The sequence below is a fragment of the Photobacterium marinum genome, assembly GCF_000331515.1.
GTDB lineage: Bacteria > Pseudomonadota > Gammaproteobacteria > Enterobacterales > Vibrionaceae > Photobacterium > Photobacterium marinum.
This window is the reverse complement of record NZ_AMZO01000026.1, coordinates 57,672-115,342: the sequence shown is the minus strand read 5'-3', so window position 1 is coordinate 115,342 and position 57,671 is coordinate 57,672. Positions and strand designations below refer to the sequence as shown.

General features: G+C 39.6%; 56 protein-coding genes and 1 pseudogene (2 of these 57 cut by a window edge). 20 read left to right on the top strand and 37 right to left on the bottom strand.

The window, feature by feature from the left end; genetic code table 11:
* Window positions 1-57, top strand: partial view of a DUF2391 family protein gene (locus tag C942_RS17515; RefSeq protein ID WP_007468186.1) — the final stretch only. Its footprint begins 339 nt before the window's first position; 57 of the gene's 396 nt are visible here — the last part of the coding sequence; its start codon lies off the left edge, out of view; the stop codon is at window positions 55-57.
* A gap of 627 nt (window positions 58-684) precedes the next feature.
* Here C942_RS17515 and C942_RS17510 read toward each other — a convergent pair.
* The 9 genes from C942_RS17510 to C942_RS17470 form a co-directional block, all read right to left on the bottom strand.
* Window positions 685-2,943, bottom strand: a complete 2,259-nt coding sequence (locus C942_RS17510; protein ID WP_007468182.1) for a PAS domain S-box protein — start codon at window positions 2,941-2,943, stop codon at window positions 685-687.
* 738 nt (window positions 2,944-3,681) lie between these two features.
* A complete protein-coding gene (gene hypF, locus C942_RS17505; RefSeq protein WP_007468180.1) occupies window positions 3,682-5,979 on the bottom strand; it encodes a carbamoyltransferase HypF in 2,298 nt (765 codons plus the stop codon).
* 113 nt (window positions 5,980-6,092) lie between these two features.
* Complete coding sequence (locus C942_RS17500) at window positions 6,093-6,764, bottom strand: Crp/Fnr family transcriptional regulator (RefSeq protein WP_007468178.1); 672 nt, start codon at window positions 6,762-6,764, stop codon at window positions 6,093-6,095.
* Window positions 6,765-6,947: 183 nt separating this feature from the next.
* Window positions 6,948-8,030 (bottom strand): hydrogenase large subunit, encoded by a 1,083-nt coding sequence (locus C942_RS17495; protein ID WP_007468176.1) that lies wholly within the window; start codon window positions 8,028-8,030, stop codon window positions 6,948-6,950.
* Window positions 8,030-8,557: an NADH-quinone oxidoreductase subunit C gene (locus tag C942_RS17490; RefSeq protein WP_036800856.1), complete on the bottom strand. Its 528-nt coding sequence runs from the start codon at window positions 8,555-8,557 to the stop codon at window positions 8,030-8,032. Before C942_RS17490 ends, C942_RS17495 begins: the two co-directional genes overlap by 1 nt.
* Window positions 8,554-9,066: a 4Fe-4S dicluster domain-containing protein gene (locus C942_RS17485; RefSeq protein WP_007468172.1), complete on the bottom strand. Its 513-nt coding sequence runs from the start codon at window positions 9,064-9,066 to the stop codon at window positions 8,554-8,556. The genes C942_RS17490 and C942_RS17485 overlap by 4 nt, the downstream gene beginning before the upstream one ends.
* 9 nt (window positions 9,067-9,075) lie before the next feature.
* Window positions 9,076-9,504, bottom strand: a complete 429-nt coding sequence (locus C942_RS17480) for an NADH-quinone oxidoreductase subunit B family protein (RefSeq protein ID WP_007468170.1) — start codon at window positions 9,502-9,504, stop codon at window positions 9,076-9,078.
* A gap of 12 nt (window positions 9,505-9,516) precedes the next feature.
* The gene (locus tag C942_RS17475) at window positions 9,517-10,494 is read right to left on the bottom strand and encodes a respiratory chain complex I subunit 1 family protein (RefSeq protein WP_007468168.1); all 978 of its coding nucleotides are present in this window, start codon (window positions 10,492-10,494) and stop codon (window positions 9,517-9,519) included.
* A 15-nt stretch (window positions 10,495-10,509) separates the two neighbouring features.
* On the bottom strand, window positions 10,510-14,283 hold the full coding sequence (locus C942_RS17470; RefSeq protein ID WP_007468166.1) for a proton-conducting transporter transmembrane domain-containing protein: 3,774 nt from the start codon (window positions 14,281-14,283) through the stop codon (window positions 10,510-10,512).
* 238 nt (window positions 14,284-14,521) lie between these two features.
* On the opposite strand from C942_RS17470, the gene C942_RS17465 reads away from it, so the two are divergent.
* The 10 genes from C942_RS17465 to hypE all read left to right on the top strand — a co-directional run bounded on the left by C942_RS17465 (window position 14,522) and on the right by hypE (window position 23,246).
* On the top strand, window positions 14,522-15,100 hold the full coding sequence (locus tag C942_RS17465; protein ID WP_007468164.1) for a HupE/UreJ family protein: 579 nt from the start codon (window positions 14,522-14,524) through the stop codon (window positions 15,098-15,100).
* A gap of 562 nt (window positions 15,101-15,662) precedes the next feature.
* Window positions 15,663-16,001, top strand: coding sequence for a hydrogenase maturation nickel metallochaperone HypA/HybF (locus tag C942_RS17460; RefSeq protein ID WP_036800853.1), 339 nt, complete (start codon window positions 15,663-15,665; stop codon window positions 15,999-16,001).
* Window positions 16,002-16,018: 17 nt separating this feature from the next.
* Window positions 16,019-16,597, top strand: a complete 579-nt coding sequence (locus C942_RS17455; RefSeq protein ID WP_036800889.1) for a 4Fe-4S dicluster domain-containing protein — start codon at window positions 16,019-16,021, stop codon at window positions 16,595-16,597.
* Window positions 16,597-18,507: an anaerobic carbon-monoxide dehydrogenase catalytic subunit gene (cooS, locus tag C942_RS17450; RefSeq protein WP_036800850.1), complete on the top strand. Its 1,911-nt coding sequence runs from the start codon at window positions 16,597-16,599 to the stop codon at window positions 18,505-18,507. Before C942_RS17455 ends, cooS begins: the two co-directional genes overlap by 1 nt.
* Window positions 18,508-18,563: 56 nt before the next feature.
* Window positions 18,564-19,331 carry an ATP-binding protein gene (locus C942_RS17445; RefSeq protein WP_007468152.1) on the top strand — a complete coding sequence of 256 codons (768 nt, stop codon included), beginning with the start codon at window positions 18,564-18,566 and terminating at the stop codon, window positions 19,329-19,331.
* Between the two features lie 46 nt (window positions 19,332-19,377).
* Window positions 19,378-19,566: a CooT family nickel-binding protein gene (locus C942_RS17440; RefSeq protein ID WP_036800846.1), complete on the top strand. Its 189-nt coding sequence runs from the start codon at window positions 19,378-19,380 to the stop codon at window positions 19,564-19,566.
* Between the two features lie 304 nt (window positions 19,567-19,870).
* On the top strand, window positions 19,871-20,641 hold the full coding sequence (gene hypB, locus C942_RS17435) for a hydrogenase nickel incorporation protein HypB (RefSeq protein WP_007468150.1): 771 nt from the start codon (window positions 19,871-19,873) through the stop codon (window positions 20,639-20,641).
* A gap of 222 nt (window positions 20,642-20,863) precedes the next feature.
* Window positions 20,864-21,103 carry a HypC/HybG/HupF family hydrogenase formation chaperone gene (locus tag C942_RS17430; RefSeq protein WP_007468148.1) on the top strand — a complete coding sequence of 80 codons (240 nt, stop codon included), beginning with the start codon at window positions 20,864-20,866 and terminating at the stop codon, window positions 21,101-21,103.
* Between the two features lie 5 nt (window positions 21,104-21,108).
* On the top strand, window positions 21,109-22,224 hold the full coding sequence (gene hypD / locus C942_RS17425) for a hydrogenase formation protein HypD (protein WP_007468146.1): 1,116 nt from the start codon (window positions 21,109-21,111) through the stop codon (window positions 22,222-22,224).
* A gap of 2 nt (window positions 22,225-22,226) precedes the next feature.
* Window positions 22,227-23,246, top strand: coding sequence for a hydrogenase expression/formation protein HypE (gene hypE / locus C942_RS17420; protein WP_007468144.1), 1,020 nt, complete (start codon window positions 22,227-22,229; stop codon window positions 23,244-23,246).
* A gap of 491 nt (window positions 23,247-23,737) precedes the next feature.
* Here the strand turns inward: hypE and C942_RS17415 are convergent, their stop codons facing one another.
* Window positions 23,738-24,841, bottom strand: coding sequence for a hypothetical protein (locus tag C942_RS17415; RefSeq protein ID WP_007468142.1), 1,104 nt, complete (start codon window positions 24,839-24,841; stop codon window positions 23,738-23,740).
* 481 nt (window positions 24,842-25,322) lie between these two features.
* Between C942_RS17415 and C942_RS17410 the strand changes: the two genes are divergently transcribed.
* Complete coding sequence (locus C942_RS17410) at window positions 25,323-25,808, top strand: hypothetical protein (protein WP_007468140.1); 486 nt, start codon at window positions 25,323-25,325, stop codon at window positions 25,806-25,808.
* Between the two features lie 425 nt (window positions 25,809-26,233).
* On the opposite strand, the gene C942_RS24450 is transcribed toward C942_RS17410, so the two are convergent.
* Window positions 26,234-26,554, bottom strand: a complete 321-nt coding sequence (locus C942_RS24450) for a hypothetical protein (RefSeq protein ID WP_051035859.1) — start codon at window positions 26,552-26,554, stop codon at window positions 26,234-26,236.
* A 494-nt stretch (window positions 26,555-27,048) separates the two neighbouring features.
* Here C942_RS24450 and C942_RS17400 point away from each other — a divergent pair, with 494 nt between their 5' ends.
* Window positions 27,049-28,206 (top strand): tyrosine-type recombinase/integrase, encoded by a 1,158-nt coding sequence (locus tag C942_RS17400; protein ID WP_007468137.1) that lies wholly within the window; start codon window positions 27,049-27,051, stop codon window positions 28,204-28,206.
* 147 nt (window positions 28,207-28,353) lie between these two features.
* Window positions 28,354-28,582: pseudogene (locus tag C942_RS24790) on the top strand (IS110 family transposase); the annotation flags it as partial.
* Between the two features lie 16 nt (window positions 28,583-28,598).
* On the opposite strand, the gene C942_RS17390 reads toward C942_RS24790, so the two are convergent.
* From C942_RS17390 to C942_RS17370, 5 genes are all read right to left on the bottom strand, one after another.
* The gene (locus tag C942_RS17390; protein WP_007468133.1) at window positions 28,599-29,498 is read right to left on the bottom strand and encodes a DUF2971 domain-containing protein; all 900 of its coding nucleotides are present in this window, start codon (window positions 29,496-29,498) and stop codon (window positions 28,599-28,601) included.
* Window positions 29,499-29,656: 158 nt separating this feature from the next.
* Window positions 29,657-30,673, bottom strand: a complete 1,017-nt coding sequence (locus C942_RS17385) for a hypothetical protein (RefSeq protein WP_232428192.1) — start codon at window positions 30,671-30,673, stop codon at window positions 29,657-29,659.
* A gap of 133 nt (window positions 30,674-30,806) precedes the next feature.
* Window positions 30,807-31,640, bottom strand: coding sequence for a DUF6602 domain-containing protein (locus C942_RS17380; protein ID WP_007468130.1), 834 nt, complete (start codon window positions 31,638-31,640; stop codon window positions 30,807-30,809).
* 128 nt (window positions 31,641-31,768) lie between these two features.
* On the bottom strand, window positions 31,769-32,365 hold the full coding sequence (locus tag C942_RS17375) for a hypothetical protein (protein ID WP_036800835.1): 597 nt from the start codon (window positions 32,363-32,365) through the stop codon (window positions 31,769-31,771).
* A 161-nt stretch (window positions 32,366-32,526) separates the two neighbouring features.
* The gene (locus C942_RS17370; protein WP_232428191.1) at window positions 32,527-33,423 is read right to left on the bottom strand and encodes a DUF2971 domain-containing protein; all 897 of its coding nucleotides are present in this window, start codon (window positions 33,421-33,423) and stop codon (window positions 32,527-32,529) included.
* 228 nt (window positions 33,424-33,651) lie between these two features.
* Between C942_RS17370 and C942_RS17365 the strand changes: the two genes are divergently transcribed.
* On the top strand, window positions 33,652-34,602 hold the full coding sequence (locus C942_RS17365; protein WP_007468127.1) for an IS110 family RNA-guided transposase: 951 nt from the start codon (window positions 33,652-33,654) through the stop codon (window positions 34,600-34,602).
* A gap of 29 nt (window positions 34,603-34,631) precedes the next feature.
* Here the strand turns inward: C942_RS17365 and C942_RS17360 are convergent, their stop codons facing one another.
* The 5 genes from C942_RS17360 to C942_RS17340 all read right to left on the bottom strand — a co-directional run bounded on the left by C942_RS17360 (window position 34,632) and on the right by C942_RS17340 (window position 38,288).
* On the bottom strand, window positions 34,632-35,516 hold the full coding sequence (locus C942_RS17360; protein ID WP_007468125.1) for a CBS domain-containing protein: 885 nt from the start codon (window positions 35,514-35,516) through the stop codon (window positions 34,632-34,634).
* 151 nt (window positions 35,517-35,667) lie between these two features.
* Complete coding sequence (locus C942_RS17355; RefSeq protein WP_007468123.1) at window positions 35,668-36,327, bottom strand: BUD32 family EKC/KEOPS complex subunit; 660 nt, start codon at window positions 36,325-36,327, stop codon at window positions 35,668-35,670.
* 72 nt (window positions 36,328-36,399) lie between these two features.
* A complete protein-coding gene (locus C942_RS17350) occupies window positions 36,400-36,879 on the bottom strand; it encodes a hypothetical protein (RefSeq protein WP_036800832.1) in 480 nt (159 codons plus the stop codon).
* A gap of 149 nt (window positions 36,880-37,028) precedes the next feature.
* On the bottom strand, window positions 37,029-37,496 hold the full coding sequence (locus C942_RS17345; RefSeq protein WP_036800829.1) for a 2TM domain-containing protein: 468 nt from the start codon (window positions 37,494-37,496) through the stop codon (window positions 37,029-37,031).
* A 228-nt stretch (window positions 37,497-37,724) separates the two neighbouring features.
* Window positions 37,725-38,288, bottom strand: coding sequence for a hypothetical protein (locus C942_RS17340; protein WP_007468117.1), 564 nt, complete (start codon window positions 38,286-38,288; stop codon window positions 37,725-37,727).
* A gap of 137 nt (window positions 38,289-38,425) precedes the next feature.
* Between C942_RS17340 and C942_RS17335 the strand changes: the two genes are divergently transcribed.
* Window positions 38,426-39,613 (top strand): IS4 family transposase, encoded by a 1,188-nt coding sequence (locus tag C942_RS17335; RefSeq protein WP_007468115.1) that lies wholly within the window; start codon window positions 38,426-38,428, stop codon window positions 39,611-39,613.
* 124 nt (window positions 39,614-39,737) lie between these two features.
* Here the strand turns inward: C942_RS17335 and C942_RS17330 are convergent, their stop codons facing one another.
* The 10 genes from C942_RS17330 to C942_RS17285 form a co-directional block, all read right to left on the bottom strand.
* On the bottom strand, window positions 39,738-40,430 hold the full coding sequence (locus tag C942_RS17330) for a hypothetical protein (RefSeq protein WP_007468113.1): 693 nt from the start codon (window positions 40,428-40,430) through the stop codon (window positions 39,738-39,740).
* 677 nt (window positions 40,431-41,107) lie between these two features.
* Entirely contained in the window at window positions 41,108-41,728 is a 621-nt protein-coding gene (locus tag C942_RS17325; RefSeq protein ID WP_036800826.1) for a hypothetical protein, read from the bottom strand.
* 140 nt (window positions 41,729-41,868) lie between these two features.
* The gene (locus tag C942_RS17320; protein WP_007468108.1) at window positions 41,869-42,759 is read right to left on the bottom strand and encodes an SIR2 family protein; all 891 of its coding nucleotides are present in this window, start codon (window positions 42,757-42,759) and stop codon (window positions 41,869-41,871) included.
* A gap of 137 nt (window positions 42,760-42,896) precedes the next feature.
* Complete coding sequence (locus tag C942_RS17315) at window positions 42,897-43,763, bottom strand: hypothetical protein (RefSeq protein WP_007468105.1); 867 nt, start codon at window positions 43,761-43,763, stop codon at window positions 42,897-42,899.
* Between the two features lie 126 nt (window positions 43,764-43,889).
* Window positions 43,890-44,543, bottom strand: coding sequence for an AbiV family abortive infection protein (locus C942_RS17310; protein ID WP_036800878.1), 654 nt, complete (start codon window positions 44,541-44,543; stop codon window positions 43,890-43,892).
* A 126-nt stretch (window positions 44,544-44,669) separates the two neighbouring features.
* Entirely contained in the window at window positions 44,670-45,158 is a 489-nt protein-coding gene (locus tag C942_RS17305; protein ID WP_157372650.1) for a hypothetical protein, read from the bottom strand.
* 619 nt (window positions 45,159-45,777) lie between these two features.
* Complete coding sequence (locus C942_RS17300; RefSeq protein ID WP_007468100.1) at window positions 45,778-46,338, bottom strand: hypothetical protein; 561 nt, start codon at window positions 46,336-46,338, stop codon at window positions 45,778-45,780.
* A 173-nt stretch (window positions 46,339-46,511) separates the two neighbouring features.
* Window positions 46,512-47,510: a hypothetical protein gene (locus C942_RS17295; protein WP_007468098.1), complete on the bottom strand. Its 999-nt coding sequence runs from the start codon at window positions 47,508-47,510 to the stop codon at window positions 46,512-46,514.
* 544 nt (window positions 47,511-48,054) lie between these two features.
* Window positions 48,055-48,354: a hypothetical protein gene (locus C942_RS17290; protein WP_007468096.1), complete on the bottom strand. Its 300-nt coding sequence runs from the start codon at window positions 48,352-48,354 to the stop codon at window positions 48,055-48,057.
* Window positions 48,355-49,228: 874 nt separating this feature from the next.
* The gene (locus C942_RS17285; RefSeq protein WP_036800819.1) at window positions 49,229-49,810 is read right to left on the bottom strand and encodes a hypothetical protein; all 582 of its coding nucleotides are present in this window, start codon (window positions 49,808-49,810) and stop codon (window positions 49,229-49,231) included.
* 580 nt (window positions 49,811-50,390) lie between these two features.
* Between C942_RS17285 and C942_RS24445 the strand changes: the two genes are divergently transcribed.
* Together C942_RS24445 and C942_RS17275 are read left to right on the top strand one after the other, a co-directional pair.
* On the top strand, window positions 50,391-51,155 hold the full coding sequence (locus C942_RS24445) for a winged helix-turn-helix domain-containing protein (RefSeq protein WP_007468095.1): 765 nt from the start codon (window positions 50,391-50,393) through the stop codon (window positions 51,153-51,155).
* Window positions 51,139-51,621, top strand: a complete 483-nt coding sequence (locus C942_RS17275; RefSeq protein ID WP_036800816.1) for a hypothetical protein — start codon at window positions 51,139-51,141, stop codon at window positions 51,619-51,621. The genes C942_RS24445 and C942_RS17275 overlap by 17 nt, the downstream gene beginning before the upstream one ends.
* Before the next feature lie 227 nt (window positions 51,622-51,848).
* Here the strand turns inward: C942_RS17275 and C942_RS17270 are convergent, their stop codons facing one another.
* The 3 genes from C942_RS17270 to hipB all read right to left on the bottom strand — a co-directional run bounded on the left by C942_RS17270 (window position 51,849) and on the right by hipB (window position 55,321).
* The gene (locus tag C942_RS17270) at window positions 51,849-52,331 is read right to left on the bottom strand and encodes a tetratricopeptide repeat protein (protein ID WP_007468091.1); all 483 of its coding nucleotides are present in this window, start codon (window positions 52,329-52,331) and stop codon (window positions 51,849-51,851) included.
* A 1,431-nt stretch (window positions 52,332-53,762) separates the two neighbouring features.
* Window positions 53,763-55,073, bottom strand: coding sequence for a type II toxin-antitoxin system HipA family toxin (locus C942_RS17255; protein WP_007468087.1), 1,311 nt, complete (start codon window positions 55,071-55,073; stop codon window positions 53,763-53,765).
* Window positions 55,073-55,321 (bottom strand): type II toxin-antitoxin system antitoxin HipB, encoded by a 249-nt coding sequence (hipB, locus tag C942_RS17250; RefSeq protein ID WP_007468085.1) that lies wholly within the window; start codon window positions 55,319-55,321, stop codon window positions 55,073-55,075. Before hipB ends, C942_RS17255 begins: the two co-directional genes overlap by 1 nt.
* A gap of 763 nt (window positions 55,322-56,084) precedes the next feature.
* On the opposite strand from hipB, the gene C942_RS17245 reads away from it, so the two are divergent.
* Both C942_RS17245 and C942_RS17240 read left to right on the top strand, forming a co-directional pair.
* Entirely contained in the window at window positions 56,085-56,369 is a 285-nt protein-coding gene (locus C942_RS17245) for a type II toxin-antitoxin system TacA family antitoxin (RefSeq protein ID WP_007468083.1), read from the top strand.
* Window positions 56,366-56,644 carry a type II toxin-antitoxin system RelE/ParE family toxin gene (locus tag C942_RS17240; RefSeq protein WP_007468081.1) on the top strand — a complete coding sequence of 93 codons (279 nt, stop codon included), beginning with the start codon at window positions 56,366-56,368 and terminating at the stop codon, window positions 56,642-56,644. Before C942_RS17245 ends, C942_RS17240 begins: the two co-directional genes overlap by 4 nt.
* A gap of 103 nt (window positions 56,645-56,747) precedes the next feature.
* Here the strand turns inward: C942_RS17240 and C942_RS17235 are convergent, their stop codons facing one another.
* The 3 genes from C942_RS17235 to C942_RS17225 form a co-directional block, all read right to left on the bottom strand.
* Window positions 56,748-57,059, bottom strand: a complete 312-nt coding sequence (locus tag C942_RS17235; RefSeq protein ID WP_007468079.1) for a GNAT family N-acetyltransferase — start codon at window positions 57,057-57,059, stop codon at window positions 56,748-56,750.
* A gap of 62 nt (window positions 57,060-57,121) precedes the next feature.
* Window positions 57,122-57,457, bottom strand: coding sequence for a hypothetical protein (locus C942_RS17230; RefSeq protein WP_036800807.1), 336 nt, complete (start codon window positions 57,455-57,457; stop codon window positions 57,122-57,124).
* Window positions 57,458-57,668: 211 nt separating this feature from the next.
* A protein-coding gene (locus C942_RS17225; protein WP_007468078.1) for a DUF6035 family protein crosses the window boundary here: on the bottom strand, window positions 57,669-57,671 show its 3' portion. Its footprint extends 2,235 nt past the window's final position; the window shows 3 of its 2,238 coding nt (coding positions 2,236-2,238); the start codon falls outside the window, past its right edge; the stop codon is at window positions 57,669-57,671.

Here is a 57,671-nt window from a genome sequence, read left to right as displayed (position 1 = left end):
ATCGCCATGCCTGCCTCAATGGGAGCTATAGTAGTGGACAGCTTCGACAAAGAGTAGAGTTAGAATTGAACATTCCTTTGTTAATTACCCTGACTGAAATTACTCATGGATACAAGCTGCCAGCAAAACATGACATCGCAGGATGTCTTCCTCTAATTCATTGCACGCAACCACTGGGCAGTTCTTCTTCCGGTTAAACAGAACTGGACAAATAAAGGATCGTCTTGCATAAGTTATGTCCCTTTGATTCGTATCTTGGGATAATTTAATGGCTAATGTGATATAACAGCTTCAAGTGATGAGCATCGAGTGCTGTATAGACTGTCCTTCCATCGTTATAGTCATAATAGATTTGACAGGCTCTAGGAGGAGTCCTGCTTCATGGTATGTTATTGATTCTGAAGAGGACAGAAATTTTGCTCCAAACTCCACTTAATTCAAAATACTAACGGCCGGCTATTAACTCGGAAAGAAACAGCAGCCAAAGAGGGCAATGGATACCCTAGATATACGTGTTTTCTCGTTTAGCTTATTTGGGAACTCTGGCGTTTTAATATGTATATAAGAGCCTGGTTGTTTCGTTTTCGTTCTTTGTAGACATAGACATAGACATAGACATATGAGGTGGATATATCCAAGGTGGAGCAGACTATCACATTAAGCCACAACCTATGTTAGCAACTTTTAGACGATATCTTCATGGTAACAAATACAGTTTCGGCCATTGGATTTAGCAACATACATAGCCTTGTCTGCCTTTTTTATTAATGTGTCAATTTCTTCATCATCGTTTTTATAGACTGCAATACCAATGCTTGGTGAGGTATAAACCTCCTCGTTACTGAGGCTAAATGGTTGAGAAAAACTTGAGATTATAGTTGTTGAAATTTCGTCAATAATACTCAAGTCATCTAACTGGGGAAGAATGATTGTAAATTCATCTCCACCTAAACGAGAGACTATGTCTATATTATTTCGAACGGAATCACTTATGCGTTGGGCCGCTTCTTCTAGTAACCGATCTCCCATGTCATGCCCTAAGGTATCATTGATTCGTTTGAAATTATCAAGATCGATGAAAAGAACGGCAAAAGGTAGATCTATCTTATCAGCCCTTTGTTTTTCATCTTTTATTTTTTTGAAAAACAACCTTCGGTTGGGCAGATTCGTTAAAGTATCATAATTGGCTTGCTTCCAGATGATTTCTTCTGATTTCTTTTTCTCTGTGATATCTGAAAGCTGTATTACAACAAGTTGAATAGTAAGACTCGTGTCATATATAGCATTAATGTTTAATAGTGCGATGTACAGTTCACCGGTTTTTCTGCGGCACTGAATCTCTCCTTGCCAATGGCCGCTTGAATGAATTGCACGTAATATTGTGTGATAGGAAGTATGGTCTTGATGTGTTGAAATAAGATATTGAGGCGTTCTTCCTTGTGATTCATTGCTTGAGTAACCTGTGAGGACAGTAAATGCAGGGTTCGACTTGAGGATGTTTCCATGTCCATCTGTAACTATCATGGCTTCACTACTATTTTGGAAGACCATAGATGATAACTGTAATGACTCCTCCGCTAATTTTCTATCTGTAATATCTTTATAGGTGCCGCACATTCGTAATGGCTGATTACTTGGACCGAACTTTACAATTTTAGCAGCATCCAAAATCCACTTGTAATTTCCATCCTTAGTTAGCACTCTGTATTCTAATTTATGTTGTGAGCTCTCGTTGTTTAAATGTTTTGAAATGGATCGTTTGACTGAATTTTTGTCATCAGGGTGAATAATGTCATCAGGAATCAAGCTATGAACATTAGTGACTTCTTTGGAATCATAACCAAGAATCTCATACCAACGTGAACTTCGCTCTACGGTATTTTTTTGTAGATCCCAATCCCAAAACCCCAGCTCACTTCCGGCCAAAACTGAAATCAATTGTTCTTTTTGATTCAGTAACTTATCTTCAATGTTCTTGCTCTCTGAGGTATCCAGTATGCCCGCAATTACTAGCTTTATTTTATTATTAATACGGTAACAGGAGACTGTCATGTGAATATAAACAATGTGGCCTTTTTTATGAATAAATCGAGTATCAAGAGAGTAACCATCCGTATTGCCTGAAACCATACGGTTAAATTGTTCAGAATCAGTTTCCACATCATCTCTATGGATTAAGTCATGCCATGATAGACTTAGTAGTTCTTTGTGACTATAGCCAAGGTTTTTACACAAATGAGAATTAACTCTTAGCCAATGACGATTGGAATCTGTTATAGCGATACCAATGCTACCTAAATCAAATTGTGATCGAAATAGAAATTCATTTTCTTTCAATTTTTTGGATGTTATTTTATTTTGAATCTGCTGAACAAATAACTTCCCTAGAGCAACAGTTATAAGAGGGAAAATGATTAATACTGGAATTGTTATATTTAAGAACACCTTAATAGCAATATTCCATGGCATAATAAAAAGGAGTCCTAGCGAAATGATATGGACAACGAAGCCAAATAGATATAACTCTTTGAATGTCAGTCGCGATAGAGATTGCTTTCGATAGTAGCGCCAAAAAATGCCTAAGGATCCAGAGGAAGCAATTACGGCGACGCCAGTAAATACACCTTCTCCATCTTGAAGAATCCTCAATAGAGCTGTTATTGCTATCGCTATTAAGGTTGGGACGGTACCGAAGAATAAGCCTGAAATACATAGTAATACAGTACGAGTATCAACTATGACACCAGGTGTATATTCCCAGGGGGTCAACATAATGATGATACCGATAAAACCGATAGCAATACCTGTAACCATTGAGCTAAAGCTACTGATATTAGTTCTATAGCCGTCTGTAGCCATATTATAGATAAAAAACATGGCTAATAGTAATGCGGCATTATGTGCTAGTGTAAGAGTACCACTATAATCCATGCTTAAAACCATATTAAACTTCTTTTATATGTTAAGATTTTTATGACTTCGGCAATATTGTACATGATGATAGTTAGGTCATTCGATTTTATCTTGTGTATATATTGACCAAGATCATCTATTTTTTTCAGCATAAAGTGTGTATGTTCTCAAATAATGAATTAAGTAAAATTAGTTGTTTGTCGTATTCGGCAATATGTTATTAATGTACGAATAATTTATTGTTTTCAGTCCAGTATCAATTAATTGGGTAACTGTCTCTATACTTAGACTTAGTGGTGGTGATTTCTATATATTGAATTAAATATCTGATGCACTATAACTTTTTTTGTCGCCAAAAGAATAATTGTTAGTAACTACGTATGAAAACTACATTGTTAACAGTATTAAATTAGGTTGTAATTGGCAATGAATCAGTGGCTTGTGGCATTATATCGGTAAGAGTGACTAGTATTTAATAATGCTATATATCTGCGATGTCTATGCCTTCTTCTGGAAATAGTGATAAGTTGCCTGTGAATCTCTTTGCTCTTCAAATTAGCACAAATGTCTGCGTTGGCACGGGTTTGTTACCTATCTATGATATTCTAGTTGACACAAAATTTAGAGTTTAAATAGTATATATATCGTACTTATAAGGCACTAAGTGCTTAGCTTAATAGAACGTAACTTGTTAAAGTTTAAACTATTTAATTCAAGTTAGTATCCGTGAGCTTAATACCTCGCCATTCAATACTGATGTTATTTTAATTATTGATTGATGGCATACCAAAGTTGCCCTAAAGAGATACCCTCATCATTGATCGGTACTAGGCCAGGCACTAGTATTTTGTGCCCAGATGCGGTCAGTTTTGATCGACAAAGTTCATGAAGGTATCGATTTTGGAAAACACCACCACACAGGGCAATGGGAAGTGATTTATGTTCACTGGCAATCTGGCACAGACTAATTGCTATCGCCTCCATAAACCCTGCAGATATCTGACCGATACGTTTATCAGTTAATTGTTGTTCGGATATGGCAGATATAATATCACACAGAAAGTGAACCGTTTGCCATTGGTTATTTTGTTTTTTTAGTGTAAATTTTATGGGTTTTTCTTTGTTATTATTTGCTGCTGATTCAAGCAACATTCCAGCCTGTCCATCGAACTCCACTTGTTCTACTAACCCTAAAGCATATGCAACTGCGTCAAATATGCGCCCAGCGGAACTGGTATTAATGCAGTGACTGTTATTTTTCCAGATTTTATGTAGGTTACTAATCAGCTGTGGGCTACAACTGTTGAGTACTGGAAGTTTTAAATCGTATATTTCATTAATAGAATAACGTTGAAACAAAATTGCTAATAGTACGCGCCGTGGGTCTTTAATTGCTTCTTCAGCTCCGATAAGTTGAAATGGGCTAAATTGGCATATTGTGGAAAATCCCTTCGTATCTGCAATCATGGCCTCGCTTCCCCAAAGATTACCGTCATCCCCAAGCCCTGTGCCATCGAAACTAAAACCCATCACTGAATTGGTGTATTGATTGGCGGCCATAACACTTAGCACATGGGCATAGTGGTGTTGTACAGGGATAAGTTGATCTGCATTCTTTGACCGATCTTTAGCCCATCGAGTTGGCGAGTAATCTGGGTGCTTGTCATGAATTAATATACTAGGTTTTAGTTTGTATAGACGTTTAAAGGTCTCAAGTGTGGTCTCGAAATAATCCTCGGTTTCGATGCTATTAAGATCACCAATATGCGGGCTAATAAATATATTATGGTCGAACCCAAATGCGATGGTGTTTTTCTGTTGTGCTCCAACAGCGATGGAGGTGCTAACTTGTTTATCCTTTATCGGTAGGCTGAGTGGCGCGTAGCCCCTTGCTAGGCGCATGACCTGGATTTGATTATCGATGACCTGTACAACGCTGTCATCACAAGCATTTAAGATTTCCCGGTCATGATCTAAAATAGCGTCGACAACATTACCTAGTTTTTCTTGGATCTTGCGGCTGTTAGTTATAATTGGTTCACCGCTAAGGTTTGCACTGGTAGCGACAATGGGTCTATTTAATTCTTTTAATAGAAGATGATGTAACGGTGTGTAGGGAAGGAAAAGTCCAAGTTTATCGATGTTTGGTGCAACGTTTTCACTAATCCGTAAAGGGGATGTGGGATGTTTTTTCATCAAAGTGATGGGGCGTGCTTGTGAGCTAAGTAGTTCCCATTCTTTATCGTTTCCTAATACTAGCTGTTTTGCCGTATCGAGATTAGCAACCATGATAGCGAATGGTTTAGTAGGCCTATGTTTGCGCAATCTTAAGGCGGCGACAGCACTACTGTTGGTGGCGTCACAGACAAGATGAAAGCCGCCTAATCCCTTTATAGCAAGCACTTGCCCGAGTTTCAATCGATGTATACATTCATCCAAAGCATTTTGTTTTTCAGCGATAAAACGCCCTTGGTTGGTGGTTAGAGTCAGGCTTGGTCCGCAATTGGGGCAGCTTACTGGTTGAGCGTGATATCGTCGATTTAATGGGTTTTGGTACGACTCCGCACACTGTTCACACATGGGGAACTTAGCCATGGATGTGTTTTCCCTGTCGTAGGGCAGAGCTTGGATCAAGGTATATCTCGGACCGCAATTGGTGCAATTAGTAAAAGGGTATTGGTAGTGACGATTGGCGGGATCCATGATTTCCTGGTTGCATGCTTCGCAGCTACTTTTATCTGCTGAAACAGCTACCACTGCCTGACTTTGTTGTTGACTCTGTATGATTTCAAATATTGAGTTCTCAGAAATTATTGGAATTATAACTACTTCAAATTTGTCAATTCTCGCCAGAGGTGGGGGCATTTCTTTTAAGCAATTTATAAACAATTGGATTTGACGCTTATCACCTTGCAACTCAATTGTTACTCCCTGACTATCATTTAACACTGTACCTGTAAGTTGATATTCAAGTGCGTAACGATAAACGTGAGGTCTAAATCCTACACCTTGAACGATACCGTTGATTAAAATTCTAACTCGTTGTTGTTCAATCGGATTAATCATACTTATCACTATACTTTACGGGTCAGATAGGCTCTCAGTGTTGGATGTTCAATGAGTAGGAGCCAGCTGAAGGTGATCAGTTGCTGGAATGAAATAAGGTTTACAACAAGCAGTTAGTTGTCTTTGATTTCCAATAAGGATTTCAAATCGGCTAACCGGCTTATAACGAAGGTATTCCTTCCTTCCCTTATTAAATATCCGTTGCGAATCAGGTTGTTAAATAATGAAGAAGCTGTTTGACGGGTGGTTCCAATCATTAAAGCAATGTCTTCCATGCTTAAATCACAGTCAAACTTTAATCCTTCTGGGCACATTTTTCCTGTTTCCTGCCCCCAGGAAAGAATGAATCCAATTAATCGGTGTTTTGCATCATGGAATATCAAGCCATCGATGATATCAAAGGTACTGCCTAGTACATCGCCTAGAATTCTTGTCATGATCATACTAAATTCAGGGTATTCGTTGATCTTAGTACGAAACTCTTTAGCGCTAACTAACATTAGAGCTGATTCTTTTGATGCTTCTACAAATGCCCTTGTATGCGTGCTAAAGATGTCACCTGGTTCAAGGTAACATAAGGTGAATTCACGTCCTTCATAAGATAGATAGACTCGGGTACGTCCAGATACCACGATGAATACATCATTGTTGTCAGAGCCTGGTATGCTGATTAGTTGTCCTTTTGCAAATTGTTTACACCGAAACTCATCTAGAAAACCCTCGTATTTAGGATCTTTTAGCAGTTCCATCATGTTTAGCTGAGATATTCTCATTTTTGACTGCATAATAACGCCTTCTCACAAAGTGTAATCGGTTGTGTAGTTGTGAGATGTGGACCACCTTGAACACTTACCTCTTACTAAAAACTATCTTCAGGGCAGCAGAGCGATTTGCACGGGTGTTGCTCTGCTGTGTGTGAACTATTTAATTATTTTTATATTGATTCAAGTGGCTTGGTATGCTCCTGGTTAGCGTTCAGTACAAGATATACAAGGATCGATACTATTTACGATCAACGGAACATCTGAAATCTTACCACCTTGCATCATGATATGAAGCGCATCCCAGTTAGGGTAGCTCGGAACTCTCCATTTCAAACGTTCAGGTTTATCACTTCCATCTGTTTTTAGGTAGTATAATAGTTCCCCTCTTGGGGCTTCTGTTTTTGCAATAGCTTGACCTGCAGGGATGATGGGTAAATTGGTCACACAAACTTGCCCTTCCGGTAATGCGCGAAGACACTGTTCTATCAAAGATAAGGCAACCAGCACTTCGTCTAGCCTTACCATAGCACGTGACCACACATCACCATCTGGTCGGCTTTGGATTTCGAAATTCAGTTTGTCATATACGGCATAAGGCGCATCTTTTCTGACATCGTTTACAATACCGGAGGCCCTTGCTACCGGTCCAACCAGACCGAAATCTAAGGCTGAAGCTTTGGAAATAACCCCAACCCCTTTGGTTCTCATACCAATGAATTTATCCGTGTTGTAGATGGACTTAATTTCTTCAACCGGTGTCTTTATTCGCGCAATTTGTGTCAGAAGGTACTCAACCTTGGCCGTATCTAGGTTATATTTTACACCACCAATACAATTCGCTCCCAAATCCATTCTGTTGCCGTAAACGGTTTCTTTCACATCTTGTATAATCTCTCGTGTTTCAAGCACATGCATAAAAAGAGAATCGAAACCTATGATATGAGCCATTATCCCTACGTTAAACAGGTTTGATGCAACCCGTTTTACCTCATCAGCTATGACTCTGAGGTATTGCCCGCGCTCTGGCACTTTAATGCCTGCAATCTCCTCCAGTGCCATACAATATGTGGTTGGATGGCTGTTAGAGCAAAGCGAGCATAACCTTTCTGTTAATGTAATATTTTGGAAAAAATTGCGTTTCATCGCTAAATATTCCAAGCCACGATGAACATGTCCTGCTGTAATTTCTAGACCTGTGATGGTTTCTCCTTCAACTTCAACCTTGAAATACATGGGCTCTTCTAATGCAACATGAAGCGGTCCTACTGGTACTTTAAAACTGGACATTAGTCTTCTCCTCTATCACGCATAATGTTTTCCCATAGTGTTTTGGTACTGGCGGCATTAACCATCGCGGAATATGGGATATAACGTTGCAACACGGCTGAATCAATAGACTCATCGATAAATAGCCGTCGAGGATTAGGATGCCCAATGACTGTGATGTCGTACAGCTCCATGAATTCCCTTTCATTCCAATCGGCATTACGAAATATAGGTGTCAATGACATGATTTTATTATTACTTCCGATTAACTGTACCGTTGCAGTAAGGGTCGCACCATTAATGTCAAAGTGGTATGCAATTTCATGGTCCACTGAGGGTAGTTGGCTTTTTAACTGATAGGCCGTGATTGTACTCAGTCGACCCCCAAGTTTTTTTACCGTACTAGCTGTCGCCTGGATATCACATGCATCATCTAATTTGCACCACATACTATGAACGCCTTGAGCGTTGACGTGGATATCCAACGAATATAAGCCCTGCAAGCTATAAGCGAGCATTTCTTTTAATTGATTAACTTTGTCGATCATAGATATGTTCCTTTTGATAGTAATTTTGCAGAGTGTTTTCGACGGCAATCTGGACATATCTTTCCGAGCTTTTCGATCATTTTATTTGTACCTTTATATGCAACTGCTGTAATTTTGGGGCCGCTCGGGATCATTTTTTTGCTACAGTACTCACAAGAAACTAATGCGACAGTTCCCTGTTCTATCATCTTATATTTGTCTTCTTGCTTGTGTGCCAGGTGCCAATCTTCGGTAAGGGTAATGGCTTTGGGCATGCAGTAATGCTCACAGAGTCCGCAAAAAGTGCAGCTGTTATGCCACACTGTAAATTTCATTCCTTTTTCGCTGTCTTCACATCGAATTGCTCCGCCGGCACAAACGTGTTCACACATGCGGCAGCCTGTACAAGCCGTTTCATCGAAATGGATTCTTGCCCTCAGGCCTTCAGGGGTGAAGGTTTCACCGAAGGGAAAGGGGTCTGTCGATGGTCCCTGAATCAAATTATTCAGTAATACTTTTATCATCTTCATCTCACTCTCCTACAGGCGTTCTTTCCAAATCTCGATTGCCATTGCAATGCCTTCAATAATGGCTTGAGGGCGTGGGGGACAACCTGGAATATTGACATCAACATTGATGTATTTATCGATTGGACCTTCGATGGCATAGCTGTCCCTGAACACTCCGCCAGAGATCGGGCAAATTCCCACGGCAACAGTTACTTTTGGATCCGGGATCTCTTTGTAGACCTGCAATACTTTTTCTTTTACTCGTGCGGTCAATGGCCCCGTGATCAAGACGATATCGGCATGTTTAGGCGTACCACAATATTGGCATCCAAGACGTTCAACGTCATAGCGTGGGATGAGCGCAGTTGTGGCCAGTTCTACATCACAGCCGTTGCAAGAACCGGCATTGATTCGATACAGCCATGGAGACTGCTTGGATATATTTGTTATAAAACTCATTAGCAATCCCTCTTAGCCTTGTAAAACAATGAGAAATAGTCCAACTACGCCAAGTATTTCGGGCCATTTGAAGTAAAATAGAAATGCTTGGTCTATACGCATTCGCCCAACGGATGCGCGTAACAAGGATTTGGTCAGTAAGAAACAAAGTGAACATTTGAGTACAAAAAATACGGTCGCCCACATTCCTGTATTTGTTCCTGGACAAAAGAGTGCGATGCCCAGAGCCAGTACAACGATTGTTTTCATGGTTGACATGATTTTAAATAATGCCAGTGCTGGCCCTGAGTATTCGCACAAGGGCCCTTCCAGCACTTCTGATTCGGCTTCCGGTATATCAAAAGGAGGGATCCCCAAGTTCGCTGGAATGAAGCTTAGATATGCCAGTACTGCTGGCCACATCCAAGGGTCGAAGAGGAATGAACCATTAAGTTGTTGGTACCGCACGATATCCATCAAAGAAAAGGTGATGAATTCCCCCTGGGATAAGCCGGTTTTGATTGCCACACTCACTAAGACCAACAACAAGGGACCTTCGTAAGCCAGCATAATAGACATCTCGCGAGAGAAACCTATCGCACCAAATGTTGAGCCCGAAGTTGAGCCTGCCAGCATCAGTACAATTGCAGGTATAGCTAATAAATAGAGTAACACCAGCAAATCACCAAATTGTGTACTGGGTTCGTACACTCCGGGTATGGGCACTAGCCCCATGGCAAGGAACATACTGCAGGAACCTAGTAATGGCAGGGCTAGGAATAGTTTTCGTGGTGCACCAATAGGCACCATCGACTGTTTCTGCATTAATTTAATAATATCGAAGAAAGGCTGTAGAAGTGGAGGACCAATCCTGCGCTGTAATCTAGCAACCAAGAGTCTGTCAATCCCCTTAAGCAGTAAGCCAAAGATCAAGGCACCAAAGGTCACAGGAAGTAATATAAGCGGTGTTAATATTGTCTTCATTTCTAGCGTATTCATCATTTCAAACATTGTTGTTTCCTATGACTATTTCTTATGACGCAGTATGGTGCGTATTAGTTTTTCAGGTGCTTCGTATAAACTCGAAGCATTTACATGGCTCTCTTTTGGGGTCAGATCCGTAACTCCACAACCGTGAATGTGGATATCGACACATTGTTGATTACTTTGGCGGTAAAAAAGCCAGCCCAATGCACTGAAAAAGAGCAGCATTAAAGTCAAGGTTAGAGGATGCCATGCGCCCGTACCTGGTAAGGCACCAAGCCAGGTAACAGATAGGTCTCCTAATCCCATAGCCGACATAATTTCGCTAATTGGTACAAGAAACAGTCCTGGGAAGAGCCCGACAGCAAGGCTAAAACCCGTCAAAACAAACATAGGTACTAACATACTCAGTGGAGCTTCTTTTATCGTTTTACATGTATCCGAGGGTTGCCCCATAAAGGCGACATGGGCAAATTTCAACACAGCAGCCAGAGTAAACAGACTAGACATGAGAGCACTCAAGCCCAGCAGGTAGTGACCAGATTCAAAAGCTGCTTGATAGATAAGCCATTTAGATGCAAAACCGTTAAGTGGAGGAAGGCCAGATAGCGACAATCCGGCGAACAGGAATAGCCCAAATGTGTATGGCATCTTACGTCCTAGACCACCGAGCTTATCTAAGCTCTCAACATGAACTTGGGACAAAATACATCCTGCTGCAAGAAATAGAATGTTCTTCAGCATCATGTGGTTAACAAAATGCATCAGCCCACCTGCAACACCAAGGGGTGAAGTCAGCGCAATGCCAAGTAAGACATATCCCAATTGACTCACTGTGCTATAAATCAGCAGGCGTTTAATACCAGTTTGGATCATGGCCATGGCACCGGCATATAAGATGGTGACAGCGGCAATGATGGCAACGGCATACATTAAATTTGAGAGTTCACTGCTGGTTCCCAATTTGCCAAAAATAGTCATTCCACCAAGGACGGCAAACATCTTAAGTACACCGTAGGGACCACTTTTAAGCAGTACAGCAGAAATATAGCCACTCACTGGGGTAGGAGCCGTAGGCGGGTGCATTTGAAAATCTATTCGCAATGGAAGCTGCGCAGCCTTCATGATCAAGCCAGCAATAATTAAGGTGAGTGCTGTGGCTAGCCATGGCAGAGGCATAGTGAGTGCGGCTTGGCTGATTTGGTCAAAATCGAATGAGCCCGTTTGCGCGGTCAACATTACGATTCCGAGAAACATACAACTAGCCCCGATGAAATTAAAGATGAAGTACTTAAACCCTTCAGCCAGTGAGTCTTGGGTTTCTTCATGAATAATGACAAAGTACAGTGTCCAACTACTCATGATTTCCCAGAAAGCAAAGAAATTGAACATATCTTTGCTTGCCGTAACCCCTAGCAAACCACCAATCATGAAGATAAAGAAAAAAAAGAATCGGTTTTGTGCATGGCCATGCTTCATATAGCCGATAGAGTACAGTAGATTTAGTATGCCAACTGCTGAAACAAGAATGGCAAACCAGAGTGACAGCAGATCATAGCGATTTGTTTCAAGCAAAACGGCCGATAAAGCTATTGCCATCACTATGACTGAAGTAATACCGGCTCGAGTAGGGCATTGCTTACCCACAAAGTAGACCAATACGGCACCACTACAAGCGACAAGTGCGCTGATTGACCAGTCCAGAGTTAAGTTGGGAATAGCGATAATTTCTAATCCGCCTCGACTCGCGATAAGGTCAGCAACTGGACGCGAAAGTGACAGGCTGAGCTCAGGTACTAATCCACCCAGCAACACGAGAAATGCTAACACGGCCAAAGGCAGGCGCATTGACCAAGGAGCTTCTGATATTTCAGCTCCTTGGTATTGCTCAAAAAATAGAACGCGAATGATTCGAATGTAATATATAGCGCCAATGATACTTCCTAGTAATATCAAGATAGGTAGCAGCATTTGGCCCGCTTCTACAGCGGCGTATACCATCAGGAATTTACTAAAAAAGCCACTGAAAGGTGGCAAGCCCATGATTGCCAGAATACCGATAGCAAAACAGACACAAGTAAATGGCATTTTGCGGCCGACACCTTTAATGTCTTCTAACCGCTTACTTCTCATGCGGAAAATAACGGCACCTGCGGCGAGAAATAGCAAGCTTTTGAAAACAGCATGGTTCATGACATGCATCATGGCACCCGCGGTACTGAGGTAACTGCCAATACCTAATACAGCAACGATTTCACCAACCTGAGCTAAGGTGGAAAATGCGAGTAAGCGTTTTAGGTTGGACTCTCTTAGTGCTTTGACTTCGCCATATATGAAGGTTAATCCACCGAGAACGCTCAAAGTAAAACCAGCTAATGAGAAGTCTCCAACCTTGCCATAGCTCATTAGTGTGCCCGTACCGAAAATGACGAACAGCACCTTGGTCACACCATAGATCCCTGCTTTAGTCAAAATCGCCGACATAGGTGCCGAAATTGACGATGGCGCCACGGGGTGGGCGTCAGGTAGCCAACTGTGAAGTGGAAATAAACCAGCTTTTACCCCTAGGCCGATAATAAATGCAGCCAACGCAGTTAACGCAACGGGTTCCGAAAGCTGGTTAACTCCAGCCGCAATCACTGCCATATCGAAGCTGCCGAGATTCTCATGCAATAGCAAAATACCAAAATGCATGATGTAGGCGCCTGATACACACATTAAGAAATACTTCTTACCAGCTTTTAATGCGTCAGTTGTTTGTTCATGTATAACGAGGAAGTACGAACTCCAGGTCATCAACTCCCAAAATAGATAAAAATTACCAAAATCGGATGCTGTGCTAACGCCAAGCAGAGAGCCCGTCATTAGGAAAAGAAAAAAGTAATAACGGTTTGTATGTGTGTTACCTTTCATATAACACACGGAATAGATAATAACCAATAAGGATATGAGTGCAAAAATTAGGGTAAATAAATATGAAAGGCTGTCTAGGTCATTTATATTCCACGCAAGGCCAAAGGTAATGGTTGCTACAACCAGTGCCAACAAATCTCGTGATTTAGGAGAAAAGTAGCCGATCAGACATAAAACAAAAGCACTTAGGTAAGGGACAAGAACTATCGGTGCCCAAGGTGTTTCAAATTCTGGTAACGTTACTATGGAAGATTGTGTTGCAAAAGACTGGGCAATATGAACGAACGGCTCTGGCTCTATACTAAGAAGTATGGTTAGCAATGTGAGACAAAGTATGAGAAAAACGGTTGGTGACCAGTTAAATGAATCAATAGAAGTATTTAAGTTGTCATTGCAATTTGTTGACTTTTCGAGACAAACTCGCTGAATTACATGTAAGTAATAAACAGCGGCAATGATGCTGGCCAGCGTACAAATTAGTGCCAGTAACCATTGCTCTTGTTCAACCGCACCATAAATAATAAGAAACTTACTGAATGACCCTTTAAAAGGGGATAGTCCCATTACAGAGAACAACCCAAAACCAAATATCGTAGCGATAAATGGCATTCTTTGGCCACTTCCCGACAGCTTATCCAGGCTTGATGAACCTGCATCCTTAATCAGAACACAAGCGGAAATAAATACCAGCAGCCGCATTACTGATTGAAGACCAATATGTAAAAAGGCTCCAGTTTCAGCGGCAAAGCTTCCAAGCCCGATACCAAGACCTATATAGCCTATTTCAGCTATTGTTGAGAATAAGAGTACTCTTTTGAGATTATTGACATTACGCAATGCCAATATTTCACCTATGAGTAGAAGTCCTGCCCCTCCCCAAGCCAGAATAGAATTTTCAAGCATATTATTCCTCTTTCATATGTTTTTGAGAGTGAATATAACAATGTGGTTTTAATCTAATTTAAATTGGAGGTGGGGACTGTCGGCTTGCTGACATTAAGTTGTAATTAAATTGGGTAGAGTCCGACTGATGAGTTAATCCTTGCTTAAGTCTATTTGTTAGTTGCTGGAGAATTTAATATATGGCATTGGTTTAGTATTGCTGTTTCTATTTACCCGTATTTATGAGTGAGTATTTAAGATGAAAAAAACACATTTAGGCTGTATTTCAGCAGCGTTATTGATCGCGTCGCCATTGGCATCGGCACACGTTGGTATTCATGGTTTGCATAATTCATTTATGGAAGGTTTTGTTCACCCTTTCTTTGGCCTTGATCATTTAGTGATGTTACTGGCTATGGGGTTTGTTGCTCGCCAAGCAAACAGTGTGAAAAAAGGATTTGTATTGTTGGCGTCCGTACTTAGTTTTATGTTCGCGGGCGTGTTGTTAGGTGAGTTAAGTGGTGCTATCACTGGGATGGAAACCTTGATTCTAGGCTCGGTGTTTGTGGTTGCAGCCACCATGTGGAAAATGCGTAATAAAGAAACTAACGTCGTAAACACAGTTCTAATTAGCCTCTCTGTAATCTTGGTATTATTCCATGGTTGGGCGCACGGTGCCGAACTTGGCGGTGCGGTATTAATGGAGTTTGCGCCAGGTATGCTATTAGCATCGACCATCATTGTTTCTTTGGGTTACCAACTTGCGCGCTTTATTCCGACTCGCTTTATGGCGCCTGTGGTTGCTGCAAGCGGCGCGTGTATTGCTTTGCTTAGTTAAAGTCAGTTCAAGCAAAATATACACCAAGATATAAACATAAGCCCTCGATATTTGAGGGCTTTTATACAGTTATGTGCATGCCAATCACAAGCGGAATTATGCTGGGTTTTGAGTTACTTTTTTGTGCGTCAGTTACTATCACTTTCATCTGGCGTGGCATGATCCTGAATTTATGGAAAATCAAGCATCTGCAATGATTACGGGTATCGTGTAGTTAAAGGTATTATTAAAGAATAAAGTGCATATTCATTTTCAGCACCACGATAATTATCGTTTTCCACATTTTCATGCCCATACCGATGAACCGGCCAAACATGAAGAGGAACTTCATAAATATGTTCATCCAGAAAGAATTCCTTTGAAAACATTGTTCATTGGAATGACATATGGGTTAGTTGGTTCTTCAGTATTTGTTGTTTTGGTTGCAGCCACTTCGCAGACACCCTAATGGGATTTGGATATATAGTTTTGTTTGAGTGTCAGCTAGCCGACAGACACCCCGTATCAAGTAGTATTAAATATAAAATCAAAATTAAACTTATCAACTTTATTTGGACTTGATATGCATGAAGCTTCAATTACCGATGGGTTAGTCAAAATCTTGCTATCAGAAGCAAATCGACATGAGGTTTGTGTAATAAAAAAAGTAACGATTAAAGTTGGAAAGCTCCAAGCGGTAGAACCACAAGCTCTACGGTTTTGTTTTGAAATGTTTGTAGAAAATACAATTGCGGAAGGCGCTGAACTGGTAATAGATCATCTGGCTGCAGTTGCTCGTTGTAAGTCATGCTTACATGAGTTTGAGGTTTTTAATTTCCAGTTCAAATGTACATGTTGTGCCTGTAAAGATCTTGAGTTGTTACAGGGAGAAGAGCTGTTTATCGATAGCTTTGAAGTATGAATAATAAGGCCGGTGTTATGAAAGAACTGGAGAACAATATTATCTATGCGGACGCACAGAAATGCTTGGGCTGTCATAGTTGTGAGCTTGCCTGTGCCGTCGCTCATGGTGGGAAAGGCGGCATAATAGATTCTGTTATTAATAAACTACCTCTGTTTTCACGAACAAAAGTTGTTGTTTCGGACGGAGTAATGATGCCGATGCAATGCCGACAATGTGAGGACGCACCATGTGCAAAGGTTTGTCCTACAGGAGCCTGCCGTCAAGAAAATGATCAAGTTCAGATCGTTGAAGAGAATTGTGTGGGTTGTAAATTGTGCGTCATGGTGTGCCCGTTTGGTGTGATCACCGTTAAAAGAGATGTATTTAAAGATGATGGATGCTCAACAAATCAAGGGGTAGCGTTAAAGTGCGATCTTTGTACAACTTGGCGCATGGAGAATGGTAAACAAGAACCAGCATGTGTTGAGGCTTGTCCTACCAAAGCAATAAAACTTATTAACCTGCATGAATATCGTATGGCGCTGGTTCAAGCAAGAGCTAAAGAACTAGCTCAGTCGCAGAAACATCTGAATTTGACATTGAGGAAACTGTAATGAGTTTGATAATAAAAACAAGCGATCCAGCGGTTAAAACTTTGTGTAAGGTTGCTGATAAAGAGGATATTGCAACGGTTTTTGATCGGTACCAAATGCAACTTCCGCAGTGTGGTTTTGGGTCCTTAGGTCTTTGCTGTCGAATTTGTTACAAAGGCCCTTGTCGAGTCGATCCCTTTGGTGAGGGACCACAGTTAGGGATTTGCGGGGCAGATAGACATACCATTGTTGCTCGTAATGTGACCAGAATGATGGCAGCTGGCGCAGCGGCTCACTCAGAACATGGACGTCATATTGCCTTGGCTATGCAGAAAATTGGTAAGGGGCTACTACCTGCCTATCGGATACGTGATGAAGATAAACTCTATCGTATTGCAGAGTTGCTCGATATTGATACGTTGGGTAAGGAAATGCTTGAAGTTGCCTATGATGTGGCAACAAAAACACTAGAAGATTATCAGAATCAGGATCACCACAAAGGTTGCCATTGGATAAGTGCGACACTGCCAGATAAGCGGGTTGATCTCCTTAGTCGCTTAGGTGCGTTACCCCACAATATCGATGCCACGGTGTCACAGATCATGGCTAGAACACATATAGGTTGTGATGCTGAACCCAAAAATGTGTTCCTTGGTGGTATTCGCGGAGCATTAGCTGACTTTAATGGTATGTCACTGGCGACAGAACTGTCTGACGTTATGTTTGGAACCCCGAGCCCGGTTGTCACTGAAGCAAATATTGGTGTGATAGATAAAGATGCTGTCAATATAGCAGTCAATGGTCACAATCCGCTGCTTAGTGAAATCATTTGTGACATTGCAAGAGATATGAATGATCTTGCCAAAGAAGCTGGTGCTGAAAAGGGAATCAATATTGTTGGTATATGCTGTACCGGTAATGAGGTAATGATGCGCCATGGTGTGCCTTTGGCTACTAATTATTTGTCACAGGAAATGGCGATCTTGACCGGAGCATTAGATGCTATGGTGGTCGACGTGCAGTGCATTATGCCGTCTTTGCCACAGGTTGGTAATTGTTTTCATACCGAAGTCATTACGACAATGGATGAAAATAAAATGCAGGGGGCGCGTCATATTAGTTTTCACGAGCAAAATGCGGTGGAAACGGCGAGAGAGGTAATTCAGTGTGCTATCAATGCTTTTACTCGTCGAGATCCTAATAAAATTAATATTCCCAATGTCAAACAGACAGCGGTGGTGGGCTTCAGTAGTGAAGCCGTTATTACTGCTTTATCTAATCTCGATGCCGTCGATCCGTTGAAGCCTTTGGTTGACAATATAGTGAATGGGAATATTCAGGGAGTGGCCTTATTTGCCGGCTGTAACAGCACACAGACTGTGCAGGATGAAAGCTATCAGATAATTGCTAAAACATTGGCGGCAAACAACGTGTTGTTGCTAGCTACGGGCTGTGGAGCGGGGGCGTTTGCCAAGCATGGTCTAATGAACCAGCAGGCTACGGAGCAATATGCTGGTGATTCTCTAAAGGCGGTTTTAACACAGATCGGTGATGCGGCTGGTCTTAATGGTCCTTTACCTTTGGTACTGCATATGGGGTCCTGTGTGGATAACAGTCGTGCTGTTACTTTGGCTACGGCGCTGGCTAACAGGCTAGGCGTTGATTTATGTGACTTACCTGTAGTTGCATCTGCTCCTGAGGCTATGTCGGAAAAGGCTATAGCCATTGCTTCATGGGGGGTAGCGATCGGCTTGCCAACTCACTTAGGTACTATACCGCAGGTTACCGGTTCTGATGTGGTTACGGAATTAATGCAAGAAGGTGCTAAAGATTTATTTGGTGGTTACTTCATTGTTGAAACTGATCCCAAAATTGCGGGCAATAAACTCGTGGAAGTGATTAAAGCTAAGCGACAAGGGTTAGGCATCTAAACAAATGACAAGCGGGTGGCAAAGCTTGTCACCCGTAGCTCAACGATGAGGTGACTATGAAAATAGCGATTACGGGTAAAGGTGGAGTAGGCAAAACGACCATCGCTGGATTATTAGCCAGAACTTTTGCTGCTGATGGAAGTCGGGTCTTGGCTATAGATGCCGATCCCGATGCTAATCTTGCTTCAGCTGTTGGTTTTTCTGAAGAAGAGCGCAATAGTTTGCAACCATTTTCCAGAATGAAAAACTTAGCTAAAGAGCGTACCGGGGCGGATCAAAATAGCGTTGGACTATTTGTACTAAATCCTAAAGTTGATGATTTACCTGATAGCCATTGTATCGAACATGCTGGTGTACGGTTACTCATGATGGGAACTGTCGAGCATGGTGGCTCAGGGTGTGTTTGTCCTGAACATACGTTGCTACGAAGTTTGATGAAGCACCTTTTGCTGGATCGTGATGATGTTGTGATCATGGATATGGAGGCTGGTATCGAACATCTTGGGCGTTCAACTGCAGAGGCGGTAGACGTACTAATTGTGGTCGTTGAACCGGGACAACGTAGCTTACAGACATCAACACAGATAGAAATGCTTGCGGGTGAAATTGGCATAAAAAGAATTGTTTATGTTGCCAGTAAAGTGGTAAGTCATGATGATCTTGTTTTTTTAAAAAATGCATTGAAAGACAAGGATTTCCTGGGCTTTTTATCTAGCAGTGAAACAATTAGAACTGCAGATAAGCGTGGTCTATGTGCATTTGATATAGGTGGACGTTTTCTTTCAGAGATTCAGGGTATTAAAACCTCGCTTACCAAACTTTAGAATGATCAATAAACACATGAATTCTGCTGAAGAACGGAGATAATATATGTGTAATGTTAAAGTAATACTTGTATCAAATGGAACCAAAGAAATTATTGAAAACGTTACTCAACTTGACTTCGATTTAACGGAAATCGTAGTGACTACTTTTTTCGAGCCTATACGAGTCTTACGTGGTTTCAAACCGGTAGTTGTTGACTTCTTAGAGGGGACGGTTGTTCTTGAGGAGCAATAGAAGTAATTATGGAACAGAGGTAAATCAAGCAAGGCGATAGTAAGGAATACTTATTATTAATGGTTAACGTCTTAGCGTTTGGTTGTCTTACTGGGGTAGTAACAATGACGAGAATATTATTCAAATGGAACCTTGGAAAAAATGCTTGATGAGCAAGAATTACTTGAGCTATCTGGAACTATTGAACAGATGATATTTCATGTGAAAAGTACGAGGCTTCATTTGCTACTGGCAGAAGAGGGTTTAAATAATAGCGTTTGAGTTTTCATTGAAGATACCTCTAATATAGATGGCAGGATAATTTATGTGTAATACATGTAACTGTAATATCACTGATGGCAATAGACATTTGATCCGAGATGGAGGGGAATACTCTATAACTGAAAATGGACAAAAGTCATTCACAGTAATAAAAAACCTCTTGCATGAAAATAATAATCAGGCCGAACATAATCGCGCCTTTTTCAATAGCCGAAAAGTATTGGTGATTAACCTGATGTCATCACCGGGAAGTGGTAAGACTCGACTACTGGAATCAAGTATTAGTGTGTTGAAATCAAGAGGTATTGGTGTTGCTGTGATTGAGGGGGATCTTGAAACAGAAAATGATGCAGATAGGATCCGAAAACACAATGTGCCAGTCGTTCAAATCACGACAGGTATGGCATGTCACTTAGACGCTCATATGATTAAAAATGCGCAAAACCAACTTGATCTAGAGAGTATTGCTATTCTGTTCATTGAAAATGTTGGTAATCTAGTTTGTCCCGCCAGTTTCGATCTTGGTCAACATTTAGATGTTGTTCTGCTATCGGTTACTGAAGGTGACGATAAACCATCGAAGTATCCAGTTATGTTTAGAACTGCTGACAATGTTCTGCTAACAAAAACAGATCTTATATCTTTCTTTGATGATTTTTCACCAAAAAAGGCGAGGAAAGCTATCACTGATTTGTCCCAAAATGCACATATAATAGAGCTCTCGTCAAAAAGTGGCTACGGTATGTCAGCTTGGTTCGATTGGTTAGAAAGCTCACTAGTGGAATTCCGTTCTAATAATAATCTTCCATGGTAACACTATAAATAATAATCAATTAGCACTTAGTAACAGGACACTAGATGTTAGATTAGATAGCTCTAGTAGAAAGGAAACCTTATGTTTTCTATATTTGTTTTGATTTCCATGAAGTAAAAATAATCAAGAGCGATTATTAACTACTGATTTTGGTAATAAGTTTAAAATGCGAACTCATGTGTTTTTGAGCCAACAGTCTGCTCATGCCGAGAAACTATAATAATGTGCTTATCTATTCCTTCGCAAGTTGTCAAAGTGGATGAAAAATCCTGTAGCGCCATTGTCGATACAATGGGTGTGAAACGTGAGGTCAGCACCCATTTAATGACAGAGCCATTGAGTATTGATGATTATGTGCTGATCCATATCGGTTTCGTAATGGAGAAAATCGATAAGGGTGACGCTGAACTGAGTTTGGCACGGTATCAAGAGCTGGTTGAAAAGTTGAATTTTGAGGAATAGTAGCCATGCTGAGTTTACAACAACTGTATCGAGGGTTTCGTGACACCGAAACCATCAGAACATTAGCACATAAAATTCACAAAGAAGCGCTGAGTGTTAAAGCTAAGATTAATATTATGGAGGTTTGCGGTGGGCATACTCATACCATAATGAAGTATGGGCTGAAACAGTTATTACCCGATAATATTAATTTTATTCATGGTCCTGGTTGTCCTGTTTGTATTATGCCCAAGGAGCGTATAGATCATGCCGCTGCATTGGCTAGCTTGCCTGGTGTTATTCTTGTAACCCTTGGTGATATGATTAGAGTTCCGGGCTCTGAAGGAAGCTTGGCTGAGTTTCGCTCACGAGGCTGTGATATTCGACCTATCTATGATCCTCTTGATGCGCTGAGGATAGCTAAAGAAAATTCGGATAAAATGGTGGTCTTTTTTGCAATTGGGTTCGAGACTTCAACCCCAATGACTGCGGTGTTAATAGAATTGGCTGAAACTCAGCGGATTAATAACCTTCTTTTCCATATTAACCATGTATTGGTACCTCCTGCTATCGATGCTGTAATGGCCGACTCTGATGTTAAAGTGAATGCTTTTATAGGTCCGGCGCATGTTAGCGTGATCAGTGGAGCGAAGGTGTATCGCTCTACTGTTAAAAATTATGGCATACCAGTGGTAGTTTCCGGCTTTGAGCCTGTCGATATCATGGAGTCTATATTATGTATCATCAGGCAAATCTCATCAGGATCCGCTAAGCTTGATATTCAGTATAGTCGCTCTGTTACCGAGCATGGTAATTTTATTGCTCAGACTAAAATAGATAAATACTTCATGGTTCGTCCTTCGTTTCGTTGGCGTGGTTTAGGCCCAATTCCGAATTCTGCATTAATGTTAAAGGATTCCTATCGTCATAGAGATGCCGAATATAAATATGCTGATAGATTACCTGTTAAAGAAATTGACGATCATAAAGCGTGTCAATGTGGAGATATTTTACGAGGGTTATCCAACCCTACATATTGTAAAGTTTTCGGTCGGGGATGCACCCCTCAAACACCATTGGGAAGTTGCATGGTTAGCTCAGAAGGAGCTTGCAACGCTTATTACCGTTACAACGGATTATGAATATGTTTGATATTAATAAAAGACCTGAAGTGATTCAACTTAGTCACGGCGGTGGTGGAAAAGAAATGAATAAACTAATTAAATCACTTTTTTTTAGCGCATTTAATAACCCTATCTTAAATAATGATGAAGATGCAGCCCGACTACATTTGAACGGCGATATAGCTTTCACTACTGATTCCTTCACGGTGTCGCCGTTGTTTTTTGCTGGTGGTGATATAGGTAAACTAGCCATTGCAGGTACAGTAAATGATTTAGCAATGATGGGAGCTAAGCCTGAGTATCTTAGCTGTAGTTTTATCATCGAAGAAGGCTTTGAGGTTGGCAAGCTCAAGAAAGTTGTTGATAGCATGGTAAATGAAATGGATAAGAGTGGCGCAAAAATTGTCTGTGGTGACACAAAGGTAGTACCAAAGGGCTGTGCTGATGGTTTATTAATTAATACTTCAGGAATAGGGCGAATTCAGTTTGATGGGGTCTCAGTTACTAACATTAAGCTAGGTGATGTGATAATTGTTTCTCGAGATATTGGCCGACATGGTGCTGCCATACTCATGGAACGTGAAAGCTTGGCGCTAGAAACAACTCTTACTAGCGACTGTGCAACACTTTGGCCAACAGTCAAACATTTGATTGAGGCCAAACTTGAAATACATGCCATGCGAGATGCTACTCGAGGGGGGGTGTCTGCAGTATTAAATGAATGGGCGATGGGATCTAATGTCGGAATAACCGTCAAAGAAAGTGCTATTCCGGTGTGTGATGAAGTCAAAGGGATGTGTGAATTGTATGGTTTCGAACCTTTCGATCTAGCCAATGAAGGGACGTTTCTTATTGCACTTCCAGAAGACGAGGCAATTAAGGCTCTTGATATCATGCATGAATTTGGTTGTGAGGCTACGGCAGCTATCATCGGTAGGGTATCTGAAGATCGCCCAGGGAAAGTTATTCTGAAAACACCTTGGGGGAGTCGTCGTTATTTAGACTTGCCACAAGGTGAGCTACTACCAAGAATTTGTTAATTTCATTTGTAGCTATGCAACTTTGGCAGAAAAATCCTAGTTATTTTGTCGTCTCCCGTAAATGGAACTACGTGCTGGCAATATTAGATTAAAGTGAAATGACACTGAAATAATTTGGTGCTTTCAAATTGTACGATGGACTTTTACCCACCTGTACAATATATCAGTCTGTTTTAGCTACTGGTGCTTTGTGAGGTCGAGATCTCAATTTTACAGCAGTATGCAACGGAAGAGGTAGAGTGATTAATATGCGTTTCAAAAAATCCACTTGCAAAATAAATTTGTTTTCGAAATCTAAAAAAACGCATAGAAAAGCTACCAGTATCTATATTAAAAGCTACTATTTCAACACTCTGGTATCATGACGAAACTCCGAGAAAGTTTTTATCGACTTCAATTATCAATAAACATCAAAAGGCCGACCATTGGAAGACCTTTTGCTAGCTATAATGTTTTTACTTTTCATTTGAAAAGTACTGATTGCGTTATACCTAAGACTTAGGGTTAATTAACTTTGTAATAAGGCCATATTTGTCTGAGTCGGCTTGAGTTACCCAGTGTGCACCTTTGGCTGGCGCTGAGTCCAACGTGAACATATAGAACGGAATACCTTGCGTACCCATGATGTGGTTAAAGTAAGTTGCTTGTTTGCGATGGCTTTCGTCTGTATATGGGATATCCTTAGCTGTCTTATCTCCCTCACTCCAACTATGGACACCAATCTGCATTGCTTGTTCAATAGGTCCAACTTTTGTTGCTCGCTCTAAAATACGCTGTTCGCCAGCCGCGAATAGATCTGTACCTCCTGAAAATACTGAACCATTTTTAGTGACGAAAGTATTCATTTGGTTGTCGTTAATGAGTAGGCCTGTATACATGTTGATATCATCATCGGCACTTCCTCCGATATGGTTATTGAAAAGTATATTCATTTTTAGGCCATTATGGCTTTCAATGATTTTTTTCAATTGTAGATATGTCGTTACACCTAGCGTCGAATTGACACGGTTACTACATGTACCACTGCAGATTACATCACGGTAGAACTGGTCAAAAGCGAATGAAGTTTTAACGTTAACTTCGCCTGAATCGAGTTGTGCAGACAGTATTGTTGAACCAATTGCGGTCAAGTAATTATAAGCCTCGGTCAAGAATTCAAGACGTACTGTTTTGGCGGTACTGTCTGTTTGAGACTCCAATAAAGATCTATCTGATGAACTCGATATTTTACTTGGGCTACAGTCAAATTGTTCGATGTTGGATGAATCAAAGTAGATAACGCAGTTTGAACCACTTTTACTCATATCAGTAAGTCTTAATATCACTGAATCTCCAGCGATATTACTTAACATTACAAGTTTATCATCATATAGATCGTCAGAGAACTTCAGTGTTGAGTATACTTTGCCATCGAAAGTGAGGTTCATGGAATTTAAAACAGCTAAACGCTCTTCTAAAACTTCTTCGAGAGCATTATCACTAAAATGATAATCCGCTTTTGGTTGGTTAATTGGCTGTGTTGTTGAATTAGATGAGCCGGAGTTACAACCACTCATAAGTAAAACTAAACATGCCGCAAATAGTGTACTTTTCATATGTAAAAGGTTTCTTAATAAAGTGAATTTGAATGAAGAGTAAAATAACGTAATTATCTACCTGAACAACTAGGAGGGCGTCATTTATTCAAATAAAGCCAAAAGTATTACAATCTCTTATTCTACAAGTAGATTAAGAACGATATCTTATCAGCTAATATTAAACAGCAAATCCAATGATGTAAACTCAACATGATTAACTAAAAAAAGGCTTAGATAATTCATCACATTTCTTGAGAATTTTGAAAAATCATCACTTATTGTTCAAGTTAAATATTGGGGTGGGTAAAAGGACGTCTGTGTCTGAATAATCCATCATTACATCATTGAATCTATAATTTTAGGATGAAAAATCACAAAAATCAGACTAATGGTTGAGTTTTATGATTTTTGAAGTAATAATTCACATGCAATAAACCATGGCCTATTTCTATTTTTGGCCGTGATTTTAATCCGCTTCAGAAAAAACAAAGAGAATAAAATGAAAAAAATAACATTAATAACTCTAGTTTCTATGCTGACCCTATTTGGATGTGACTCTGACGACGCAAAAGATGCAGCACAAGGAAACACAAAAGTAGTAGCGCTGGATGGAATAAATGTGAAAGGATTTCCACTTGTTGATGACGGCTACTATAACGAAGAAAAGTTTAATTCTAACGGCACTTTAAATACTACTCTTACTTTCAAAAATAAAAATGATCTTGAAAACCTAGGAGTTAGTGTAAAGGGTGAATCTTGCGCATTACTTACAAAGAAAGCTGGTGAAAGCGAAGCTTGTTTTGATATAGAAGATGGCCAAAATATTTGTATGCCCAAAGAGTTTGAATCATTTGGCTACCGAGTGTTTACAATCGATTTGAAAAACTTAGCATTAGCTGAGAAAAATGATTTTCAACGAATTGACTCATTAAAGCTATTTAAGCGGTTGGACTTCAATCAAGTTGACTGTAATAGTTTAAAGTAGTCTTTTAACGCCAATAGTCCACTGGGGACTATTGGCTTTATCTTCAATTCACAAGTTATTATCTTATCAGGTCTTGAAAGCAAACATTACTGATAATGAATTTTAGCCTTATAATATTGACTCCCTAATCAATTGCATTTCATCAGTCCCCGTTCGCCGGTATGGTTTTTGTTTACCCTAATTTTAAGTATCCTGTTTGCTTATCCTGATAAAATACCTCTATTCAAGTTAGTTTAACCAGCGGTTATATCGCGGTCAAAGTAGGGAACTAGGCATTGGCTAGCTCTATGGTGTCGAGATACTTTTTAGACGTATTTTCTTAAATAAGTGATGCTGTAACGTTTTGTTCGCGCACATTTCTAAAAGCTCGATTATTAAGATCTTTGAGCACACGACCAAACTGGGTCAGCCAGTAGGATTGAGCATCACGTTTGCTGACATGGAAAACCGCAAGAACGCTGTCGGTTTACTGTGTTGCTTGATGTATTCACGTGTGGAAATGCGGTGGCATCATCGGTGTAGACCAACAGGTAGCACTTCGAGCTACGACCTTCGAGCCATTCATGGTGTGAACCGTCGATCTCGGCAATGACGAGGCTGATGGACATGGGGTTTGCGTTTGGCATGAGGACTCCACAGATCATCCATTGGCGCATAGTTTCAACAGAGACTTGAATCCCATGACGTTCTGTCAGCTTCTTATGGATCAGTGTCGGTCCGAATTCAGCGTAATATTCGTGGATCAAGGTTAATACCCGTAATTTAAAATTATCATCATGCCGCTGATTGCCGGGTGCTCAAGCTGCAGCTTATCCGTTTGTCGCAAAAATGTCTTGGATGAGTTTAATCCGCAGCAATTCATCGTCCAGTAACATCTCATTGGCTCCAGATAACACGCTAGGAAAGAGTGCTCTGAAGTTAGTTCAACATGACATTTCTAATTAGATCTTTCATTTGTTTGCTTGCTAGTACATATTACATTTATTATGTTAAATGTAATATTGAGAGCAACTTAAGAATTAGTAAGTTTTCATATTGATGTGTTGCCATCATACACTTTCCTCAAGGAAAGTCCTTTCGAGCATTTGGGGGGAATGAGTAGGATAAATATACGTAAAATATGACATGAAAATAATTACCCTATATAATGCCAATTATAACAAGTAACTGATATCCGTAGTAGGGTTGACGTGACATTGTAACACTTTAAATCTTGCTCTTTATGGGGACAATGATAGGGATGAATAATAGTGGCCATTTTAGCCCGGTGGTGTTTACAAACCAGGAGCAATTGACCAACGCATCTGTTGTACGGATTAAGAATCCTACTGAACGATCGCGTTATAGAGAACTGATTGCCGAATTGAGTAAACTACTTTATCGAGCTGCTGATATGTCGGATCTGGATGACGACAAGCGAAGAGTCGCTAATGATGGTTTTGTGTCCTATCTATACAATGCATCAGGCCGGAGTCTAAACACATTGCGCCAAACGAAGCATTCTCTTCGTTTATACCTTGATTGGTGTGAAGAGAATCAATTGCGTTCATTACCTACATCACCCTATGAGCTTGGTCACTACCTCAATTTCCTTGAGATGGTCAAAGGCCACGCGCCAAGTACAATTAGTGCCCATCTATCTGTTGTCTCTTTGCTTCATCGGATTGCCGGTATGATAGATGTAACAAAAACCCAACATGTCATTGATACCATGGCCAGCATTCGAATGAATGCAATAAGAAATGGTTACACTGAAAACCAGCAAGCGGGTTTTCGTAAACACCACCTTCAAGCCTTGCGCCATCAATGGGAAAATAGTAATCATCCACGCGATCGCAGAGACCTTGCTCTATTATCTTTAGCTTGGGATAGCCTACTTAGAGAAAGTGAGTTAGCTAGAGTGACATTGAGAATGCTAAAGCTAAATCGAAATAATGGCCACTATATTGGTCGAATTGGCTATACCAAGACCAGTAATAAAAAAAATGATGCCTCGGGCAGCGTGTTCTTCGTTAGCCGGCAAAGCTACCAACTTTTGATGGCAGCAATAATTGCCACTGGAGGTGATCCTGATGATAGAAACAGTTATGTATTTTACCCATTAACAAAAAAAGGATTTGCCAACAAGCGATTTTGTGACCCTGTAACTGGCTTTTCACCACTAAGTGGTGAAGCTGTAGATGGAGTATTTGATCGAGCTTACCAGGCACTAAAACCCGAAGATTGTGAAAAGCCATGGCGGGGACATAGTGCAAGGATTGGTCGTGCTCAGGATTTATCGGAAGCTGGGGCCACGAACAAGCAAATAATGCAGTTAGGTCGCTGGGAAGATCCAAAAATGCCCTCTCGGTACACTCGTGAACAAGATCTAAGTGAAATAGCTGCTCAATTTATCTAGTCAGCATTATCACATGAATGACAGTGTCGCATTAGGTATCAGATACATCCTTGAAATTTACAAGTGGTATAATGTTGTTAAATTTCTGATGTCTTACTATCTACATCAAAAAAGTTATAGTGCATTAGATATGCGTCGCCTCCATAAAACAGGGAAAGTAGGCGCTATAAAGAACACAGAAAAATACAGGGTGGTCGAGCCCAGGTTAGAGCAGTTTTACACATGGCTATGATGTCTGCCATGCAATGTAACCCTGTTTTTAAAAGTACCTATCATCGCTTGCGTCAGAAAGATGGTTATCATCCTCAATTCGATGCTGAGAGATGGCGTCTTATGGGATGCAAAACAGCTTAAAATTTATCTGTTGACGCCATAGTCGTTTGTTAGGCCTATTATTGCCTCTTAACAATACTCAAACCACTTAGGTCTTCGGACTCAACAACATCATAAAAATCAACATCATTTCCAATATGCTGCGCCACTAAGTCTCTATAGTATTTTTTTCGTCCATCACTCATACGCAAACCAAAAACCACGTGACTTAAAATTCCAGGGTAGTCAAACAGTCCATGACTTTCTTCGACATACCTCCACTCCTTTTCATACTCCCACGCAGGCGTTTTTGTACTAATTGTTGAACGGAAAACTTCATCTTCAAATGAGACTCTTTGAACGTTCGCTTGACCAGTACCCGGAGGCATAATTTGCACTTCGTTTTTAAAACCCGACTCAAATGTAGGTTTTTTCCTAGCGTAAATTACTGGTAGACAATGACGTTGATTTGAAAGCTTGCAGTCACTCGAACATCTAAAACCTAAAGCAATACCTTCATGATTCGCACCGTAATGTGCCCACATTAATTCATTCGAACAATCTTCACTTAAACTAAAAATACCAACTTGAGATAAGCGTTTACGCATATCTTTAAAAATATTTTCAGGACGAGAAAGCTCTATTCCATGGTCAGAATATAACTGCCTCATAGCTTTTACTTTTCTAGGGTGATTTAGCTTAGAAAAACGCTTAAGCCATTGCTTAGTTTCTCTTTCATTAAGTGAGAATAAACGCTTAGGAGGCTCAAAGAAAGGAGGTTGCATAATAACCCCCATGATCTGTGCATTTTCGTTTTCACGAATAGTTTTTGCTTCCCATTCAGGCGGTATCTCGCCTATTTTGCATTCAAGAGGATCGTTTAATTGCTTTGGAGAGGACAACCAAACTTTCTGATTTTTAATCATATCTTCTGTACGTTCAGAATCATCACGATATTTATAAAGTACTTCTGGTTTCAAAATAAACTCCCGTTAATATTTCCTCTCAGCCCTGAGACCTAACGACTTGCCATAAAACGCCAGCAACGCATTACGACAATATTTAATTGACCACCGTAAACAACAAAGCCAATTCAGACCTAGAATGCCGAGCGTTGATGGTCGTTTTGATGGCTTTGTTATGCTTCACTTAACCAATGATATTCGTACATTTCCATATCTTCTCGATCTCGTTGCTCTGCGATATCGCGAGCAATATGTTCAGCACAGTCGGTACATGCTGACAAATTATCATAACCATAAGTGTTGTATATAATTGCCTCTCCCTCGCAATAGTCAATATCTAAACTATTATGGATTGACTCCAACTCATGCTCGTAAAACAACTCTTGGCAATGCGGGCACTCTTCAACATTGTCAGTGTGAGTGCATGCGTAGCAAGAATTAATGGACTCATATACTACAAATGTACCAGCTAAGCAGTTCGGACACTCCCATACAAGGTTTTCGTCAATCTGCTCATCCTCGATTCTTTGTAGTGCATTTTCAACTAGCACCTCTCGACTTTTTTCGATGTCGATTAGGTTTTCAATTGCTTCAGACGAAAGGATATCCTCGACTTGTATTTCAAAATGTCTACGTTGAACCGTAGCAATCAGAGAAAAAACCTTAAAGAACTGAGCGCGAGCATACTCAACTGATAACTCAAATTCTGAATGAGTTATTTGATTTCGTAGCTTAATGGCAGAAGTCATTCCATTCTTTTCATTTTTAGTAAATGAAATATTACCAATTTTTGGATTTGAAAGTCGTTCAATTGCTTTAGTTACACTGACTGTATTTTTCGGGTTGTCGATATTTTCATATATAAAGAGTGGGTGAATATTTTTCAGGATTAACTTAAGACTCAATTCCAAAGACTGAACCAGATTTAAAATAGCAAATTGCCAATGCCTTACTTCATCTTCAGCACCTATTGCTTTATCCACAGCCTCGACTAGAAACGATTGACTATTTTCTAATAGGTCCAACTTAACTGAATTACTTACCACTAAACTTACCTCTTCCTGAAGCATAACGAATGAGGAACCGCAACCGCGTAGTGTCATCAGGGTCATGGCATCGAAAGCCAGTAAACAGACCGAATGTAGAGCGGCAGTCCCAAACCTTCCATCACCTGACGCTGTTGTTGACAACCGGGGGAGTCCATGTAACCTTGTTAAGGTGTGAGGCACGCAATACCGAGGCTTCCGCATACCACCTTAACCAACGCATAGTGAAAATGCCACGCGTTGCGAATTACTCTTGAATAGTTTGTTAAGTGCAACACTACTCTTCCCAATTTATACTGCGATTTGACTGATAAATCTTCTCGTAATACTTGTACAGATCAATTTGGTCACACTCAATCCCTTTAATTTGCTCAACGAGATAAAGGAACAACAAGTAAATATTGTTACTCTCCTGACACCTCACAAGCCTTCTGTTCTCAGGATGGCTTTCTTTCTGCTCCTTAGTGATAGGTACACCAACAGGCAAATTGTCAAAGTAAATAGCACCTTTTCCTAATATCACGATAAAGTCTAATGACTGGCTAATCGCTTTATTTCGCTGATAAAAATCACTTGGCATTGAATCTTGATTTAAGGATAGTGTTTTATCGATTTCAGCCCACCACTTATAAACTGCATCTACCGATACATTACAGTCATAAGCGACTAAAAAGTTATATATTCTTGGTGGTACTGTTGCCTGTGGATTCAACGGGCGAGCTACATTTCTATCTAAACTTTTAACTCTACTTGCAGCTTTAATTGCTTGCTCTAACCCCTTTTTATCTAATGTTGATTTAACTTCAATTGTTGTATTAACTGACTCGACCAAAAAAGCATGAACTGAACTGGAATAGTTTATTTTTGGAAATGATGCATTATATAAAACCACATCAAACTGGTTCCTATCATCTCCCACATTACTATCATGTGAGATTATTTCACCAGTACCAATCCTGACACTACTTCCAATATGATCAGCGAGAAATTCGCGAATGAAGTCTTCTCTGGCATTACCTTTATGTAATGGATGTCCTGAGTTTGCAGCTATTCTAGATTTTGCCAACAGCAATTTTTCTATTGCACTAAAGTGTTCAACTAATAAATTCATTCTTTAAATCTCAAATGTGGCACTTAACGCCTGCGATAAAGTGCGTCCCACTGAACCAACAAAGCGCACCGAACTTCATACCAAAAATACCGAGTGTAATGCATCACCTTAATGGTTTTGTTATATGTTTACTGACAATGTTTGTAATAATAATCAAAACCTGGCTTTAGAACCCTAGGATCAATTGAGTATTTTAATCTGTGTGTTTCATAATTATCGTTAGCATCAATCAAATCAGACATGGAAGCATACTTCTTATATACCACCTCAACATTCACATTTGAATTACCATTTAAAATTTCCAGTATCTCATCAAAATAGAACGTTTTCTGGTCACCAAAGAATAACCCTAAATTTCCATAATATGTAACATCTGTAATAAAGTATGGAGATTTATTATTTCCAACTTTCACGGTTGTTATTTTACTTCTATACCCTATTTTATAGGGCAATGGTAATCCCGCACTATGAACCAACAATTCACTTTCATCGCAAGGTCTTTTAGCCAATTGTGCGCATAAGTTTTTTACTGGTCGCATATCTAGGCAACTTATATCAAAAAATCCATCGCTGCCTACGAACCTTGTACCTGCACTGAAAGAAAGTATCCCATTTTCATTTTTGTTCTTATACTCCCAATCATTAACTCTATCAAAATGTTCGGCTGCAATACTAGAACTAGACATCAATGATGCAACCAATATTACTTTTAGCTTACAAAACATAATTAAGCATCTATATAAAATTTAATTTTATTAAGTGACCACTTTTCGCAGGGCACACCAACATATAACGCCTGCGATAAGGTGTGCCCCACCGAGCCAACAAAGCACACCGAACTCTGAACCAAATCCGCCGAGTGTAACGCATCACCTTGATTCTTTTGTTATGTTTCGACCGAAACAAAACCGCTCAGCATTTTCTCATAATCTTTCAATAATTCAGACTTACATACTATAGACTTTGGAATATTAAATAGCCGACACACAGTATTTACACTAGATGTAAAAGGCTCGCCTACATAAGGTGATATGTATACTTTTTCAATTAATTTGGTTATATCGATATCGACCATCATCGGTTGCAATTCATAACTTTCCCAATCAGAGGCGTGAATTTGAGGCACAGAATACAAACGTACTTCATTTTCATGTTGAAATTCATTTCGCTTGAGTAATGGAGATATATCTCCATCAGTTATACAATCTTGAGGTTTAAGCGTATCACTTAAGAAGTCGAGATATTTAATTTTACCTAACCGTAATGGTAAGGTCTGCTCACACGAACATATAGCCTCAACTAACGAAGCGACAGATGTTTTGATGGCAATTCCCTTACCACTATCTGAATACAATTTCCACATTGCTTCAGATTCGGATTCACTGTTATACCAACAATTTACCCCCGTTGACTTCACTATCTTATTAAATGACGGAATAAGGTCTTCTCGTTGAGATTTGATATTGTTCTTTGCTCTTTCAATACTATCTAAATCACTTTCACTAGCTTCATGTATCCCAGCCCCAACACGCTCATGAAATGCTTTTTCTAGTTCTAGTATTTCTTTTTCTTGTACATTAATGCGATCCAAGACTATATTCATCATTGCTTCAAATGCCACCTTCGGAACGTGACCTTCGAACGGATCAGTAGACTGATAATAGCTTAGAGGTGTTAAGAAAAGCCTTTGATTGTCTAATAAATCAATAAATTTATCGATCGACATATATCTCCAAAGTGACATTTTAGCATCTAAACTATCACCAATAATCACTTTACTCACTATTTCCCCCTAGAAACATAACGCCTACAATAAGGTGTGCCCCACTGAACAAACAAAGCGCACCGTACTCAAGACCAAAACCGCCGAGAGTACCGCATCACCTTGATTGCTGGTTCCTCTGTCGTGAGACCGATAACAAACGTGAACACTGTATAGGACTCCAAGCACAACACTCGAATAGTCTACTGGGTCTCGAACCCGCATTACGAAATGCACAGTTAGCTTATTATGGATACTTCAACAATTCAAAACATTAACATCGGCGTCGATACCGGAAAGTCTCAGCTCGATATTTATATCCGACCTCTCGACATCTTTTTCTCACTTTCTAACGACGACAAAGGTATTAAACAAGCCATCAAAACCATCAATCAATACTCACCACAACGGGTCGTTATTGAAGCCACTGGTCGATTAGAAATGCCCTTCATTCCTGCTTGTGCTGACGCCAACATTCCTTATGTCATCGCTAACCCTGTTCACGTTAAGCGCTTTGCCGGCGCCATCGGCCAACGAGCAAAAACTGATAAGCTTGATGCCAAGCTCATCGCCCACTATGCCGAAGCTATACAGCCAGCCTTAACCAAGCTCAAGCATGATTCCATGCGGCTTATGGCGGATTTAGTTGTCCGGAGAAATCAGCTTCTCTCGATGCAAACCATGGAGAAAAAACGACTCCAAATTATGCCAAAACAACTGGCTATGACTATCAAACCTATCCTTACCGCATTTAAAAAACAGATAGAAAAAATCGAGTGTAAACTCATTAAACTAATTGAAGGCTGCCCCGAATATCAGGTTAAAAATGAAATACTACAAAGTATGCCTGGTATCGGAAAAATCGCAGCAGCATCTATCATTAGCAACCTTCCCGAGCTCGGCTATATCACTAATAAACAAGCTGCTGCACTTGTCGGGGTCGCCCCCATTAACCGGGAAAGTGGGCGCTATAAAGGACACAGAAAAATACAGGGTGGTCGAGCCCAGGTTAAAACAGTTTTATACATGGCTATGATGTCTGCCATGCAATGTAACCCTGTTTTTAAAAGTACCTATCAGCGACTGCAGGCTGAAGGGAAACCCAAAAAAGTGGCTATCATCGCCTGCGTCAGAAAGATGGTTATCATCCTCAATTCAATGCTGAGAGATGGCGTCTTATGGGATGCAAAAACAGCTTAAAATTTATCTGTTGACGCCATAGTCGTTTGTTATGCTGATGTTGTCAGATATTCTACAAAATCGACCGCACCAGCCTTTGCTTCAGTTTCGATCAGTTGGTCTGATTCTGTAAGGAACCTATCTACATCTTCCAAAACACTCACAAAGCTATCCCAAGGAAGACTAGCGATAATTGAGTCTTGGCTATGTGCTATCTCATTACGAATTCGCTCCGCATATCGTATAAAACGCTCAACGCCCTTCTTATTAAAACCAAAACGCTCTCTAAACTCTTTGGACTTTGCTAATAAGTCACGCTTATCTGCTAATTGTAAGCAATCTAAGAGAGATAGATCTTGGTTATTTTGCTTACGTAGCTCGTAAGTTTCTTGAGCTTTGGCAACTCTCTGTTCTGATATGTGTTCTTGCCAACCGTTATCTGGATATTCATAACGAATCCATGAGTTCAGATGCATTTCAAAGAGCGATAACATGCCAAAAACATATATTCGTACAGGAGGTTTATTTAAGTCAGCTTTTGTAATTATGCCGACTATCTTTGCTCCATGATTAACATAAAGGAAGTCACTCGCTTGAAGGACATTTAGAAGGCTGGCTAAAGGAGTAGAATCAGATATGACTTGTTCAAGTTTAATGTCAATCCGATATTGATTTATGCTGCCATCTTTTAGATCTGATGTGTTCACATAACCAATTACCTTTTGGTTTTGATCAATTACCCCCGCAGTATCAAACTGCCGGTGCATTAGTGTCTCTTTAACATGACCAGATGGGTCATCTACACGACAACAAAGCAAAGGCTCGTATATATCTCGAACTGTGACACTATCGATAAATATCTTTTTCAATGCACTAAAACGAGTTCCGTTTCTACGATAACCCGTTATTGGTGACATCCACAGTTGATAACCCATTTGATAAAACCTCTGAATTTAAAAAACAGCATAACGTCTGCGATAAGGTGTGCCCCTCGAAACCAACAAAGCACACTGAACTCCGTACCAAAGCCGCCGAGTGTAACGCATCACCTTGATTGCTTTGTTATATTAAATTAACCCACCAAGCCTAAACATCTTCACAATAAGTTCTGAGCCAAGAATTTACTATGTTTGCAAATGGCAGCTTTATTGGTACACCAGAGTTTGCGCATTCATTGATTTGAGTAGGGTCTTTCGTTTCTTTGTAAGCTTTCATACCCTTTGAATTTGCCCAATAGTACAAACCCCAGTTGGCCAAATCCCACTTTTCATCATATGGATTATGCTCATAATCAACGTAATAAAGAATGCCATTACTCAATACGAAATTATCGGGAAAATAATCTATGTTCAAACCTAGTGATTTAAGAGCCTTTGACATAGCACAAACTTGTTCAATACATGAATCAGGAAGAGAGTCGTCAATTATTAATTCTGTAACAAGATAGCCATCAATATACTCTTTGATGAGATAATTTTTTTCAATGTTTACATCAAGAAGCTTAGGAATTTGAACCCCTGATTTTTCCAAATTTTCATACGCAGAAACTTCAAGCTCTACCTTATTTGAGTCACCAAATGAATAATACGCACATGGTTCATAGTGCATTAGTTTGACGACGTATTGATGTCCTGAGTTTTGAGCTAAGTATGAATATCCAGACTTTCCCTTCCCCAGAAATTCAGCAATTTCAAGATCACCAAGATTTGTGGTGATACTGTTACCTACAGCATTTGTAACATCCACTGAATTTTCCTTAATTTATATAACGCCTGGCATAAGGTGCACCAACACCAAACTTACCAAGCGCTTTGAACTTCACTCCAAAACTGCCGAGTGTAACGTGTCACCTTGATGCCTTGTTATGCCAACAGAACTCAAAATAGCCTTGATTTTGTTGAAAGCAACTATGGTATCAGGAGAGAAACAACCGACTTTAACTTTGTAGTAATCTCTAGCCCAATCAAATAACAGAGGGCCATGAATTAAACCTTGCTGCTCTGGATAGATGCTTAAAAACGATTTACTTAACAAGACTATTCTTGGAAAAAGGTGGAAATGAATAATACTGGCCGCTTCTCCAAATTTGCAGCAGTACACTTTTTCGGGAGCTAACACTTTTGTAATACTTGATTCAACTTCGCTAAGTAATACCCCAAGCTGACATTTAGCTTCATGAGGAAGTTCACTTAACTCTCTTTGGTTGTCTTTATACCTCACGATTAAGTAACCCGGCACATCACAATCGTTGCACTGACTTACAGTAAAATATTCTGTCTCTAGTATTGTGGTATTCATTATTCCATCATTCCTTAGGCATAACGCCTAAGCACATGCGCCCGTTACCGCAAATAACAAAATTGACTACCGTAAACACCAAAGCCAATTCATACCAAAGCTGCCGAGTAAAACGGGTCGCATGGTGCTTTTTGTTATGTGCGAACTATCTATAATCTCCGTCCTAATCGCTTTTCTATTTGCTTTTTCTCCCAGCGCTCATTGAACCAATTAAACCATTCATAGACATGAGCAGCATGATTAAGCACACCGATACCCCAGCCTAATGCAGGCCAAATAGCCCAAATATAGCTGGAGTCTGTAAGTAAATTTATTAAGAACAAAATAATGATGACGACCAAATAATTTGTTAGATGGGAATAAAACCCTTTCAAATCTCTAACATATTCAACTACTGCCAGCTCATCTTTCTGATTTGTGTTGGTATCCATACTGCAATCAACCTCTTGTAATTCATTGACATGAACATCAAAGACTGCTGCTAAGGACTTTAACGAATCAAAACTTGCCTTTTGCCCTCTTTCAATTCGCTGAATTGTACGAACACTCAAACCTGTCATTTCAGCTAATTGTTCTTGAGACCAAGCTTTCGATAACCTTAATTTCCTTAGTTTCATCATTACCTCCTTTGATGTGAAACCACATTGCCCCATAAACTACCAAAAGGTAACGACACTAAGGTGACAAGCACCTGACACACATTTAAAATCAAACACTTAGGAGAAGCACATAACGCTTTGCTAAGGTGCAGCTAACCAACCACTGAACCCTAGCAAAGCCACGTAAACACTGAAGCCAACCGAACCAAAAATGCCAAGCGTGCTGAATCACTCTTAAATTGTTTGTTAGGCTTGTGGTTCAGGTGATTTCGGACCTATTGTGTTCTGGAACTGCTCTACTGGAAAAACTTCACCGTTTACGTAAAAGTATTTTCTGGTGATTGTTCCCTTTAAGTTTTGCGGTTGATTAAGCTCAGAGGAATATTTAGATTCATAGAAGTAATCTAACTCTAGGTAATTGTTTTTTATCTTACTTACGTCAACCACCGCTTTGAATAAGAATACTCGTTGTTCTGGAGTTGGTGTACTTACTGGCTTTTCTAACTGAATACCTGACACTATTTCATTGTTTGTTGTTTTGATATGCCAACTTGATGTAAAGGGAATATCATTTTTCGCGGTAATCTGTAGTACAAGCTCTCCTGTTGGTGCGTACTTACCCAATGTGACATCCAAATCAGGCGCCGTGTTTTTGAGAGCTATTTCAGCATCTTGTTTCAAGAACACAACTCGCTCTTCCACTTTAGCTTTCACAAACTGCCCCGAAAGTGCCACAACAAAACCTAGTGAAATAAAAACATAAGGGATAAATTTTACAAACTTAGTTAACTGCTCAACATCATTCCACATTCTGATTATCCAACGAAAAAGCCTAACGCCTACAACTCAGGAATCCCCACAAAAATTCCTTATTGCTCAATAAGTAGACACGCACCTTACCTTCTGATCTAATGAATTCACCACAAAAACAAAAAGAGGAAAACAAGATGCGTGATATTCAGATACTACATGATCCCCTTAGAGAACAATGCTCTAGCATTCACAAAAAGCGACTTAACTCACTGATGGATTCGGTGAAAGCACTGCTAAATAACGATGCGCTGACCCTAACATTACTTGGCCGTTCTCTCCCTTCTAAAGCAAAGACCAAACACTGTATAAAGCGGGTTGACCGTTTATTAGGTAACTGCCAGTTACACCGAGAAAGGCTGGATATTTACCGCTGGCACTGTCACCAAATATGCTCAGTTAACCCACAACCGATCGTCCTCGTCGACTGGGCCGATATCCGGGAATACAAACGCCTCATGGTACTCAGGGCATCCGTGGCTGTTGATGGTCGTTCCGTTACCCTTTTCGAGCAATCCTTTACCTTTAAACAATACAACTCTCCCCGTAGTCACCAAATATTTCTTGATAACTTCAAAGCTGTTTTACCCTCGCATGTCATACCCATTATTGTCACAGATGCCGGTTTCAGGAACACCTGGTTTCGGCAAGTAGAGGCTATGGAGTGGTGCTACCTAGGACGCGTTCGCGGTGATGTAAATACCTTTTATAACAAACAATGGCATCACATTAAGCAACTGTTTAAAAAGGCAAATAATAAACCCAAGTACATTGGATTGACCCAACTGGCTAAACGAAAACCATTACTCTGCCACCTGCATCTCTTCAAAAAAGAAACGTCAAGAAAACGCAAAGACAGACCCAGAGGTCGAGAGCACTTTACAGCACAAGCCGTTCATAGAAAATCAGCAAAAGAACCTTGGCTGCTCGCCACGAACATCCCAACCGACATCTTCTCTTCCCGCTGTATCGTCCGCATCTATGAAAAGCGTATGCAGATTGAAGAGACTTTCCGTGACCTGAAAAGCCCTCAATATGGCTTTGGCCTCCGACAAAGCCGAACCAATGACCCAAAGCGGCTCGATGTCCTGTTGCTAATCGGCCTTCTCACCTTCATGGTCTATTGGTGGTTCGGCATTGCTGCCGAACATGCCGGTTGGCACCGCCACTTCCAGGCTAATACGATAAAAAAGAGACGAGTTTTATCCTTCGTCAGACTAGGAAAAGAAGTCTTTCGACGGATGGAATATCACATTACAGATTCAACATTACGCTGGGCACAACAAGAGTTAATTATGATGGCAAGGAGCAGTTATCATGCGTGAATTTTGTGGGGATCCTCCAGCGCCTGCAATAAGGTGCCCCACCCCGAACTAGCAAAGTGCACCGAACTCCATACCAAAACCGCCGAGTGTAACGGGTCACCTTGATTGCTTTGTTATGCGTGTTTTAGCTTATTACTGACTCTATAACCTCCAAATCACCAAAAACGCAATCCACAAAATATCTCTTTATAGGTTTAATAAACACACCAGATTCTAGAAGAACCTCAAACTCATGCTCCATATTAGATCCGGCCTTTCTAAATATTATCGCTTTCTTCTTTATTTCTTGAGATACAGTCAGAATCCATATCACAGGGGTTAGATTCCTGTTTGGTAGGAAATCATTCTCAGCATGCCACAGAGCTATTTGTGGACAAAGAGTAGTTGAAAGCGGGCGATCAGTAATTATTTGTTGGTCGATTGTCGTAGATCCGCCGTGAAAGAGCACCTGATTTTCAGCTAGATACGAGCCAAAATCTCTTATTTCAGCATTAACATCCGACAAAATGGCTCGTTGAGGTATATTTCTATACCTGTTCGTAGAAGGTATATCCTTGAGGTAAGGAGTTAACCTTTTTACATCTCTGAATTCTAAACTACTTAATATTTGCTCTCGATAATTATAAATTAAGCCTGAATGCCCATAGTTATTAATTGTATGTAACAAGAACTCACACGGATCATTGATCTTTTCAGTTTTCTTTAACTGTCTAAGAGGCGGAAGACCAAATTTAATTGCTTGTTCGTGTTCTTTTATTTCCCAATCTGAAGGGCCATCGAACAGTGGATAAAAATCAATTTTTGGAAATGTAGCCATATATTATTCCTGATAACGCATAACGCCTGCGATAAGGTGTGCCCCACCAAACCAACAAAGCACACCGAACTCCATACTCAAACCGCCGAGTGTAACGCATCACCTTGATTGCCTTGTTATGGCAAACTCAAGGAATTTTAACCACTTACCAAGCACGCTACCGCTACAGAAATATCTGCTCGAATGCCAGCCAGTTTACCTTACCATTAAAACCAGGACAGATATTTGTACTTAAACTTCATGAACCAACAAGCAAAATCAGTAGCCATTAGACAAAGAATTGCTCTCTACCAACAGATATAAATCGGAAGCTTCGGGGAGAATTTGCAAGAATTGAAACTCGATAATCCGAAGCCCAATTTTGATAGTTTTCTATCGATGATAGTTTCTGTCATTTCCAACTGCGTATGCTGTTGTAAAATCAAGCGTGTTGTGGATAAAGACCGTCAATCTCACAGTTCGTTATACCGACAAGCGTTCAGTTATATCGCCTGAGAAGGTCGGATTGATAGCAGCTAAGCTTGACCCAGAAAACTTGAAGCGAAAAACCACGTTGCCTGTGCTTTTTGTGCCATAACGCCGGGCATAAGGTGCGCCACGACTAACCTACCAAGCGCACCAAACTCCAGACAAAAACTGCCGAGTGTAACAAGTCACCTTGATGCCTTTGTTAGGTTTCATTTCGCATAGTTAAGGATTCTTTGCTCTAAGTTTCCACGTGCAGTACAGGTAACACCATCTAATGTAGAAAAGTCTGTTTTTGTTGAAAAATCGAATATAAAATTATCATTACCAGCATATTGATTACTGAAATTATGATATTTTATATCAACATCGACAACATACTTTGTATTAACATTAACTATCGTACCATCCCCCTCTGGAGCTAAATAGATATTAGTTCGACCATTAAGCCTTGAAGTACGAGTTGCATTAAATGCATTACCTTGTGAGTTAGTAAACGTATATCTTGCACTATCCGAAGGATCATAAGTATATGTTTTCTTTCCATGAGCATTAGAAAATTCGCGCGTGGAAGTGCCACAGTCAACATAATCTGAAGGTTTATTTGTTGAGAACGAAACGTTAATTATTCTAGAGTTTTTTTCGATGTTGTTTATTACAAAAAAATCTGAAGATAAATTTTTAACCAAACGATCCCAGACTACATCAAAGCTTTCGTTGATTATTTCTTGGTTTTTTATGTTATATGTCTGCGGATTACTATAATTTAAATTTGATGTAGCACACCCTGCAAGGGTTATAGAAATTGCTGCTAGAGTTAAAGTTTTCTTCATAACTTTTATTCCTTATCCTTTTTTTATAAATCCATTCTGAAACCTAACGCCAGCAATAAGGTGCCCCGCGCTAAACTATCAAAGCACGCCGAACTCCATACCAAAACTGCCGAGTATAATGGGTCACCTTGATTGCCTTGTTAAGCGCTTTTCTCAACGATCTTACTAACTGCATTTTTATAGTAAGTACCTTTATTGATCGAATGACCGCCTACTGGAACAATAGATACACCTACACTTTTCAGCATGTCGATTTTACTTTTAGAAGTATTCACATACTCCTCGGGAATGTAATAATAAATTTCATTAGTAATATCTAGGCTTTTGCTATACTTGGATTTTTCCCGAAAAGTTAATAACCACCAAAGATCTGTTTCATTAAAATCCAGCGACAAACCTAAAATATGAATATTTTTAGTAAAGAATAAATCTATCCATGAATGATTTTCGATAACCTCGTCTTTAAACCTTTTCGTCAATGGCAAAAAGCTTTTCTTTTTATATGTATCTTTTGTACCTGATACAACATAACTTCTCATATGCTGTAAATAACCACTGTAGTGTTCATAGCCTAGTGTTATAGAAAGATGAGCATTCGCAGAACCATGAATATGCCAAAACGTTTTGTTCTCAACCTTGTGATTCCGGAAAATATTGTATTTACTTTCAGTAATGAATCCACTATTGGTAAGTTTATTTGCATTACTCGTAACAGTTGATTCAAGAGATAAATCATAATTTGTAGTAAGAATATGATTTGTATTAAGACTAACTATTGCCTCATGAATGAAGCTGCTTTTAATTTTGTTAATATGATCAGCAACAAATTTTTTAATCTCTCTCTCACTATAACCACCATTTCTCACTGTTTTAAAATATATCTCCTCATATGCTAATGGAAATGGCTTATCTTGATCAAAATCTACTGAAATTGAAAGGTAACTTGTTAATTCAGCAAGTAAATCACCCCATGAATTCCCGGGATTTACATTATTAATGTCATTCCCCACTAGTACTGCGAAATCTTTCATTTCCCCTCTTAACGCTTAACGCTTAACGCTTAACGCCAAACATAAGGTGCGCCACGATGAACTTACCAAGCACATCAAACTCCATACCAAAACCGCCGAGTATAAGGCGTCACCTTGATGTTTTTGTTATGTAATTTTCACTTAAAGTGCTTTATACACTCTTTCCACAATGGCATATCACCAACGCCTATTTGATCTACTATCGGTACTTGGCAAGTTGGCTCAGAGAGCTTACGCAATAGTTTTAACGTAATTAAACCTGGGTTAAATGCACATGATAATAGAACCTCAATAGCATCACTATACTTTGAGGATAATGCTATGATTTTGTCTTTATCAAATCCCGTAGAAAAAACGAACGTATTTTCATCTATTGAGGACATAAAGTTCCCTGTGCTACTTGCAGCTGGGTGAGTGTACTCGCAAAGCTCGGAATAACATTCATAAAGCTTTAAGCTCTTATTTTTATCTAGACTGTTAATATATTTAGCGGCACTTTTGGCTTGATGGCTGTCTGGGACATCCTCTTTTTTACCAACTCTGCGGGCGTGTGAGAAATGAATTAACTTGTCTTCCAATTCTTTTGAAACAAACCCTACCTTTTTCTTGTACTTTCCGGTAATTATTTTATTGATTTGCTTATTGTTTTTTGCTAGTGCCACCGGCACTCCATTGAAGGAGTCAAACGTGTCTGCAGCAGACTCAATCAAAGCTCTGAAACAAGCAGTATAAGGTAAAAAAAGATTGTTCTTATAAGAAGACTCCATCCCCATAACCCATTGATAATTGCGATATATAGATGCAACTGATGCGAAGTGAGCCCTAAATAAGATTTCCACCCAATACTGTTTTAGGCCAGTATAAAAATCCTTATACATCAATAATTCATGCTCTTTATGTGACATAAATTGATACTTCGTGATATCTATATTTTCGACAACACCAAATAATGTATTAAGCATATCTTGACCATTTTCGCCAAAAATATCACTTGTGAATTTCAATATGTACTCCTTTGATTGATGAAAGTTACATAACGCCGGGCATAAGGTGCGCCACGACTAACCAACCAAGCGCACCAAACTCCATACCAAAACTGCCGAGTGTAACGCGTCACCTTGATGCCTTTGTTAGTTGCGCAGTCTGTTTTTGCTAACCCAAGATTCATTTCGTAACCCACTTTTATGCGGCCACTGGAGTAACTTAGAAAAAATCTGATAATCAAAAACCTCATCCATGTCAGTCACACCTTCAAAGTAAAACTCATATTCTTCGATACATTTGCAATATCGCAATAACTCACTATTCACAAGTGAAATGACCTGCTTGGCATCCTCTTGCTTAATTTTCCATGGAGTAGAAACTCGACTATCAACGTTGATCTTGCCTTTATTACGTTTCAGGCCTACGTATATTGAGTTTTGTTTCTTCTCTTCTAGTTTACGGCTTTGAATTAACTCAATGAACTTGGGTGAAAAAAACTCTTGCTCCCTAGCTACAAAATTCCACTGTTTCTTAGGATGTAAATACAACAACTTAAGCCACTCATGCTCAAACTCAGCATCAGGATAGCCCTCATTTGTTTCACTGCTCCAAACATAATGATCTATCCAGTTTGCTTTTGATAGTTCCTCAACAGCTAATACAGATAACTGAAACGCAGAAGGATAAGAGCCATTCTCATATAAGAGGATTGAATCAAAATGTAGGCGCAAAACATTACGGAGTGATTCAGTTGCTAGTTTTTTTAATTTGTACTTTGAAATACCGTCTTCTTTCTTCATTACTTCCTCGTAGCAACTAACGCCTGCGATAAGGTGTGCCCCATTGAACCAGCAAAGCGCACCGAACTCCATACCAAAACCGCCGAGTGTAACGCATCACCTTGATTGCCTTGTTATACACATTTTTCAGAAGTTACAACGACCTACTGGATAAGGTAACTTCAGATTTTGAGGCTCTAAATCTGGAATCACATATTTGAAATCATTTAGAGTAGCCTCAAACATAATATATTCAGAGCTTGAACCAATATAACGCTCAGCAGCGCTGGGGACTACTTTGTATAGGTTACCAGTAAAATTCAGTGTGTTATTTGGAAGCACTCGTTCATATGAACCATTGATGCTGAGGTAACCAACTACCCCATGCTCTTTTAAATACTCTTGATTGGAGTTATTTCCCCACACAGGAGTAACACGGACATTATCGTTTGAGAATAGCTCGCCAACTTTGAACTGAACCGGTTCAAAGCAGTTCTTTTCAATTTGAATATCACCACAACCAAACAAAAGGCAGATAGATGATAATATCAATAGTTTTATATTGCTTACCACGTTGTTCCCTGTAGTGTATAACGCCTGCGATAAGGTGTGCCCCACCGAAGCAACAAAGCGCACTAGACTCCGAACCAAAACCGCCGAGTGTAACGCATCACCTTAATTGCCTTGTTATGGCAAACTCAAGGATTTGAATCACTTACCAGATACGCTACCGCTACAGAAATATCTGCTCGAACGCCTGCCAGTTTACCCTACCGATAAAAACCGAACAGAAATTGATACATAACTTCATGAACCAACTAGCAAAATCAGTAGCTACTGGACAAAGAATTGCTCTTTACCAACTTATATAAACCTGAAGCTTCGGGAAAATTTGTGACGATAGAAATCTGTTAGCATTTAGCCAATATTTGAAAGCTGATTTTCGATGAAGTTTCTGGCGTTTCTTACAGCGACAACAGTTAGAAAATCAAGTGTGCTGCGGACAAAGCCAGCCAAATTCACAGTTCGTTATACCGGAAAGTGTTCAGTTATATCGCCTGAGAAGATCGGCTTAATAGCCGCTAAGCTTGACCCACAGACCTTAAAGCGAAAGCCACGTTGCCAGTGCTTTTAAGCCATAACGCCTGAGCACATGCGCCCGTTATTTCGCAGATGCCCAAATTAATTACCTTAAACACCACCGCCAGTTAGTACTAAAACCGCTGAGTGTAACGGGTCGCCATGGTGCGATTTGTTATAACCATATGCACGGAAATTCAATTAACAGATAGGAGAGACCGAATGAACTCAAGATGCCGAACAGGGCTAAAGAATGATCGTCTTCTGTCATAACTTTAAAGAACACACTAATTCCACCGATAAAAAAACATAAGAATGGAATACTAAAAATCGTTGTTTCTATTTTATCCATTTCAAGTGCAAAAAACTGAGCTGTAACAGCAATGCTGATAAATGAAATCAACAATGCAAAGGCTAGATAACCACCACCCATTAACGTCAAACGCTGTTTAAAATTGATATGAGATTTATCTAAAACCCAATCTATTAGTAATGCAGACGTAACAATAGAACCTAGCCCTACTAACCAAAATATATCATTGAGATATTGATGGCTTTGTTGTGTAACTGATGCCATCATAGGTAGAGTAACTGCTGATGCTGTAACCAATAATGCAGCCATCGCAATTGCAATATTAACTTGTACGGATTCAGACCAATCAGGTGTTAGTTCCAAAACTGTTGATTCTGGCTCATTATCTTCCGATACAGCCGTTAAAGCTGACTCACTACTCATTTATAGAAATACCTATCAATTCAAAAATCTAAACTAAAGCAAGGTTATAACGCCCTGTTAAGGTGTGAGCAACGCAATACCGAAGCCGCCGCATACCAGCTTAAACACTAAACGCAACGCATAGTCAAAATGCCACGCGTTGCGAATCACTCTTAAACAGTTTGTTAGAAGATTTATGGCACGTCGAATATATCTTGCCAACTTGACGGAGAACCAGAGTAAAACATCTGTTCTTCAGAGCCTTCTTCATAATCGTCAGCATCCCAAGCACCAATAAAATCTTCAACCTGCCCTTCCGTCATGAATAGCTCTAAATTTAATGGATGCGGTTGCTTACGTCGTACATAGTCCATACGATGGCTATCTTCACCATCATGGAACTCGAAACCTTCAATTTCTATATTACATACTTGCTCTGCATGTTTGTTTAGCAGAACGTGATCATCCTTTGAAGTATTTTTCTTAACAGATGACTCGAGTAGTTCGGAGTTAAACTGTGCTACCTCAGCTAATAAAGTTGCAAAATATTCTATATCATAATCAAATCCAAGATTAGCATCTCCGCTTGCAGGTGCTTTATATGATATGAGTTCTCGCTGAGCTTTTAGCTGGTTACAAAAGCTCTTAACTTCTTTAGCTTTCTCTTGGTCAAACTTAGCAATCCAATCACACGTTAAACTAATTGCTTTTGCGTGAGAAATTTCTATGAGCTTACCATCTTCCCAGTCTTTATCAGGAAGCATAAAAACTACACCACGAAGCAAAGACAAAACAGCATAATATTCAAGGTATGGAACAACCACCCGTAGATTCGACTCTTGTGCAAACTCTCGCTGCTTTAACAGTACAGTCGCATTGAGGATCATTTTGGTGGACAAGTAAGTTCGTGAGGTCCACTGTGAATTAAGGTCTTCGTTCCAAGATTTGGTTAGCAGCGCATAGCGGCTAGCAATATCATTAGACGCTTTATTGAATTTTTTCTCGGTACCTATTGAGAATAACTCTCGATAACTATAATACCAATTACGCCCTGCAAAATTCATAGCTTTATTTTTACCCACCTTTGTTTGAATATTCTTCTGTAAAAACAGTCCATCAACCCAAAATTTTAATGCTCTAACAATTCGAAGAAACAACTTTTTTGCATTAAAAATGAACCCATATTTAAACAATTTTTAACCTTACTTAATTAAATCTTCTAACATTTTATTCTACGAACCATGTTCGCATATCTTCCATATAGGGAAGATATGCGAAAGAAATATGCGAACTTAGTTCGTATATCTCGACAAAGTTCCACTTAAAAGAAGAGCAAACTAAAATATCAATACGCTACCGCCCTCAAGAATGAACCTGCCTAAGTATGTTTTTCTGGGCATTTTACTGGTTGATGTACTTATTTCTTTGACATTGATCGGGTTGCGTAACTTTTAACTTTATCGAGAGGGTTTGAAACTTAGAGGTCTTACCAATTACTCGGTTCAAGAGCATCGTTGATTTGGGAAATCTTTTTAATATCTATAGGTAGAATGAGAAGTTTCTGCTTTGAACCGCGGGAGTTAACTTTCTAGTTAAAAGAAATATGCCGGATTTAATTTAATCGTATCGAGCAACATTATGCAATAAAACACATATACATATCAATACCCGCTTTTTCTTTCACTGGTCTCCTCATCAGGATTTAGGTTTAACTAACGTAAAGACCTACAGTTAAGACTAGCCCCAGGTTTTATTGGTCTTGGCGTAGCGTACCACCTGATAAACCGCTATATTTTCGTTTGTTAGCCACACGATAACTTCGGGTATACACTGAATGGGCAATTCTATTTCGTATCCGTGAGATAACGTTTCTATTTTTTCAGCTGTTTCAGGACCAAGAAATTCTGAAATAACATTTTTAAATACCCCTTCGAAGTCACGAACTTCAAAATATACACGGTAAACGTCTGAGGTATAATCCAATGGCGTTCCTATCTCCAAGGTTTCATACTCTGGGGTTGCATCAGTATTTTTCATCTAGCTTTATCCTTAACTCAGACATCTTTAAATTAGATTACCACACACAATACTAATCAGTAGAGAACTGTTGAATCTCAATTAAAATTTAAACCGTACGGACCCTAAGTAGTAAATGATATTTAGCAGCTCAGCTAAAGGTTTTCATGAAAAATTTGTTACATAGCATAAATGATAGCCAGCAATTTTACGTTTATAGTGACTGAACCGTGTCCGAATCATGTCCAGATCGTGTCCGAATTTTTTATAGAAACAGATAATTAAGACGAATTTCGATTAAAAAAGATTTTTTTTCAAAAAAAGACAGATCAAAGACTTAAGAAAAGGACACGAAACGGACATGATTTGGACACAGTATGGACATGATTCGGACAATCAAACGTTAGCGTTATTGAAAATAATATCAATAGGCAGAACCATTGAAACACCAATATCGCGTGTGACATATACATCGCCCGATCTTTCAAATTAAAATATTTTAATTTTTTAATTGATTAGAATAATTTTAATAAAGCTGGCTATGCCAGATTTTATCAATCCAAATTTTCGCGTCAAGGCACTTGTGGCAAAAATGTGCGTCGGGGGTGGCTGGGAGTGGATGGGAACGAGCTAGCGGGGGTGTCCCCCTAAGAAGCGGCAGAAAAGAGTGAGGGAAACTTGAAAATCAAGGTGGTTTTTACACATAGTAAGTATTAAAGTCACAGATAAACAAAGCTAGTAGTTATCATCAATGACAGTAATTAAAGTCCATCAAAACAAATTTCATTTAGATTAAATACAATTCAATTATGAACTGCATATTGTGTTTAAAAACGTCATAAAAGAATACATAATCAAATAATTGTTATATATTCTTCTAAGTGTCTTTATATTTCTAAATTTTTAGCTTTATAGTAGAATTATCAGTTGATTTACCTTTCACGTCAGCACCAGATCCAAAAATAAAATGTGGCGCCGCAGTAATTCTACTGCTTCCAGTTTGGTGTCCACGGGCTTTAAGCATACCAACACCACCCTTATAGCAAACCAGGTTACCGCTAAATCCCCTAGACCTTAATTTCTTGGCTAATTTTTTTCCAAAGGATTTTGAGAAGAAAGTGATGTTGTTGCCGCTGAAACAAGCAAGCACATGAATAGTAAGATTATAGTTTTTTGCATGTGTTAAATTATAAGCAAGTCTATCGGCTAACTCAGATGCGGTCCAAGTTACATGCTCTGCATCATTAAGTTTCCAACTAATCATATTTGTTGAAAACTTATGTCCATGTCCCACAACAAAGAGGTGGTCGTTCAAAGTTATATCTTTCCAATTCGCATTTCGACGATTTGCCCCGGTGCGAGTACGCCCTGCAGGCGAACAATCATCAAAAGGAAGTATTGAATCAGCTCTGGCCATCCTACTTATTGTATCTAGATGCCAGTTTTCATCTCTAAATGGTAACCAATAATAACTCATTACTTCGCAATACTCCGTTAATTGCCATCAAAACATTATCTCTTCAGCGTTGAGCCTAAATTCAATTTTATTATCACTTTCCTATAACTCTTCGCTTAAGTAGACATTTTATATTCTCTTGAATGTATGAAAAAAATCCATGTTTTTCGCTCAATACCTAACATCGTTAAGGTTGATATGTCATAGCTTGGCATAAACCGCAATCGTATTGATAAACGTTGGCAATAATAACGACATTAATAACAATAACCACGTCATAAATCAGACAAATACAGGCATCTTTATGTCAACATTCTAATTTTGAGTGTTTAAAGCTATCTTATTCCAAAAGTCAGTCAAAATGACAATGTATATGAAATCTGATAACTACAGAAGGTATCAGATTTTTTCATTGCTATAATTTGGTAATAATCAGATAAAAATCTAGAAACAATCACTCTGAGATCACAATAATCCCCTACGGCTTTAAATTGGTCTTGATTATCAACAGATGATGCTGTTCAGTCTTAAGCTGAAGTAGTATTATAGATGATATTTATATTAATAAGAGTTAATCTAAAACGTGTGGACATTTAACCCAATGTCATATCATCAACTGACGAACCCGTTAAAACAGCGAGCACGGAGACTCAAATCAACTGAGTGTGAAATTCTTCAGATGCTTATCCAACATGAGGGAGAGTACGTCAGCAGAGAAACGCTACTTAATGAAGTTTGGCGAGGCCGGGTTGTTTCTCATGAAAATATCGCGCAATCAATATCTCAACTTCGTATAGCACTTGATGATAACGGAAAAGAGCAGAAAGTCATAAAGACAAAACCTAAAGCTGGCTATATGTTGCTACCTGACCACATAGAGGTTCAACATACCCGACCTGCCCCAGAACTACCGGAAGCCACCGTTCCTTCATCAACCCTAGATGACAAAGATGTTGAACTAACGCTGCAACAAAAACTCATTACAACTTTACTGTCAGCAAAGGTAGTAAAAGATTGGCCATTTTACGCGCTGTTTATAATAGCAAGCATGAATATTTTTTATACTCACGACCTATTTTGGAATGCAACGAATCCGCCTGAATATAACACCACTACATACCAAACTAATGGTGTCATGTTTATCATTGATCACCACACTGCAAGTTTGAATCTTTATCAACATATAGAGAAACAACTACCTGAAAATATTCACAATGTAATGATATCCAAGAATCCTGACAGTTTTTACGTATCCTGTATCTTCACGAATAAAAAAACCGGTGAGAGAAACACAAAAAACCTATCGTTTTCCGTTGAGTTAAATTTTGATTACATTCAGGAGAAGATTGTTGAAAAGTGCAACTAAAGTATGTGTTGGTTTATATGCAACCATCTCACTATGTGTATTACTATATCTTACATATACAAATAATATCTATACACCCAAGACTATAGGGCAATTTTCTGCTAAAACTCTTTATTCCGATAAGTTTATCTATTCCACAGATGAAAATGATTACTATAAAGAAATTAACAAGATAAAAGAAAATATACTCGGTTTCCGCACGATTACAGCCTCAATTGCAACACTTGAGACTGATACGATTTTTCATACAGCCTATTTCGTTTTATTCACAAAAAACAATACATTTCTGTCTTATCCTCGTGATGACGACAAATACAAGGAGATGATTGAAACTGATATTGTAGAAGCCGCACAGCAACAATACCCTAAGCTAGAATTTTTCAAAGTTATTTATGAAGATGGTAAGTTTGTATGTACATCCAGTATCAACTCTCATACCACTACATGCAGAGAAATTATCCGGTAGTAAAATATCATGGCGTCAATTCCATTAAAAAAAGAAATAATCCCACAGTCTGTGATGACACCTCTTCTAAAATCATAGAGTGTGGATTTCTGCGCTAAGTATGAATGGCTTAGGTTCTATGTATGGCGAAGTCACAAAAATGCCAATTACAATATACTGCAAATACCTATGTAAAAATAACCACAATAGACATTCCTACTAAGCTAATAGCCACGCCACTGAAAAAACTACCAAGTGCGATCCAAATCTTCAGCATAGAGCGCAATTGCCCTTTTATACTCTAAAATTGCTGCCTCATCAGTGGTCTCAAGCAATAGATTCAGTAATAGCGCAGTTGCCTCTTTATATCGGCCTATGTTGTATAAACACATAGCGTAAAATGGTTTAGCCTCAATCGCATCAGGGTATTGGTTTATGATGTTCTCAAAAACAACTATCGCCTTTTCGTAAAAGCCTAAGCTTCTGTACGTACTAGCAAGTCCAAATAAGCCATCAAAAATCTCAGTCTCTGTTAAATGGCCATCCAACGCCTTTAAATAATGCTCGATTGCTTGAGCTTCTTTCCCCTGATTATCAAATGACCAAGCCATATGTAAATGTGCCCGACCTTTTGTCGCTGGAGTTGACAGCAGTGGCATCAGCAAGGCGCGGCTTGCCTCAAATGCACCTTGCTTTCGAAGTTCAATGGCCTGCTCTAAGATATCCTTCATTTTTATATACCCTTTTTTCTACTTGGTTACACCAATACCACTTAGACTGCTTAGAAATGCTAGGAGTTTCAATGAGTGGCAAGCCACTATTATCGCATAAACCGAAAACACTGAACGGAATCTGTCGAAATATTTGTACTACAAATAAATTTATCTCGATTATAAATAATTTGGTAAAACTCCTCATGCTCATGATTTAAAAGGTGTGCTTCACTAAAATCATGTTCAAAGTCGTCACCGGTTACATGCTCATGCGATTTAGTTTTAAGTGAATACACATCGTCACTCAAAAAAAACAGGGCTGACGTTTTATACGACCTTTTTTTAAGCGTACTTCCTATAATTGATGAATCCACATCGTAATAACCGAAAAGCTTCTCTTCAAACGTTGTCATATACTTATACGTCTCTATCCCTTTGGGATAGTGCACACGCTTTTCAGAATAAATGGTTTGATTTACCTTATCCCCTAGCGCCATCTCTGAGTATTCGTTGTTCTTATAGAGAATTACAGCAAGAAGAATAAATGCACACAGGATATATATCTTAATAAATATTTTTATCATACACGTCACTAATTAATGCAACTGCATTAAACAACAACTCATAAGTAACCTTCCCCCACAGGAACATCAACATGGTCCTTTTCACCCTCAGAGGGAACAAAGCTGCATTTGTGGGCACTTATGCCATTATTGTCATTTCCCCAACAGCGAGAGGAGCAATGACTTCTATTTTCTTCATTCTATCATGTAGTAGAAGTAAGGCAGTATTTGAAAGAGGCAAAACCTTTGGCAAACACGATATTCTTTGCCAAAATCACAAACAGCCACAACAGCTCTTGTAAGAACAAGGGTTTAACAGAAGGCACAAATGCGCCTATTAGTTACGAACGAACTAACTACGGAGTATCTTGCAATGAGGTATCAGCTTTATTGCCAACTGGCCATTTTCGTTTAGATCAATGAATATTGGAGCTTGGCAATCCAACCACCAGCACTGGGCTATCTCACAAACTCTTAATGAACTAACCCCACACATCAGCAGCTTATTCTGACAGAAAGTAGTATAGGCATCTTTTGATAAAAAGCTTTTCACTGGCAGTTAGTGGGCGAGCTTAAGCCAGACGTATTAATTGCAACAGATGTAAACCACAACTACGAAGCAGCACCAGGAATTGGTAACCGCAAAATGCCCCCTCTTAAGATGGGTGACGCCTTTACCATTGGCTGCGGCTCTGTTACCTAAGAATATACTAGCCAGAGGCGCATAATGACGCCTCTGATTTTTTCTTACAGGTCAACGCATAAACCGTCTTTTTTCATTATCGCATTCACAAACAAAGTGGGTCCGGTAATTTATATAGCTCAAAGCCTCGTCAATATTTATAGCATTGGAAGCGACTTGCTCAGCATTGGGGCAATGCGAAGCTTATCCTAAAGCTAGTCGCTTAACTCGTGCAAGTGAGTGCTCAAATATTACTTTTTTTATATTTGCGGGAAAGTTTTCCGGTAAACGCTTATCAAGGCGCTCTATCGCTGCTGGTAGCGCCACAACAAAATCATCAAGTATTTCACTCATTCGCTCTTTGCTGAAACCAACATCACTAGCAGTTGCGATAAAGTGACGAGCATAGATCTTATCGATTTGATATTTTTTGCCTTTTGAAGCTTTTAGCCCCATCGCCAACTTGAGTTTACGAATATTTAATCCTGAGCCACCGACAATTGGATAGGCTGAGAGTATGTCGTAAAAAGGAGTAAGCCGATACGCCCCACTTTGTTCCAGGAAAATTGAAAAGTTCTTCGCATGCCCATCGGTCGCTCCAACAATCCACTGGAACACCTGAAAACGCATAAAATCATCTCGGTCCTGCAATGCGTTACTAGACCCCATCAGAAGCGCCATGATCTCTTTAATACTCGCACCACCATCACTTTCATATTTAAGTGCTGACGGCTTACCCTGAGCCTGGCAGATATCTTCCTGAGGAAGCCTAATCAACCAACTCGAATCCTTAGCCCAACGTCTGTCAAAACGCTCGACAGCGATTGCTTTCATCTTGCCCGCGCGCACGATTTCAACTTCCGGCACCTTAAAGCCAAGTTCCCGGGCAAGCTCTATACACAAGAATTCGTTTTCCACACTGTCTTTCATATCCAAAGTGGCATGAGGCTGACGAATTTCACCGATAGGTAATTTAATAATGTGGGTCGTTGGAGTGCTGCCATGTGGAACACACCATGTTTGACCGATGCGTAGAAGTGCGGTTTTCTCTTGTGCACCGGCCACTGAAATCCTGAACTCATCATCGTCTTCAAGCATCCCGAGCGGCGCATTTGACATGTAAGCCGATAGAATACGCTCAAGCCGTTCTTCTGACAGCTCTTCATATTCCAGCTTTTTGACATTCTGAATGGCGTCCGGGGGAAGCAGAGTGATAGCTCCAACACTATCTCTCCCGATCATTGATAGTAAATCAAATGCCTGAGTTGAATCAGCATGATGCCTAGCAACAATCTTTGCTCTCACCTCAGGAAGATCTGGCAATAGATTATCAAAGTAGTTGATTACTGAGTCTGATGTGATCTTGTCATATTGTAGAGGCAGTGAAAGCGATAAAGCTCGCGCACGATGGCTGTTAATCCATTCTGGCGAGTATCGAAACTGATGGGCACCATTAGATTGTTTGATAAACTCGCCCACCAAATCATTATTCATGTAAGTGAATAACTTTTTCATCACCAATCCTCATCATCTTCAGGCTCAACATTGCTCTTTTGGCTTTGCACCACAATCTGTAACTCAACTTCCAAAGCTTGAAGAATTTTAAACAAGGTAATTAATTGAGTTTTATCTGGGTTATTTTCAAAATTAGAAATAGTTGATTGTTTAACGCCAACACGTTTAGCCACATCTTCTTGCGTCCAGTTGTGTTGAAGTCTAAGTAACCTTAACTGGTTAGCTAATTGTTTTGGGCTGTAAATCATCAGTAGATATCTTAAACCTTGCTATCCTCACCAAAGGATAATTAAGTTCATATCCTCTGTAAAGGATATGGAAGGCAATATCCTCATAAAGGGATATATATAGCGATATCCCCTAGTATGGATAAGATGTGCTAACTGCGCCAGAGGGTATGAGTGAAGAGAGGTTAACTGTCGCAGAGGTTTTGAATTACATCAGCCTGAATTTAACTCACAACGTGCAAAACTTAACCTGATATTGAAATTTTTTTAGCTACTGAAGTGTAGTAATAAGGTGTACGGATGTGATTACAGAGGGAGACTGACGGACTAATTACAGAGGGGCTTTATCGTTCCTGCGTACCAGTCTCCGCATGGAACTCTCAACTGTTAATCATCGCTAAGCAGCAGCTAGCGATGATTTTGCTCTATCTACTCGTAGGGCCACCGTATTAATTTTATGCCTTAGCCAAATACGCCGAACCGTAGACTGGCTTATCTCTATCCCGTGCTTTTTCCTTAGTTGGGCTGCGATTTGAACTTGACCCAGATGTGGATTTTCCAGTGAGAAGGTGATAACCGTCTCGTTGGATTAAAGAAAGTATGGGTAACACCCGATTAAGGTGTGAGGCATGCAATACCCAAGCCTCCGCATACCACCTTAATCACTAAAACCAACGCATAGTAAAAATGCCACACGTGCCGAATCACTCTTAAATTGTTTGTTAGTTGCCCATCTCAAAAGCTAGTGCTAACATTTGTACACACACCAACAAAGGAATACATAATGGACACTAGAATTCAATTTCGTGTTGATGAGGAAACAAAACGCCTAGCTCAACAAATGGCTGAAAGCCAAGGTCGCACACTGAGTGATGCTTGCCGTGAACTTACGGAACAACTCGCTGAACAACAAAGAAAAACATTATCTCACGATGCATGGCTAACTGAACAAGTAAACCTAGCATTTGAGAAGTTTGACTCAGGAAAAGCAGTTTTCGTTGAGCACCAAACTGCTAAATCTCGAATGGAAGAGCGAAAAGCCAGGATCCGCAATCGAGGTAAGCAATGATTTTATGGGAAGAAGATTCACTTAATGACCGCGAAAAAATCTTTGAATTTCTCTATGATTTCAACCGTGATGTCGCAGAGAAAACTGACAGCCTCATCGAAGCAAAAGTAGAAAACTTACTAGAGCAACCTCTTATGGGAGTACAACGAGATGGTATCCGCGGACGATTGCTCATTATTCCTGAGATTTCAATGATCGTATCGTACTGGGTTAAAGGCGATATCATCCGAATTATGCGTGTACTCCACCAGAAACAAAAATTCCCTATGGATTAATTACTCCATCTGGGGACCACCTTACCTAAACCATTGTGCCATTCACACTAAACTTACCTAGAATGAAAATGCCAAGCGTTGAGAATCACTCTTAAATGCTTTGTTATATTTGTTTTGCCAGTTCGACAAATTCTTCAGTAGCTTGATTACGCTTATAACCGAGCTTATGATAATAACTAACAAGCTTCTCATGTCGTCCGTCTTGTGAAGAACATACAGTTACATAAAGGAAAGTATTCTGTTGAGCATAGTTTTGCTCAACATATTGGATTAGGCTCTTACCAATTTGATTCCCTTTGTTTCCTTTAGCGACGTAAACTAAATCTATTACATTTTTTCCTTGCTGTTCACCAGCTAAAGCAAATCCAACACTTTCATTAGATTCTGAGTTAATGGCGATACAAGCAAAGCACACTGAACTTCATACCAAAACCACCGAGTGCTACGGCTTACCATGATTACTTGTTATGCTTGCAATCATATCGTGCAATTTACATTTTTAGAGTAACTATAGGCACTTTTGACTGCGTTTTTCTTGATATAGTGCTCCATGTTTCTCTTTCTCGATGCGTCATTCGAACCATTAATCCCTGTTGGCTCTGAAATTAAATAACCATATGGGCAAAGTTCATTAATCTTTTCCTCGAAAACACTATCGATTTCATTATTTGAGCTCGTTAGTTTCTTTTCACTAATAGCTATCAAATTGTAGCTGTTATCACTAACTTCATAGCTGTGCACCTCTATTGGTGCAACCTGGCTAGAAGTACACCCTGTCAAAAGTATCAAACTAATCAAAGCTGAAAGTTTCATTTTTCTCCTTAGAACATAATAAAGTATTAGGCTGCATGCCTGCTTTCACGTACCTACCGTACTGGTACTTAAGTGCAAAATACCCATAAAAACTAGACCATCTCAAACAATTGAAGATGGTAAGAGGTGCTTCATCAAGACGGGTGCCCATGCGAGCAAACGATGGAACGCGTCGCACCATCACCCGGCGGGAGCCAAAAGCAACAATGCGTCA

Coding starts and splice junctions, on each gene's coding strand:
- C942_RS17510 (WP_007468182.1), bottom strand. CDS start 2,943: ATGGTTTTAAGCATGGATTATAGTGGTACTCTTACACTAGCACATAAT.
- hypF (WP_007468180.1), bottom strand. CDS start 5,979: ATGATTAATCCGATTGAACAACAACGAGTTAGAATTTTAATCAACGGT.
- C942_RS17500 (WP_007468178.1), bottom strand. CDS start 6,764: ATGCAGTCAAAAATGAGAATATCTCAGCTAAACATGATGGAACTGCTA.
- C942_RS17495 (WP_007468176.1), bottom strand. CDS start 8,030: ATGTCCAGTTTTAAAGTACCAGTAGGACCGCTTCATGTTGCATTAGAA.
- C942_RS17490 (WP_036800856.1), bottom strand. CDS start 8,557: ATGATCGACAAAGTTAATCAATTAAAAGAAATGCTCGCTTATAGCTTG.
- C942_RS17485 (WP_007468172.1), bottom strand. CDS start 9,066: ATGAAGATGATAAAAGTATTACTGAATAATTTGATTCAGGGACCATCG.
- C942_RS17480 (WP_007468170.1), bottom strand. CDS start 9,504: ATGAGTTTTATAACAAATATATCCAAGCAGTCTCCATGGCTGTATCGA.
- C942_RS17475 (WP_007468168.1), bottom strand. CDS start 10,494: ATGTTTGAAATGATGAATACGCTAGAAATGAAGACAATATTAACACCG.
- C942_RS17470 (WP_007468166.1), bottom strand. CDS start 14,283: ATGCTTGAAAATTCTATTCTGGCTTGGGGAGGGGCAGGACTTCTACTC.
- C942_RS17465 (WP_007468164.1), top strand. CDS start 14,522: ATGAAAAAAACACATTTAGGCTGTATTTCAGCAGCGTTATTGATCGCG.
- C942_RS17460 (WP_036800853.1), top strand. CDS start 15,663: ATGCATGAAGCTTCAATTACCGATGGGTTAGTCAAAATCTTGCTATCA.
- C942_RS17455 (WP_036800889.1), top strand. CDS start 16,019: ATGAAAGAACTGGAGAACAATATTATCTATGCGGACGCACAGAAATGC.
- cooS (WP_036800850.1), top strand. CDS start 16,597: ATGAGTTTGATAATAAAAACAAGCGATCCAGCGGTTAAAACTTTGTGT.
- C942_RS17445 (WP_007468152.1), top strand. CDS start 18,564: ATGAAAATAGCGATTACGGGTAAAGGTGGAGTAGGCAAAACGACCATC.
- C942_RS17440 (WP_036800846.1), top strand. CDS start 19,378: ATGTGTAATGTTAAAGTAATACTTGTATCAAATGGAACCAAAGAAATT.
- hypB (WP_007468150.1), top strand. CDS start 19,871: ATGTGTAATACATGTAACTGTAATATCACTGATGGCAATAGACATTTG.
- C942_RS17430 (WP_007468148.1), top strand. CDS start 20,864: ATGTGCTTATCTATTCCTTCGCAAGTTGTCAAAGTGGATGAAAAATCC.
- hypD (WP_007468146.1), top strand. CDS start 21,109: ATGCTGAGTTTACAACAACTGTATCGAGGGTTTCGTGACACCGAAACC.
- hypE (WP_007468144.1), top strand. CDS start 22,227: ATGTTTGATATTAATAAAAGACCTGAAGTGATTCAACTTAGTCACGGC.
- C942_RS17415 (WP_007468142.1), bottom strand. CDS start 24,841: ATGAAAAGTACACTATTTGCGGCATGTTTAGTTTTACTTATGAGTGGT.
- C942_RS17410 (WP_007468140.1), top strand. CDS start 25,323: ATGAAAAAAATAACATTAATAACTCTAGTTTCTATGCTGACCCTATTT.
- C942_RS17400 (WP_007468137.1), top strand. CDS start 27,049: ATGAATAATAGTGGCCATTTTAGCCCGGTGGTGTTTACAAACCAGGAG.
- C942_RS17380 (WP_007468130.1), bottom strand. CDS start 31,640: ATGAATTTATTAGTTGAACACTTTAGTGCAATAGAAAAATTGCTGTTG.
- C942_RS17375 (WP_036800835.1), bottom strand. CDS start 32,365: ATGTTTTGTAAGCTAAAAGTAATATTGGTTGCATCATTGATGTCTAGT.
- C942_RS17365 (WP_007468127.1), top strand. CDS start 33,652: ATGGATACTTCAACAATTCAAAACATTAACATCGGCGTCGATACCGGA.
- C942_RS17360 (WP_007468125.1), bottom strand. CDS start 35,516: ATGGGTTATCAACTGTGGATGTCACCAATAACGGGTTATCGTAGAAAC.
- C942_RS17350 (WP_036800832.1), bottom strand. CDS start 36,879: ATGAATACCACAATACTAGAGACAGAATATTTTACTGTAAGTCAGTGC.
- C942_RS17345 (WP_036800829.1), bottom strand. CDS start 37,496: ATGAAACTAAGGAAATTAAGGTTATCGAAAGCTTGGTCTCAAGAACAA.
- C942_RS17340 (WP_007468117.1), bottom strand. CDS start 38,288: ATGTGGAATGATGTTGAGCAGTTAACTAAGTTTGTAAAATTTATCCCT.
- C942_RS17335 (WP_007468115.1), top strand. CDS start 38,426: ATGCGTGATATTCAGATACTACATGATCCCCTTAGAGAACAATGCTCT.
- C942_RS17330 (WP_007468113.1), bottom strand. CDS start 40,430: ATGGCTACATTTCCAAAAATTGATTTTTATCCACTGTTCGATGGCCCT.
- C942_RS17325 (WP_036800826.1), bottom strand. CDS start 41,728: ATGAAGAAAACTTTAACTCTAGCAGCAATTTCTATAACCCTTGCAGGG.
- C942_RS17320 (WP_007468108.1), bottom strand. CDS start 42,759: ATGAAAGATTTCGCAGTACTAGTGGGGAATGACATTAATAATGTAAAT.
- C942_RS17310 (WP_036800878.1), bottom strand. CDS start 44,543: ATGAAGAAAGAAGACGGTATTTCAAAGTACAAATTAAAAAAACTAGCA.
- C942_RS17300 (WP_007468100.1), bottom strand. CDS start 46,338: ATGAGTAGTGAGTCAGCTTTAACGGCTGTATCGGAAGATAATGAGCCA.
- C942_RS17290 (WP_007468096.1), bottom strand. CDS start 48,354: ATGAAAAATACTGATGCAACCCCAGAGTATGAAACCTTGGAGATAGGA.
- C942_RS17285 (WP_036800819.1), bottom strand. CDS start 49,810: ATGAGTTATTATTGGTTACCATTTAGAGATGAAAACTGGCATCTAGAT.
- C942_RS24445 (WP_007468095.1), top strand. CDS start 50,391: ATGTCATATCATCAACTGACGAACCCGTTAAAACAGCGAGCACGGAGA.
- C942_RS17270 (WP_007468091.1), bottom strand. CDS start 52,331: ATGAAGGATATCTTAGAGCAGGCCATTGAACTTCGAAAGCAAGGTGCA.
- C942_RS17255 (WP_007468087.1), bottom strand. CDS start 55,073: ATGAAAAAGTTATTCACTTACATGAATAATGATTTGGTGGGCGAGTTT.
- hipB (WP_007468085.1), bottom strand. CDS start 55,321: ATGATTTACAGCCCAAAACAATTAGCTAACCAGTTAAGGTTACTTAGA.
- C942_RS17245 (WP_007468083.1), top strand. CDS start 56,085: ATGGACACTAGAATTCAATTTCGTGTTGATGAGGAAACAAAACGCCTA.
- C942_RS17240 (WP_007468081.1), top strand. CDS start 56,366: ATGATTTTATGGGAAGAAGATTCACTTAATGACCGCGAAAAAATCTTT.
- C942_RS17230 (WP_036800807.1), bottom strand. CDS start 57,457: ATGAAACTTTCAGCTTTGATTAGTTTGATACTTTTGACAGGGTGTACT.